The following is a 56,825-nucleotide window of genomic DNA, read 5'->3' as shown; positions in this document are numbered from 1 at the left end:
GAATGACCAGGTAGTCAGCCACAACGTCGAAGCCGCAGCAACCCTTGCGAGGAAAAAAATCAAACTGTAACGTCTGATCTGGTCATCAAAGTGGTTTAGATTAAGGTGAACGGTGCTCATGACGCTAGATTATACAAGAATGCAATAAGCCTTATTTGGCAGCACAACTCGCGTCGTTCGGATTAGCAAAAGAAGTGCATCGGATCTAATCCCATCCATGAAGATTTTGGCGCTTTCCTCTCTAATGCCTAACGTCTTACAGCCAGTTCATGGAATATTCCTAAAGCATCGCCTATCGCATTTGGCGACGACTGTTCCGGGAGGACTAGAGATTGTTGCGCCGGTGCCCTGGTTCCCATCGGCTCACACTTACTTCGGACGATACGCTCGTTACTCTCAGGTTCCATATCATGAAAACCTGGACGGCCTCTCAGTCTGGCACCCAAAATTTCCTACCATTCCCAAACTAGGTACCAATTGGTCGCCTTACGCGGTTGCCACCACACTTGCACCCCTGTTAGCTCGGTTGAAGCGAAACGGTTTCGACTTTGATGTTATCGACTCTTACTATCTCTATCCGGATGGTGTGGCAGCGGCAATCTTATCGGCCCTTTTCCAACGCCCATTCGTTATGACTGCATTCGGGAGCGATGTCAGTCTGATTGCTGGTCTGCCCGTACCACGCGCGCATATCCGCTGGGCATTAAGGCGCGCGCACGGCCTAACTGCAGTTTGTGATGCATTGCGACGCCACATGATCGAGATCGAACCCACTGCTATCAGTACGGAAGTAGTGCTGCATGGCGTCGACCATGTTTTGTTCCAACCGCCTGATGATCGTGAGGCGGCCCGACGCCACTTTGGCTTCATCGGTCGCACACTTCTCTCAGTTGGTTCGCTGATTCGGCGCAAAGGGCACCATATCGCTATTGCGGCTCTGCGCCGGCTGCCTGATGCGCAACTCGCCATTGCTGGGGCTGGCCCTCTTGAGCAGCGACTTCGCGCCCAGGCTGAGCAGGAAGGTGTGACGAACCGCGTCATTTTCCTTGGTGAATTGCCGCAGCAAGTTCTTCGTAACGCAATGGGCGCCGCAGACGCTCTGGTTCTCTGCTCTGACCGAGAAGGAATTGCTAACGTTCTGATGGAGGCGAATTCCTGCGGCACCCCAGTGATTGCTACACCCATCTGGGGCAGCCCAGAAGTGGTTTCGGCTGCCGACGCCGGAGTCTTGATGTGCGATCGCAGTCCACAGGCTCTTGTGGCAGCAGTTCAGCGCTTGTTTTCTTGCTTGCCAGATCGAGCAGCAACGCGACGACATGCTCTCCGCTTTGATTGGGCGGCAACGACCCAACAGCACCAAGCAGTGCTGGAGAAAGCCCTACAAGCTTGGCGTGATAAACCACTACGCCGAGATCTTTTTCAGGCAAACCCGATGAGGAATGACCGTGAAGTCTGATGCAACGCCACACCAGAACGGTATTTTCCTTGCAGACGAGGATGCTGATGTCAGGCGAAGGGTGATGGCGCTGGATGGCTATATTGTCGTCCCTCAACTACTCAGTCCAACTGAAGTCGTGAGGCTGCGCCAGATGCTGCTCTCGCATTTTTCCGAACGCTGGAGCTGGGAGGGTCTAGGTAAGCACCAGCCGCACGCCTCAAGCCACATTCCCGAAATTGGCTGGATCTTTGCGCATCCTGCCATCACCTCAGTTTTTCGAGATCTTACAAATAGTCGTAACCCTGTGTTTACGGGCAATTGCGACGCACACATGAACATGCTGAGCTGGTGGCACAAAGACACCGGGGAAAGCCAGGGTGGTTGCTTTGTCGGCGATTATTTTGCTAGTGCCAACATACCAGTTTATCGCGCCGGGATATATTTGCAGGATCACGACGTCGACCAGCACGGGCTGAAGGTTCGGCCCGGCTCTCATCACACCCGCTCGCCCTTAGACGGTCCAGTGGAAACACTGTGCACTCGCGCTGGCGATGTAGTTTTCTTTGACGTCCGGCTATCTCATGCTGGACAACTTCCTGATCCGTTGGAAGCTTTGATGCTGCGGGCGCAGCGTCGTCTAGGTGCCCCGAGCATGTCCTATAGCTTGAAAGAAGCTTGGCGCCAGCTCCGTAGAAAGCAGTCCAAATTGTCTCTGTTTTTTACCTTCGGCGCCCCGGTGGCGGCCACGGACCAGTTCTGCGCATATGAGATGGCGTCCCGGCGCCGGAGTGGGGCAACTGAAGCTGCAGGGCTGAATGCTGAGTTGCACAGACTTCTCGCGGAACAGGGTATAACGCCCAACCCGGGATTGAATTAACACCGGCTTTCAGCAGGCGCTGTTGCGCACATTAGGTTCAGGACACATGCCTGCCTTCCCTGCTTTGATCAGGCGCGAGTGACGGTATCCTTCTGACCGCTGCCGGCCGCCCCAGGTAACCCCGGCATTCACCGCTGGTTGTGGCTGCGCCATGTAGGTGTTCAGACCGTCTGCGGCACGAAGGCGAGGTATCTGAACCGCAGCCAGCACTCCGGGTAGAGCCGCGTAGGCGAACCCTGCCAACCACCCGTGTTGGCGGTCCGTTAAGCGAGCCAGCAGCCACTCTGTACGCGGCGCGCGTCTGGTTTGCAGGTCAGACGCATGTCTAAGGGATGGAAGCGCTGCAGCCAGCTTCGCGGAAGTCTGTTGGCGACGAGACTGATCATTTCCGGGGTTCGCTGTCTCAGCATTCTGCGCCTTATTTTGAGGCCGCTGTTGATTTGGCGGACCTCTTGGCCGTCGTGCTGCTCGCCGCCTTTCTCATGATCAAAGTCTGCATGCATCGGAAAAGCTGATACTAGCCGTACCGTGGGCCGGAAGCGTCCCATTTCGCACACGTGGCGGTCATGGTGGGCGCCTATCGCTGAGGAGGCAGCCGAGTGTCTCCGCGCTCGCCAGTGCATCCGCTTCGGTGCAGCCAGTGAAATAGGTGCGCTCGACAAGTGCGCGGATGCGGGCCTTGACCCGTTCGCGTTGGGCGTTCTGGTTCAGCGTGCCTTGCCCAAGGAGCCTGTCACAGACACCGCCCAGCTCGGCAACGGGGTACGGCGGTGATCACGGAGCATTGGGTGGTCGAAATCAAGCCAATGGCAAAGCGAATATCCTTACAGCTTCCCTCATTCGACTGATGCGCCCATCCGACGTCTCTGGGCGGAGGTCGATTTGGCACCGCCCTGGGCGTCAGGCAGTGGAGGGGTAGAGACGAGTGTCCCACCAGACCGGCTGGTGGAGCCCATGGCGGACCTGGGACGCCTCGGGATGGTCAGCGTTGATAAGGATGTTCCGCTCCATCCTGGCCACATAACTGGGGACGATCAGCAGCAACGAGCGTTTTGCCTGCTGCCATGTCTCGCCCCAGGCCTTAGCGACCGCTCCGGCAGGATGGTCCCAGCCCGGCAGGTGCGCCGGCGTCACTACCTCGTAGGTGAGACCGTTCGGGATGGTGATCTCAATGTAGTGCTGGTCCGGAGGGAGATCGCCGTTTCCGTGAACCAGCTTCTCGAGCATGGCTGTGGAGTAGTGCTCCGACGTGTAAATCATCGGGCTGGCGCCTGTGTTCCAACGACCGGGGTACAGCTTCGAGCCTGTGGCGTCGAAGATGGGATAGGCCCCTGCCGGATCTCCGATCCGGTAAGCGGTAAGAACGCGGTCGAGCCGCTGCGCCATCAGGCCGCCGAGCCGTATTTAAGACGTCCGAGAATGTCCTCGACGGGCGGGCGACCGAACTCGTTGGCGAGCACGACATCGATGGGGGGCTTACCGTCGAGCAGCGGGTGGGGCTTGAATAAGAAGTGCCGGGCGGCCTCCTCGGTCTTCCAGACGTCGAGGGCGAGGGTCCAGATCGCGGCCAGGCGGGCCACCCGCGCGCCCTCGTCAGAGGAAAGGCGGACCGGCGTGGCGGTGCGGGATCCGGGCTTTGCTTTCTTCCGGCGCGCGAGAGTCGCCCGGGGAATGACGCGGAAGGTGAAAGCCACATCCCCTGGAGAGAGGGCCTGGACAACGCGTTCGAGCGCGGACAGCGGCAGGCCCCTCTGGACCTCGTTGGAGAGGGACATGGGCAGCAGTGGGGCCTTGGACAGGATCCCGAGAATGGAGCCGAGGGTAGCCTCAGACATGAAAGATACTCCAACGGTGGTCCAGATGAGACAGAATTTGGTATCACTTGGTCTTCAAAGCAAGGCGCGATCACGGCCGTGTTGGCGCGGAAGGCTCCCAAGACCCTCCCTACGTCGCTGTGCTGACGCTCCGCGAGGGCGCTTAGCGCTGTGACCCCCTTCCCGGCCTCGCGTGCTTCGACCTTGAAATGTTCTTACGTCGGTTCTTACCACCTCCCTGTTACCGACCCGATTTGCGGAAGCCGCCATGTCCGTCGTCCGCGCCGATCTGTTTCGGAAGAGCAACACTATCGCCGTCACCCTCTCCCGCGAGGTGCTGGACACCGCCCGGATGGAGCGTTGAAAGGAGGTGAGCGTAGAGGCCAGCAAGGGGCGGATCGTCATCACCCCGGCCGACAGCTCCGACAGCCGTGCCATGGCAGCCTTCGAGCGCTCAGTGGCCCGCTGCAGCCGCACCTACGCCGCTCTGGCGAAGTAAGCGGCGTGGGAGAGGGGCACCTCAAGGCTCCTCGGTCGAGATACTGGCGGCGTCTCAAACCCGGCTGCTGGATTCTCACGGCGGCGCGGGGGGCGTCCGGGACGAGGGCCGATAGAGGCGGCCCTGGCGCGCCCAGGAATCCTCTAGCTTACGATAACGAGGTGGCGAGCGTGACGCGGCTCGGGCCTTCCCAATCGTGCGGATCCGATATTCCTTCGTGGACGGCAACAAGCGGGTGGAACATGCCGCCGACCGGTGAGTAGCCGATCAGGCGCTCGGCGAACTCCAGCCCTTTGTCCACCCTCAGGCTCTTTGGCTTGCCCCAGAGCCGCCCGATCCCATCCAAGACACCAACGACCTGAGCGGCCCTGATTTTGGCTCTCGGATGGGTCGAGAGTCACTCTCGTGTACGGATGTTCGCCACGGGCAGGATCGGGATCGGCTGTCGAACAGCTGGTCCGATATGAAGTCCATCATTGCGAAGTTGTTCGCCATGGTCGCCCCTGCCCGTAACGTCAGGCCCGTCGCTCAAAAAGCTCGACCAAAGCGCGCCGAGTTCGATGGTGTTGCTACTGAACTGGTCACGGAGCCCCTACATTTATGGCTTATAGCGCATGCACGTCGGACCTTCCGGGCAGTTTAGGACGGGCGCCCGCCTTCAGAGCGAGACGGCGCAGGGCTGTCAGAGCAGGGTGGTCGTTCATCTCACGCCAAGCAAGCAGCAGCTCGGCTTGTGGGGTCGGTTCAGCGTGGACAGGCAGCAGTGTCACTCCCTCGGTACGAAGCACGCGGGCGCCCTCTGGCACGAGTGCTAGCCCTACATCTGCCCGGACAAGCGCCAGCATCGTGTGCGTCTGATTCACCCGCTGCACGGTGCACGGTGCTACATTTGCGCCGCAGAAAAGCTTGGCGAGCAGCTCGAGGAAGTACCCACCTCCACGGGGTGACCAAGTAATGAAAGGCTGGCCATCCAAATCGCGCAAGGTGGCGTGCTTATGGCTGGCAAGACGGTGGCCGTCTGGTACAGCGAGCAGCAGCCGTTCCTGCATAAGGCTCGCGAAAGCGAGGCGAGAAGTTTGATCTTCTAAATCGGACATGGAAGCCGGAGGACGTAAGAGCCCAAGATCAAGCCGCCCAGCGGCCAGGTTCTCGATCTGCTCCGTGGTGACCATCTCCTCCAACACGAGATTGATGCCGGGCATCTCCTCCCTGACGCTGACGACGAGGCGCGGCAGAAGCTCCAGAGCAGAAGCAGCAGTGTAGCCCAGGCGGACCGGTCCGGCCTCTCCTCGCGCCACTTGCTTTGCAAGACGCTCAGCGTTCAACGCCCCCTGGAGCAGTCGTTTGGCCTCAACCAGGAAAACTTGGCCCGCATGAGTCAGGCGCACGGATCGGCTTGTACGGTCCAGTAACTGAGTGCCGAGGGCATGCTCCAAAGCCTGAACCTGCCGCGACAGAGGTGAAGGGGTGAGATTCAGCCGCTGTGCAGCCCTGCCAAAGTGAAGTTCCTCGGCCACTGCCACGAAGCTATGTACCTGAACGAGATCAAGCATCATTGCAGATTGCACAATGATAAACGCGTAATCAACGCTGGATTCGCCAGACCCGAAGCTCCTATTCCGCTCTGATCCGAACGGAAGGCCCAATGATGTCCGACATGACCCCGAAAGAGATGGCACAGCGGATCGGCTCAGGCCTCCTCTCCTTTCCTATCACCCACTTCAAGGACGACCTCTCTGTCGACGAGGGTACCTATCGCGACAACCTGAACCGCCTCGCCGGGTACAACGTTGCTGGCCTTTTTGCCGCGGGCGGAACTGGCGAGTTCTTTTCGCTCACCGCCGCCGAAGTCGGGCAAGTTGTTCGCGCCGCCGTTGAAGAGACAAAAGGCCGCGTCCCTGTCATCGCGCCCGCCGGCCAGGGTACAATGACTGCTATCGGCCTCGCACAGGATGCCGAGAAGGCTGGTGCCGACGGCGTGCTGCTCCTTCCGCCCTACCTCGTCGGTGGCGACCAGGATGGTCTGGCCGCCCACGTCGAGGCAGTGTGTCGCTCTACGAAGCTCGGCGTTATCGTTTACAATCGCGACAACGCTCAGCTCAACGAGATCACTGTCGCGCGGCTCTGCGAGAAGCTGCCGAATCTCGTTGGTTTCAAGGATGGTGTGGGTGACGTCGAGCTGATGACGCGGGTCTATGCGACCATTGGCGATCGCCTGACCTATATAGGCGGACTGCCCACAGCGGAGACCTTCGCGCTCCCCTACCTTGAAATGGGCGTGACTACGTATTCCTCAGCCATCTTCAATTTCCTCCCGGAATGGGCCCTGTCCTTTTACGAGGCGGTGCGCCGGCGTGACCGCGAAGCTGTGTACGCAGAACTGCGCGACTTTGTGCTGCCCTACATCGCTCTCCGCAATCGCGGGAAGGGATACGCCGTCTCGATCGTCAAGGCGGGCATGACTGCGGTCGGCCGCCATGCCGGCCCTGTACGTCCACCCCTACGTGACCTCTCCGGGGCCGAATTGGAGGAGTTGAAGGCACTGATCAAGGACCGGCATCAGCCGGCCTCGAAGCGCACTGCGGCCTAAGGTCAGCACACGCATTCAGAGGACGACGTCTCCGCCGGGAGACGTCGTCCAAGCAGTTTAGGAGGTTTCATGCGCACCATCACCGGCGAAATGCTGATCGGCGCCACGGCGCTCCGCGGCACGGACAAGCCGATCGGCGCGGTCGAGGCCGCCACCGGCCAGCCCCTGGAACCCGCCTTCGGCGGCGGCACCGCAGCCGATGTGGACCGCGCCTGCGCCCTCGCCTGGGCCGCCTTCGACACCTATCGCGAGACCACCCCCGAGGCCCGCGCCGCCTTCCTCGAAGCCTGCGCACAGGCCATCCTCGACATCGGCGACGAGCTGATCCTGCGCGCCATGGCCGAGAGCGGCCTGCCCCGCGGGCGCCTCGAGGGCGAGCGCGGCCGCACCGTCGGCCAGCTCCGCCTCTTCGCGGCCGAGGTGCGGGACGGCACCTTCGTCTCCGCCCGCATCGACCCCGCCCTGCCCAACCGCACCCCCCTGCCCCGCCCGGACCTCCGCGTCCGCATGATCCCGCTCGGCCCCGTGGCCGTCTTCGGCGCCTCCAACTTCCCGCTGGCCTTCTCGGTCGGCGGCGGCGACACCGCCTCGGCGCTCGCCGCCGGCTGCCCCGTGGTGGTGAAGGCCCATTCCGCCCATCCCGGCACCTCCGAGCTGGTGGGCCGCGCCATCCAGTCCGCGGTGAAGTCCTCCGGCCTGCCGGAAGGCGTCTTCTCCATGCTCTTCGGCTCCGGCCAGGTGGTCGGCCAGGGGCTGGTGGCGGATCCGCGCATCAAGGCCGTCGGCTTCACCGGCTCCCGCTCCGGCGGCACGGCGCTCATGAAGACCGCAGCCGCCCGCCCCGAGCCCATCCCCGTCTATGCCGAGATGAGCAGCATCAACCCCGTCTTCCTGCTGCCCAAGGCAATGGCCACCCGCGCCGCCGCCATCGGCAAGGGCTTCGTCGGCTCCCTCACCCTCGGCGCCGGCCAGTTCTGCACCAACCCCGGCCTGGTGCTGGCGCTGGAAGGCCCCGAGCTCGACAGCTTCCTCGCCTCCGCCACCGAGGCCCTCGGCGGCGCCCCTGCCCAGACCATGCTGACCCCGGGCATCCTCTCTGCCTACCAGACCGGCGTCTCCCACCTCGCCGGCAACAACCGGGTGCGCCGCGTCGCCTCCGGCCAGCTCGCCACCGCCGGCACCCAGGGCGAGGCCGCCCTGTTCGAGACCACCGCCGCCCATTTCATGGAAGACCCGGCGCTGGCCGAGGAGGTCTTCGGCGCCGCCTCCCTCGTCATCCGCTGCCCGGATGTCGAGACGATGCTGCGTCTGGCCGACGGCCTGGAAGGCCAGCTCACCGCCACCATCCAGATGGATGAGGGCGATGTGGAGATGGCCCGCCTGCTGCTGGCCGTGCTGGAGCGCCGCGTCGGCCGCATCCTGGTCAACGGCTACCCCACAGGCGTCGAGGTCAGCCACGCTATGGTCCATGGCGGCCCCTACCCCTCCACCTCGGATGGCCGCTCCACCTCCGTCGGCACCCTCGCCGTCACCCGCTTCCTCCGCCCGGTCTGCTACCAGGACATGCCGGACGCCCTCCTCCCCGCCGCGCTCCGCGACGGTAACCCAATGGGCCTGTGGCGCCGGATAGACGGGAAGTTGGGCCAAGGGTGAGCAAACATCGCCGTCATCGGGAAGGAACGACGAACCGTCCCGATCGTGGAGCAGACCGGAAGCCGGCCAAAGGCCCATTACGCCGGGATTGGGGCATGACGCAGGCCGGCTCCGACCGGCGCCATCGTGCAATCCGTTTCCCACTTACACCCGCGACTGCGACACACCCCAGGACAGGACAGGATGACAATGCTTCGACGCGAGTTCGGCCTTTCAGCCCTAAGCCTGCTGGCCGGTGCTACCTCGGGCTCCGGCCCGGCAACTGCCCAGACACCTTACCCGGCCCGCACGGTGACCATTGTGGCGCCCTTTGCCGCAGGCGGCTCCACCGATCTCATCGCGCGTTTGATAGCCCAGCCGCTTTCAGTGCGTCTGGGCCAGCAGTTCGTGGTGGACAACAAGGCCGGCGCTAATGGCGCGGTGGGCAGCGGCTTCGTGGCCCGCGCCCGGCCCGACGGTTATACGCTGCTGGTCACTCCGAACAGCACCTATGCCATCAATCCCCACCTTTACAGCAATCTGCCTTACAATCAGGAGCGAGACTTCGCCCCGATCGGGCTGTTGGTCCAGAATGGATTTTTCATGTGCGTGCGAGGTGACTCGCGGTTCCGGACAGTGGCGGACCTCGTGGCCGCGGCGAAGACCGCACCAGACACGATCAGCTTCGGTTCTGGTGGTATCGGTTCGGCTAATCACCTCGCCCCTGAGATGTTCGCGGCTGCCAACGGCATCAAGCTCCAGCACGTGCCTTACCGCGGCAGCGGACCCGGCATGCAAGCCGTGATGAGTGGCGAGATCCCGATGTCCTTTGTGGATACGGGGGTGGCGCTTCCGTTCCTACGCTCGGGCGAGCTGCGCGCGCTGGCGGTGAGCTCCGAGCAGCGCTCGGCTCAGATGCCTGACGTGCCCACGCTGGCTGAATCCGGCACGCCCGGCCTCAATGCGTCCAGCGACTTCGCAATGTTCGCCCCCGCTAACACGCCTGAGCCGATCATCCGGCGTCTGTCCCAGGCCGTCATGGAAGGCCTGCGCGCCCCGGACCTGCGCGACCGTCTGCAAAGTCTTTCGATCGATCCGGTTGGTGGTTCCCCGGAAGCGTTTCCGGCCTATCTGGCCGTTGAGAGCGCAAAGTGGCGCGACGTGATCCACGCACGAAATATCCGCGTGGAGTAGCGCCAACGAAAAGCGCAACGACTTCGGGTCAGGACTCATTGATCCAGAAGAGGACGGTGCTGGCGAGGCAGATGGCGGACATGAAGGTGTGTTCGCATCGGTCGTAGCGGCATCGTCAGGTCGGCGGGTCCGGAGGGCCGTGACAGCCTGTTCGCATGAACTCGCCTGATCCGTACCGAGGCTTCGGCTAGCGTGGTGTGCTTCCAAGTCGCCCTCCGTGCGGCGTAGGCACGCCACCCTTGGTCAGCCCCGCGTAATCCCCTGGTGGGTGGTGATCCCCTCCACGCGAAGAGCATCCAGCTCCATCGCGACCCCAATGTGCCGTGCGGGTAGCCTGTAAATCCTGGATGCAGCCGCAGCAAATGCGCACTTTCCTGCGGCAACTTCCACCAACGATCCTCACCCAGCACCGCCCCCCTCGCCCGTGCTGCCGCCAACGCGGCCCGGATCGAGACCTCGTCTCGCACCGACATCACCTATGACACTGCTGCTCGTTGGGCAGTATTATTCCGCGCGGATCCCAGCAGCGCTGATCACACCGCTCCATCGCTGCATCTCCTGACCGATCTGGGCTTTGAACGCCTCTGCGTCGCGGATGTCGCGTTGGAGGCCAAGTGTCGCCAGCCTGGTCGCAAGCTCGGACGTACGAAGCGCCGCGTCAGCGGCTTCAGCCAAGCGCTGTTGCACCGGCGCTGGCATTCCTGCGGGGCCCATCAGCCCCCACCAGAAGCTCGCCACGATCTCGACGCCCTGTTCTCGAAGCGTCGGAATGTCCGGTAGGTCGGGCATGCGACGTTCGGCGGCAATACCGATCGCACGCACCTGTCCCGACTGAACTAGAGTCGCGCCCGATGCCCAGGCAAGAAACGTAGCCTGTACATTGCCGGCCGCAACATCTTGCAGTGCCGGACCACCGCCGCGATACGGGATATGTGCGATGCGGGCGCCTGACTGGCGGATTGCGAGTTCGGCGATCAGATGCGTGGTCGAGCCCACTCCGGAGGATGCGATGGACATCGTATCGGGCGAGGCCAGTGCGCGCGCAAAGAACTCACGCACGCTGCCCACTGGGAGCGATGCTGGCGTGAACATGATGACTGGCGCTGATGCCAGATGAAGAATGGATGTGAGGTCGCGGGTCGGATCATACGGCACCGGTCTACCTGCAGCCACCTGCATCGCAGGCACGGTCGTGAGTGGAGTATCCGCCAGCAGCAGCGTGTAACCATCGGCCGGTGCACGAACCACTGCTTCTGTACCCAGAAGGCTTCCCGCACCGGGGCGATTTTCGACGATCACTGACTGAGCGAGCGCTGCCTGCATTGGTCCAGCAATCAAGCGTGCCAAGGTGTCAGAGGTGCCGCCGGGTGCGTAGGGGATGATCAATCGGAGCGGGCGACTGGGGAAGCCGCTGCCGGCTTGGGCGAGACCCTGCCCAGCGCCAACCGAGGCACCTGTAGCTAGCGCGACCGCTGCACGCCTACTCAATTTGGTCAAAACGGGATCCTCCTGCCAGGGCACCGCTGATTGGCGGCTTACTGCCGGTTGAGTCTTCACTGAACCGCGCGACCATGCACACGCGCAACGATCGTGTGGGTTCAGAGTGTTCCCCCACGCGGCGGTGCTACTCCCCTCGCCATCAGCGCCCGGGCAAGCCCTTGATGCGTATTATCCCCTCTGCCCGGAGCGCCACCACCTCTAGCGCGAGCCGGCGAGCAATCCGGGTTGCCTCCTGCTGCCGAGACCGGCGGACTGCAGCCGCACAGGGCGGTGTGGGCGGCATCCACCCCGGTCTCCACCCAACAAAGCCCCTAGCGCCCTTGCTGCCGCTAACGCCGCCCGAGGCCGTTCGGAGATTCGCTCCCGCTCTTTCTGCGCCATCTCTGCGAAGTACCAGCTTGCGGGCAAAGAAGACGGCCGCTCTTGCGACCGCCTTCTTTGCCGGATGACGCCGCCGTCAGGTTGCGATGTTTGAGGACAACGGCTTGTTGGTCACGTCGAACCGGTCAGCGTTCATCACCTTTACCCAGGCCTTGATGAAATCTTTGACGAACTTCTCCTCGTTACCGTTTTCAGCATAAACCTCCGCAGTCGCTCGCAGCTGCGAGTTCGAACCGAAGATTAGGTCGGTGCGCGTGGCGCGCCAGCGCTCCTGCTGGCCACCACGATCGAGGCCCACGAACTCCTCGTCGCTCGACGTGTCGATCAATGTCCAGAAGGTGTCATTGTCGAGCAGATTGACGAAGAAGTCGTTGGTCAGCTGGCCTTTGCGGGTGGTGAGCACGCCCTCGGGCTTGTCGCCGTGATTGGCCCCGAGTACGCGCAGGCCGCCGAGCAGTACCGTCATCTCTGGCGCCGATAAGCCGAGCAGCGAGGCCTTGTCGAGCAGCAGCTCCTCGGTCTTCACCGGCTGCCGTGTCTTCAAGTAGTTGCGGAAGCCATCAGCATGCGGCTCCATCCAGACAAAGCTCTCAACGTCGGTCCAGTCCTGTGTTGCGTCGCCCCGGCCGCCGGTGAAGGGCACCTTCACATCGAAACCGGCATCCTTCGCCGCCTTCTCAATCGCCGTCGAGCCGGCCAGCACAATCGCGTCGGCGAGCGACATGGCGCCGCGCAGTTCATTCAGCTTGGCGAGCACAGTAGCCAGCTCGGCCGGCTCATTGACTGCCCAATTTTTCTGGGGCTCTAGCGCGATCCGCGCGCCGTTGGCACCGCCGCGATGGTCCGACTTACGGTAGGTCGAGGCCGATGCCCAAGCGGTCTTAACAAGTTGACCGATGCTGAGGCCCGACGCCAGCAGCTCCTTTTTGAACGCCGCGATATCGGCATCGGGCGGCACCGTCCCTTCAGGCACCGGGTCCTGCCAAATCAGTGTCTCTTCCGGGACTTCAGGCCCCAGATAGCGGATCTTCGGGCCCATGTCGCGGTGGGTGAGCTTGAACCAAGCGCGCGCAAAAGCGTCGTCGAGTGCCGCTTGGTCGTCACGGAAGCGCTCAGAAATCGCCCGGAACTCGGGATCCATTTTTAGCGCCATGTCGGCGGTCGTCATCATCGTCGGCACACGCTTGCTTGGGTCGCGCGCATCGGGGGCCATGTCCTCCGGGTCGGGATTGATCGGCTGCCACTGTTGCGCGCCCGCGGGGCTTCTCACCAACTCGTAATCGTACTTGAACAACAGACGGAAATAATCACCGCCCCACTGGGTTGGGTTAGGTGTCCATGCCCCTTCGATTCCCGAGGTAGTGATGTGTCCCTTGCCGATCTCTTCGCTGTCGGTGAGCCAGCCCAGGCCCTGCATATGCACAGCTTCCGAAGCGGGGTCCTTGCTGAAACTCTCACTGGGCTTCGCCCCGTGAGCCTTGCCAAAAGCGTGGCCACCGGCAGTGAGCGCAACGGTCTCTTCCGAATTCATTGCCATGCGCAAGAAGGTCGCCCGCATGTCGCGCGCCGATCCCAGGGGATCGGGATTGCCGCCCGGCCCTTCAGGGTTGACGTAGATCAGACCCATGGAATCCGCAGCTAACGGTCCCTCCAGATCGAGCTGCTCCTCGGGGCGAATCCGCGTCTTGTGATCCGCATGCCCGATCCAAACCTCCTCCGAGCCCCAATAAGTGTCACCCTCAGACTGGTAGACGTCCTTGCGCCCGCCAGCGAAGCCGAAGACTGGGCCACCCATGCTTTCGATCGCGACATTGCCGGCAAGGATGAACAGGTCTGCCCAACTAATGTGCTTTCCGTACTTCTGCTTGATCGGCCAGAGCAGGCGGCGAGCCTTATCGAGATTACCGTTGTCCGGCCAGCTATTGAGCGGCTCGAAGCGCTGCTGGCCCGACGACGCGCCACCGCGACCGTCAGCAACTCGATATGTACCCGCAGCGTGCCAAGCCATGCGGATCATAAACGGGCCGTAATGGCCATAGTCTGCCGGCCACCATGGTTTGCTGTCGGTCATAAGCTTGGTGAGATCAGCCTTTAGCGCGGCGTAATCGAGGGCACTGAACGCCTCGGCATAGTCGTAATCCGAACCCATTGGGTCAGGCGATGCGCCGTGCTGGTGCAGGATGTCGACCGGCAGCGCGTCCGGCCACCAGTCTTTATTGGCGCGGCCAAGCAATGAGCGACTTTTGCCCTTGCCTTCACCCACCGGGCAGCGCTCCAGTGAATTCTTGTCAGCCATTCTCTCACTCCTATTTCTGCGGCTAATGCTCGTGTAGATGCAGAGGGTGAAGGTTCTGATCTGGTGGACGCCCTCCCCGACGAGACTGGTGTGCCAGAGTGGAGGTTCTAAACACCACTCAGAGAAGGCGTCTGTGGGGGATGCTAATACCATCGGCCTGGACTTGGCGAAGGGTGTTTTTCAGGCGCAGGGCGGACGAGGCTGGGGTCGTCGTGTCCGCAAGAAGCTACGCCGGACGCAGACGCTGGACTTCTTGTCGGCGCAGCTGCCTTGCACGATGGCGATGGAGGCCTGTGTAGGGGCTCACCAGTGGGGGTGCGAGGTCGGCAATCGCGGCCATACGGTTCGGCTGATCCCGCTGAGTTTGAGCTTCACCAGCCGCACACGGCGGCACCGACGGCCTCCACCCCGATCCCCGCCCAGCACCACCCTACGTGCCCGTGCCGCCGCGAGCGCGGCCCGGGTCCGCTTTACCCCTGTGCCGGACCTCGTCGTGCCATCTTGGCAATCCTGCGGCGGACGTGAACGCACCTCCCCGCTTCAAGGACCGGCCTGCATCGACAGGGCGCTATCTTTCCAGGCCCATCTTTGAACCCGCCCGTGGCTCTTTTACGGCGGTAGAGTGAAAGTCCGCTCCGCCCCGACCGCCGCATTGTCCGACTCAGGAATTGAGACCTGGTCGAAGCACCGGATCAGCAGCTCGATCAGGACACGGATTTTCCGCGCGGGGTGCTGACCGGGCGGTCGAATGACATACACGCCCGCGGGCGGCGGCGGGTACCGCGTCATGACCGGGACCAGCGCGCCAGAGGCCAGATGCTGCTGAGTGATGCCGTCCGGGATCCACGCGATGCCAAGGCCGGCCAGGGCGGCGGCAGCAAGGGCTGTACCGTTGTCGGCCTTGAAGCGTCCCTGCGGGCGAACCGTGACGATCCTGTCGCCGTCCATGAGCTGCCACGCCTCGGTCCCCTGCATAAGGGCCTGGTGCGTGAGGAGCTCATCCGGCGTCTCGGGAGAGCCGTGCGCCCGGATATACTCCGGGCTCGCGACAAGCCTGCCATGGATCGGCCCGACCCGCCTCGCGACCATGTTTGAGTCAGGAAGGTAGCCGATCCGGATCGCGCAATCGAAACCCTCCGCGATGAGATCAACGAAGCGATCGGTGTAGGACGTATAGATGTAAAGCTGCGGGTGCTGCCGCGCCATGTCGGCCAGCACTGGCGCGAGGTGGGTCGGTCCAAATGTCAGCGGGACGGCAACCCGCAGGCGGCCACAGAGGTGACCGGCGGGCAGGATTGTCTCCCTCGCCAGATCAATCTCGGCGCAAGCTCGGGCTGCATGGTCCCGGAACGTGCTTCCTGCTTCCGTCAGGGCGGCGCCACGGGTTGTCCGTGCAAGAAGCTGAATTCCGAGCTCCGTCTCGAGGCGGGCGAGACTGCGGCTGACGATGGACTTGGAGACGCCGAGCCGACGGGCCGCGGTCGAGATGCCGCCGGCATCGGCCACCTCAACAAAGGTTCGAAGGTCCTCGATGTCCAAGTCCGCGTTCCCCGATGCGCGACACAGCTTAGCACCATACCGGACTACCGCGATGCATGCCGGAACGACACTTTCCCTCCCGGACGTTCCCGGCGTCGGCTCCTGCCGCCCGTGAACTCCTGTCACGCGCAACTGCGGCAGAGGATGACCCTATGACACTTCGAAATGGCCTCGCTTCCCTTCTGCGGCCCGAGGACTCCGTGCTCGTTCTAATCGATCACCAGCCCTACCAACTGGCAAATCTGAACAGCCATGAACCCCAGATGGTGGTCAACAACACCGTCGGGCTGGCGAAGGCCGCTAAGGTCTTTGGTGTTCCCACCATCCTGACATCGGTGATCGCGGAGCGGGGCGGTTTCCTCTTCCCTCAGATCACCGATGTTTTCCCCGGGCAGGAGGTTATCGATCGGACGTTCATCAACACCTGGGAAGATCCCAAGGTGGTGGACGCCGTCAGGGCGACGGGCCGCAAGCAGCTAATCATTGCCGGCCTGTGGACCGAAGTCTGCGTCGCGATGCCAGCGATCCAGGCACTCGGCGAGGGCTGGGATGTGACGGTGATCACCGATGCGTCCGGCGGCGTCTCGGTTGAGGCTCACGAGGTCGCCATCAAGCGAATGATCGCCGCAGGCGCGAACATGATGACTTGGCTGGCACTGGCCGCTGAATGGCAGCGAGACTGGGCGCGGACTGAGCAGGCTGTTCCGTTGACGCAGGTCATCACGCAGCATGCTGGTGGCAGCGGCATCGCCTATCTGTGGGAGCAGCAGCTGCTCAATACCCCGGTGCCGAGCACAGCAGGCTGAAACGTGCAGGGGGATGACGAGGCGCGCCGTTACTGTGCTCCCGAGTGGGCCATACCATCTCGAGCATCGTCATCCCCGCTCCCACCTCACGGGAAGAAGCCCGAGCTGTCTGTAGGTCGCGGAGATCGGCTTCTGTAGCAGCGCCTGCAAATGGTCGTTTTGCTTGGCGCCAAATCAGGCAACGCCGGCTCGGCGCCTCATCCCGGCAGTTGGCGCTGCGTTGTTACGCTCTGCATGTGTCGTCGCCGATCGATCTGCATACTGCCGCTTGCTTAGGGAAGCGGTCATAGCTAGCGCGTCGGACGGTTGTGTTTCGAAGTATCTGGCGGTTGCAGATGGCCTGAGTAGCAGGCGGATCAGGGTGCAGTCTGGAGCAGCTTGGCGACGAAAGTGGCTTGGGCCCCCTGTCTCGTGCGCCGATCTCCCGAACCTGCCCCTTCCTGATCATCGCCATCACCTCGTAGCCTGCCAGTGTTCGGTGGGCCGTATGGAAGCCACCAATGCCGAGCCCCAGTCTGGCCAGGCGTCTCACGCACCGATGGTCTTGTTCCACGATGTTGTTGAGACACTTAACCTGGTGCAGGCGGGAGAACCGCCACAACTCGCCGTCCTCCTTTGCTTGGCCGAGAGCAGGAAGTCGATCGTCTGGCCGCGGCTGTCGACTGCACGGTACAGGTACATCCAGCGCCCCTTCACCCGGACGTAGGTTTCGTCGGCCCGCCAGGAGCCGTTGCTCGGGCGTAGATGCGGCCGAATCCGTTTCTCGATCTCTGGCGCGTAGGCCTGGATCCAGCGGAACAGGGTGGTGTGCGCGACGTCCACGCCGCGGTCGGTGAGCATCAGCTGGAGATTGCGGTAGCTGATCGGGAACATGAGGTAACAGCGGACTGCCCAGAGGATCACCTCGGCGGTGAACTGCTGCCCCTTGAAGGACTAATCCGGCCTAGCGGAGGCCACTCGCCGCCGCCTCGTTATCTCAAGGTTTGTGCCTGGTCGGGGAGGCTCGGCAAGCTCGCAAAGGAACCCCGTGCCGCCCGCGGAGAAGCCGGCGTTCAGACCAGCGCGTCGATCCCGTCCCATTCCGCCAGCACCGCGGCGGCGTCCGCCTCGGCGGTGCCTGGTTCGCGGGTGTCGGATGCGGGGGCCATCGCGGTGTCGCCGCCTGTCACCACGGCCACGCACCCGTCCATCCTCATGCCGCTTCCTCCAGCGCCGCGCCATGCGCGAGCCACCACGCCTCGAAATCCGCCGCCGACTCCACCATGCCGTGGCGTGCGTGCCATCCAAATTCCCCGGCGAGGCGTGCAGGGGACAGGGGTCGGCGGTCCAGCGGGCCGTGGAGGTCGATCGTGGCCCCCTCGCCCTCCCGGGCCAGACGGCAGACGAAGCCCGGCCGGGGCACGCGGCGCAGCAGTCCGCCCCAGTCCGCGAGGGGCCAGGATTCGGGGGCGGTGACGTTGTAGAGGCAGTGCCGGGGGCGCTTCGCCGCCAGCAGCCAAGCGACCGCCTCGGCCACGTCCGGCGCATAGATCCAGTCCCGCGATCCCGGCCGCGGTAGCAGGGCGGGCAGCCCGGCGGCGGCGGCGCGCATGATCTGGAAGGGCGGGCTCAGCGTGTCGCGCAGCCCCGTCGCGTGCTCCCAGGGGCCGAAGACGGCGCTGAGGCGCAGGCTGATCACGTCCATGCCCCAGAGCGCCGCCAAGCGCTGGCAAACGCCTTCGCTGGCCAGCTTGGTGATCCCGTAAAGGCCCGAAGGTCTGGCCGGGTCCGCTTCCGCGAGCGGCTCCTCGCCCGGTCCGGCCCCGTAAGCGCCGGCGGAGCTGAGGTTGAGCACGCGCCGCACCCCCATTTCCCTAGTCAGGCGCAGCAGGCCGGGCAAGGCGCCGAGGTTCACCGCCAGGATGGTTTCCGGCGAGGCTGCCTCACGCGCCGGTCCGGCGGTGACGGCGGCGCCTAGCACCATCGCGTCGGCTCCGCCTTCCAGGTGAGGTGCCACCGTCTCCGGCCGGGTGACGTCCACGATCCCTGCCGCCAGATGCCCTGGCAATGGAGCGAAGGCTGCGAGCGCGGCAGCGGGCACGGGACGCCGGTCCAGCAGCGTCACCGCGCACCCTTGCCGCAGCAATGCCTCCGCGATGTTCAGCCCGACGAATCCGCATCCGCCCAGGACGACGACGCGGAGCTCCCGGTTGGATGGAACTCCGTTCAAGGCGTACCGATCCGAGGGGGTAGGGGGGAGCGTCGACATGGCGACAGGATGGAATGCCGACCTGCATTTGGGGAATAGGCTCGCTTCTTCGGCGAATGACAAAATTGGCGGGAGTACGGGGGATCATCGCCTGCGGTGGCCTGGCCGTGTGGATGTCCACTGATCGGACCTGCCACGCGCCGAGAAACTCGAACGGAAGAGGCCCTCCGTGGGTCCTCTGACGAACATTACGAATGCATTCTGCGCTTCGGGCCAGGGGCCGTGCGCGAGCTTAATGTGCTCGCGGCTATGATGGCCACTGCCTGCCGAAACGCTTCGACGTACCCATGTCGTGCTGCCGCTGCCCATGTGAGTGACAATCCGCTCCAGCTCCTGCCCGTTAGGCAGCCATTCGAGACGTCGCGGGTCCACAAACCCGGCCGGGCTGACCGAAACGACCTTGTTGCGATCCCGGCCGGCATCCAGCCTTAAGGCCTCTTTCGTAGCGAGGTCGCCTGTGTCCCCTCCTCCCGCCATCAGCCGCCGCCCGCTGGGGGCCCTGGCCCTGGGCGCGGCGGCTGGCCTCGCCGCCCCACCCGCCTACAGCCAGACCACGTCCCAGACCGCCGGGAAGGTCATCCGCATCGGGATGACGGCAGGGGACATTCCCCGCACCCACGGCCAGCCCGACCAGGCCTTCGAAGGTGTCCGCGTCACCGGGCTCACGATGTACGATGGGCTGACCGCCTGGGACTACGAAACGGGTACGCGCATCGTCCCTGCGCTCGCCACCGAGTGGATGGTGGACCCGGCGGATCGGACAAAGTGGACCTTCCGCCTCCGCCCGGACGTCACCTTTCACGACGGCGCGCCCTTCGACGCCGCGGCGGTGGTCTGGAACGTCGCCAAGCTGCTGGACCGTGCGGCGCCGCACTTCGATCCCGGCCAAGCCGGCACCACCCTGCCCCGCCTGCCCACGCTGCGCGCCGCCCACGCCCTGAACGCGACGACGGTGGAGCTGACCACTGCGACACCCGATTCCTTTCTGCCAATAAATCTAACCAACCTCTTTTTCGCCTCCCCTACCCACTGGGCCGCGAAGCTGGCCGCCGTGCCCGCGGGTATCACGGACCCCACCCAGCGTGCCCTCCGCGCCTGGGAGGAGTTCGCGCGCGACCCCTCCGGCACCGGGGCCTTCCGCCTTGCTCGCCTCGTCCCGCGGGAGCGCCTGGAGTTGGTGCGGAACCCCTCCTACTGGGACCAGGCTCGGCTGCCCCGGATCGACCGCCTGGTCTTCCTGCCCATGCCCGACACCGCCGCCCGCAGCGCCGCCCTCCTCTCGGGGCAGGTTGACTGGATCGAGGCACCGGCACCTGATTCGATTCCCGCCATGCGCGGCCGTGGCTTCCGCATCGTATCCAGCCGCATGGCGCACGTCTGGCCCTGGCAGCCCTCCGTACTCGAGGGCTCCCCCTGGGCCGACAGGCGCGTGCGGATGGCAGCCAACCTCGCGGTGAACCGCAACGACCTCGTCACCCTCAACGGCGGGCTGGCGGAGCCGGCGATGGGGCAGATGCGGCCGGGCCACCCCTGGTTTGGCAACCCCGCCTTCAAGCTGCGCCACGACCCCGACGAGGCCCGGCGGCTGATGAAAGCTGCGGGCTACTCCGCCACGCGCCGCGCGGCCGTGAAGGTGCTGATGACCAACGTCGGCTCCGGCCAGATGCAGTCCCAACCGATGAACGAGACGATCCAAGAGGCGCTACGGGCCTGCCACTTCGACGTCACCTTCGCCGTGCTGGAATGGGGCACGCTGTTCGCCAACTGGCGCGAGGGGCCTCGCGCGCCCGGTTCGCTCGGCGCCAACACGACAAACGTCAGCGTGGCCACCATCGATCCCTTCCTGGCCCTGGCACGCTTCGCCGACCCGAAGATGGCGCCCCCGGTCTCCAACAACTGGGGATACATCGACGACCCCGAGCTTGAGCGTCTGGGGCAGGTGGCCCGCGCCACCTTCGAGGCCGGGCCGCGCGACGAAGCCCTGGCGCGACTGCACGAGCGTCTTGTGGATGAGGCCTACTTTATCTGGTTCGTCCACGACGTGGCGCCCCGTGCTGTCTCCCTCCGTATCGCCCACTACGCCGCTCCCAATGGGTTCTACGTGGACTGGAACCGGCTCGACTTGATAAGTTAGACCCCGTTTCATGACAACTGAGCCAGCCGCCGACGAGGATCAAGGCGGTGGTGAGAGTGAAGAAGTCGACGGCGGAACTGACGGTGGCCTTGTGATTGCGAGTGAGGCGCCGGAAGCGGCCAAACCAAGCATAGGACCTCTTGATGCATTGTGCAGGTTAGCGATTTAGAATGCAGGGGGCACTCGGGCCTGCGCCAACCGGCGCTCAGTGCGGCGCGATCGACTGGAGGCGAGGGTGCTGGAGGCGCTCGGGACGCGGCTGATGCGGCCGGGCCTCGCCGAGGCCTTCGCGGCCGAGTTCGCCGCTCGTCGCAGACGGGCTGCTCGTGTCCGATCAGGCCATGGCGTGCGAACCGTCGACGATCGCGCACATCCGGGTGACCGGAGGAAGCCGGAGCCCGAGCATCCTCGCCGGCAGTGCTCCCCGATGGGCAGCGCGTTGGAGGAGGGCACGCGGGGGAGGGCCGCCTCGTCAATGTCGGGCAGCCAATAGCAACTGTGCTGGATTGGCTGGCCGGAAGTAGATGACGGGCGGGAACCCCGCCTCATCCAAGGGTTCCGCGGAGTTCTTCCAACCAGGGGCTCAACCAGGATCGCCTCGATGCGCAAAGGAAGCTGCGCGACGCCCTGGCAGAGTGGAAGTCTATGTTCAGAACGAACCTCGCGGGCGAACGCCGGCGATCACTCCTGCCGCTCCGTCGGGGATGGGGAGCCGCCTCACAGCCCCGACTGGATGTTCCCGCGCCGGATGACCTCCGCCCAGGTCACTGTCTCCTGCCTGATGCGGGCGCCGAAGGCGGCCAGCCCCTCATCCGTCACGGTCAGCCCCTGCGCCTCTAGGGCCGTGCGCGTCGCCGGGGCATGCAGCACTGCGAGCACGGCGCGGTAGATGGCCTCCAGCGTCGCATCCGGCGTCGCCCGCGGCGCGAGGAGCCCGTACCAGGAGGTGATGTCGAAGCCGGGGATGCCCAGCTCCTCCAAGGTGGGAATCGCGGAGGCGGTGGGCGTGCGGGCGGCGGTGGTCAGGGCAAGGGCACGCACCTGCCCGGCGCGGATTGCCGTCAGCGCCGCCGGCAGGTTGGTGAAGAGCAGCTGCACGTTGCCGGAGACCACGTCCGTCAGCGCCTGGCTGGAGCCGCGATAGGGGACGTGCAGCATGCGGATTCCGGTCCTCTGCGACAGCAGCTCGCCGGCCAAGTGAAGCTGGCTTCCGACGCCGGGCGTCGCGTATGTCACGCCGTCGCGCCGCGTCCCGGCATAGGCCACCAGCTCCGCCACGCTGCGGATGGGCAGGTCGTTGGCGCAGACGATGACGTTGGGCGCGGTGGCGAGCAGGCTCACCGGGGCGAAGTCCCGCTCCACCTCGAAGGGCAGGTTGGCCATCAGGGTCGGGTTGATGGTCAGGTTACCGGCGGGCACCAGCAGCAGCGTGTGGCCGTCCGGTGCGGCGCGCCGCACTGCATCGATCCCGATGTTGCCCTGGGCGCCCGTGCGGTTGTCCACCACGGCGGGCCGGCCGCTGCCGGCCTGGATGCCCTGCGCGATCACCCGCGCCAGCACGTCCACCGGGCCGCCCGGCGTGAAGGGCGCGACGATGCTCACCGGCCGGACAGGCCAGCCCTCCGCCCCGCGTGCCGCGCCGGAGAGGAACGGGAGGCTGCCCAGCGCCAGGGCCTGGCGGCGTCCGAGGGCAATGCGGCTCGGGGTCATGGAATCCTCGCTGTTCGGTCTGGGTCGGTCGCGCCGGCCGTTCCGCCGGCCGGCCCGGTTGGGATGAATGGCCATCGGCTCACGCGCGGGAGGCGCGGGCGACGGGGCGGCCGCCGAAGCCGAGGGCGATGGAGATGCGGCCGGCTGCGGCCAGCACCTCCTTCGCCAGGGCCCCGCGCAGCTCCGCCTCGGAGGTGAGGAGGGCGACCGTCGAGAGGTTGATGGCGGCCACCGTCGCGCCGGACACGTCGCGCACGGGCGCCGCCACGCTGGCCACCCCGGTCTCGTAGCCCGCCACATGCGCGACGAAGCCGGCGGCGCGATCCGTCGCGGCCTGCGCCACCAGCGCCGGCAGGGTGGTAGGGGTGCGCGGCCCGCGGGGTTCCAGCGCGGCCCCGGCATAGAGCTGTTCCAGCGCGTCCGGCGACAGGCTGGCCAGGAGGACGCGGCCCATCGTGGTGGCGTGTGCCGGCAGCCGAGTTCCCACCTGGACCACGCTGGAGAGGCTGCGCCGCGTCGGCAGGCGCGCGAGATAGACCACCTCCCGCCCCTCCAGCACGCCGAGATGGGCGGACCAGCCCGTGCGGTCCCGCAGCGCCTTCAGATGCGGCGCCGCGACTTCCACCAGGTCGCGTGAGGCAAGGTAGCCGTAGCCGAGCCGCAGCACCTGCGGGCCGAGCTCGTAGGTGCGAGTGCCGGCGTCGTAGGTGAGGAAGCCGAGCTGGTCGAGCGTGTAGGCGATGCGGAAGACGGCCGATCGGGTCACGCCCACCGCCTCGCCCATCTCGGTCAGCGTCATGCGGCGCCGGTCCGGCGTGAAGGCCAGCAGCACTTCCAGCCCGCGCGAGAGGCCGGGGACGATGTAGCGATCGTCGGGCGGCTGATCCGGCGCCGGCTCTGTTTTGCCCATAAAATCCTGTATAGCATACAAAACGGCTGGTGGATAGCTTTCCCGGGCCGGTGCCTTGCCGGATGTCAGAGGGAGCGGAGCATGAACGTCGTCACGCCTGTCGCCAGCAGCCTGGAAGCCGATCTGCGCGCCCATGTCGGCCGCCACGTCGACAAGGTGTTCGACTGGGACGCCTTCCCCAGCAACCGCGGCTTCCCGGATCTCGAGCGCGCACAGATGCGCTACATCGGCGCCGGCGGCTCCCCCAAGGTGGGCGACGTCTCGACGCTGAAGCCGGAGCACTTCACGGTCAGCCTCATCTACAAGCATGTCGGCAAGTATGCCGCCTGCCACGCACATGAAATCGAGGAGAGCTTCCTCATCCTCGACGGCGTGCTGACCGTGGGCTGGGAGAGGGACGGCGAGGTGGTCGAGGTCCGCCTCGGGCCGAAGGACATGATCCTCAATGCGCGCGACATCGGTCACGGCTTCCGCAACGAGGGGATCGAGCCGGTGCTGATGTCGATCTCCGTCGATGTCGGCAAGCCGCTGCCGCCGCGCTACCTGTACCATCCCAAGAACACCGCACCCGAGCTCGCCCGCTCCTTCGGGGCCGAGCCCGGCCGCACTATCCCCTTCACCCCGACGGGCGAGCACCCGCTGAACCGGCACATGGCGCGCTACGTCATCCGCCATGCCGAGCAGCCGACGCTGTGGGACGCGGCGGGCTTCACGCGCAAGGTCTATGTCGGGCCGGGCGGCATCGAGAGCGACACCTGCCGCAAGGAGATGCTCGGCATCCCCGTCGGCGTCGGCGTGCGCCCCTATGCCCGCGACGTGGAGGACGCCTTCCTCGTGCTCGAGGGCAGCCTGACCGTGGGATGGGAGGACGAGGAGGGGCGATCGGTCGAGCTCGAGCTCGGCCCGCGCGACCTGGTGCTGAACCCGGCCGGCCGCCGCCACTGGTTCCGCAACAACTCCGCAGGGCCGGTCACGGTGTGGCAGGTGATCGGCACGGCCGAGCCGGAGACGGTGCGCTTCGAGGCGGCCTGAGACAGGGACGGCCGGGGCGGCGGAGGCCGCTCCGGCCTGCCCAGCCCATCCGGTACTGCGAGCGCCTCCTCGAGCGGGCAGCGGGCCGCTCACCCCGCCTGGGAAGAGCGGCACGGATATGCGATAGCCCCGGCGAAGTGACGCGACGGGGGACGGGGGCTTGAGCGAGCGCTGCACCGCGCATCACCTGGGCGGCGGCCCCATCTCGCTCAGCGGCGTCGCATCGGGCGCGGTCCGCGATGGCCGTTAGCGGTGGCCAGCCCAAGGCGCGGGCGAGCCGGTCGCGCGGCGGCAAGGGAAAGCCGGCCGAGCGGTTCGATCTGCTCGACCACCCCATGTTCTTCCTCGCCCACATCCTCACGCGGTTCGACGGCAACGTGGTGGTGGACCTGCGGCGGCACGGCTTCAGCCAGTCGGATTGGCGCCTGATCTCGACGCTGCAGTACGCCGATGGCCTCACCCTGACCGAGCTGGCCCGCATCACGACGCTGGAGCGATCATTCGTCGGGCGGGTGGCCGGCAGCCTCGAGGAACGCGGCCTGGTCCGGCGGAACCTGCCCGAGGACGACCGCCGGACGACGCGCGTCAGCCTCACCGAGGCGGGCCGACGCAGCTTTGCCGAGGTGCTGCTGCCCACCACCGCCGCCCAAATCGACAATGCGTTCCGGGATGTCGGCCCGGAGGATCGCGCGACGCTGTTCCGCGTCCTCCGGCAGATGATGCGGAACGTCTATGACGTGGGGCGCGAGGCGACGCCGATCCTTGATGGCGGACCGGCGGCTAGCGGAGATCCTTGAGCCACCGGGCGGCCTCCGGCGCGGCGCTCGCCGGCCAGAGCACCTTTACGACGCCATCGGCGCGGTGCAGCTCGACATAGATATCGGTCGCCAGCCGCCGCTCGCCCAGGCCGGCCGAGGAAGAGCCACCACCGACGAGGCGCTGCCACCAGCGCGCGCCCAACGGTCCGCCTTGCGGCACCTGCGGCGCGGCCGGGACGATGCCGGCCCCGTCGGCGGCGGCGCCGCCCGCGCAATCCTGCACCGGCGTAAGGGCCGGGGCACCCGGCGCCACATAGGCCTCCTCCGGCGCCGGCCCTTGCCCGGCACCCGAGCGGCGCAGCGCGACGGCAGTGAAGTTCGCCCCGAACTCGTCCCACATGCGATCAGCCTTGGTCTTCATCATGCCCAGGCCGAAAGAGCCCAGCCGGCCAAGCACGTCGGCCCTGGCCCGGATGCGGATCTCGGTGCCGCCCTCGCCAAGATCGGTCAGGAACAGCTCGCTGCTCTGCCGCATCGTGCTCGCGACGGAGGCGTCCTCGCCGGTCCCCTCGATGCGCAGGTAGTCGGGCGCACGGGCCTCCAGGATCCGGGTCCGCACCTTGAAGCGCGCGGCGACGAAGGAGATCTTCACCCGGATCTCGGCGAGGTACTCGGTCTCGCTCAGCACCTCGACCGACTCCGTGCCGGGAACGCAGCCGGCCATCACCTTCGGATCCAGCAGCAGCGCCCAGACATCGGCCAACGGCGCCGCGACGGTCAGTGTCTTCTCAAGTTCCACGCATCTTCTCCGCAGCGGCCATGATCGATTCGACGATGCCGACATAGCCGGTGCAGCGGCACAGATTGCCGCCCAGCCCGGCGCGGACCTCCGCCTCGGTCGGGTCCGGCACCTCGTTCAGGATGGCGATGGCGGCCATCAGGAAGCCCGGCGTGCAGTAGCCGCACTGGAAGCCGCCATGCTCGGCAAAGGCCTCCTGCAACGGGTGCAGCACCCCGCCCACGCAAAGCCCCTCGACGGTCGTGATCTCATGCCCGTCCGCCTGGGCCGCGAGAGAAAGGCAGGACTTCACGACCTCGCCGTCCAGCAGCACCGAGCAGGCGCCGCAGACGCCGGTCTCGCAGCCGCGCTTCGTGCCCGTCAGGAACAGTTCGTCGCGGATGAAATCGGCCAGCAGCCGCCGCGCCGGCACCTCCATCCGGTGGACCTCGCCGTTGACGGTCACCTCGATCGCGATCCGGCTCATGCGGCGGCCCCTTCGACGGCCTTGTCCGCGATGCCCTGCGGTACGAGGCGCTCGATCGTGCGGCGCGCCACGACGCGCACCATGTCGCGGCGGTAGGCCGCGCTGCCACGCCCGTCGGAGACGGGATCGATTGCGGCCGCCACGATGTCGGCCACCTCCCGCGCGAGCGCGAGCGTGACCGAGCGGCCAACGAGAAAAGCCTCGGCCTCCATCACGCGGGTCGGGACCACCGTGGTTGCACCCACCACCAACCGCGCCTCCTGGATGACGCCACCTTCCCGCCGCGCGACAAGGGAGAGGTTGATCAGCGGCCGGTGCTCGGCCGCGGTCCGGTGGAAGCGGGCGTGGTGGCCGAAGTCGAAGCGCGGCGGCGGCAGGCGGATGTCGGTCAGCACCTCGTCCGGCCCCAGGGCGCTGGCGTAGTAGTCCACCAGGAACGCGGTGACCGGAAGGAGCCTCTCCCCCCGCACGCTGCCGAGCGCGAGCCGGGCATCAAGCGCGGCCAGGCAGCTCGGCGGGTCGGTGGTGGGATCCGCGTAGCAGAGATTGCCGCCGATGGTGCCCTGGTTGCGGACCTGCGGGTTGGCAAGGCGAGACGCCATGTCCGCCAGCACCGGGTAGTGCTGCCGCACCAGCGGCGAGCGCGCCACCGCGGTGTGCGTCGTCAGCGCGCCGATCCGCAGCCCGTCGCGCAGGTCGTAGGTGATGCCGCGCAGGGCACGCACCCGGGCCAGGGAGAGGAGATGCGTCGGCGTGACCATGCGCTGCCGCAGCGCCAGCAGCAGCGCCGTGCCGCCGGCGATCATGCGGCAATCCTCCCCGTGCCGCGCAAGCAGGCCGCTCACCTCCGCGACTGTCTCGGGCATCAGCAGGTCGAAGTCACGCATCGCCGCTCCTCCGTGCGCGCAGCCCAGCCAGGATCTTCTCCGGCGTGATCGGCAGGTCGCGGATGCGCACCCCCACCGCGTCATGGACGGCATTGGCAATGGCGCCGGCGCCCGGCAGCATGGCCGTCTCGCTCGCACCCTTCGCACCGTAAGGCCCGTTCGGCTCCATCGACTCCACAATGCCGGAGCGGATGTGGGGCAGGGATTCCGCCGTGGGCATGGTGTAGTCGGCAAGGTTGCCGTTCAGCAGCCGGCAGTCCTCGAACCGCATCTCCTCGTACAACGCCCAGCCGATGCTCATGGCCGCCGCCCCGCAAGTCTGGCCATGCACCGCCAGCGGGTTCAGCGCGCGGCCGCAATCGTCCGAGACGACGGTCCCGACGACCTCCACCTGCCCTGTCTCGGTGTCCACCTCGACCTCCACGGCCTGGGCCGCGAAGGAATAGCCGGGCGCCACGTTGCCGTACTGATCGGGCCGCGACATGGCGAGGAAGGTGGGCGGGTCGTAGGTGGCCGTCACCCGCAATTCCCCGCCGCCATGGCGGTAGATGTGCATGCGCGCCAGCTCGCCGAAGGTCAGCCGGCGGTTCGGCGAGGCCGAGGTCGCATAGACCTCCCCGCCCGACACGGTGAGGTCGGCCTCGGGCACGCCGAGGGTTTCGGAAGCGATCGCGAGGAGCCGGCCCCGGATCTCGCGCCCGGCCCGGATGGCCGCATTGCCGGCGAGGATGGTGACGCGCGACGCGATGGAGCCGTGCCCGTAGGGCGAGGTGTCCGTGTCGGTCGGAAGGACCGTGACATGGGACACGGGCAGGCCCAGCTCCGCGGCGCAGCACTGCGCCAGCATGGTGTAAGCGCCCTGCCCCATATCTGCCTCGCCGGTGGAGAGGGTGACGCGCCCATCCGTGCTCATGCGAGCGACGACGATGGACCCGTCCCAGTTGCCCATCTCCCGGTTGCCGCTGACATGGATGGCGCCCGCGAAGCCGATGCCCCGGCGCATCGCCCCGGACGCCCGCGGCGTCGCCTTCCTGGCCGCCCAGCCGATGCCCTCGCTGACCTGGTCGAGGCACTGGGAGAGGCCGGCGCTGCCGAGCTCGAAGCCGTGCACGGTGGTGTCGCCCGCCTGCACGGCGTTCCGCTTCAAGAACTCGACGGGATCGATGCCCAGCATCCCCGCCATCTCGGCCATGTGGCTGTTCAGCGCGAAGGCCGCCTGCGGGCCGCCAAAGCCGCGAAGGGCACCGCGCGGCGGATGGTTGGTGAAGGCGAGGCGGCCGTGCAGCCGCACGTCCTTCAGGTGCCGATGCATGTTGTCGCTCCGCACCAGCGACACCTGCAGCACATGGGTTGCAAGCCCCTCATAGGCACCGCAATCGGCTAGCAGGCTGACCTCCTTCGCGATGATGCGGCCCTCGGCATCGGCGCCCATCCGCAGCCGGATCCGTTCCGCCGGGCTGGAGCGCGCGCCGAGGAAGTCGTCGAGACGGCTATTGAGGAACCGGACGGGCCTGCCGAGCCGCCAGGCCATCCAGGCGCAGATAAGGCTGTTGCACTCCTCCACCGTCTTGCCGCCGAAGGCGCCCCCGACGGTGGACTGGATGACGCGCACGGCGGAGACCGGAAGGCCCAGCGCCTCCGCGAAGCGGTTGCGCTGCAGGAAGGCGGTCTGCGTCGGCGTGCGCACGATGAGCCGGCCGCCCTCCCCCACCCAGGCCACCGTGGCCATCGGTTCCAGATAGCCCGGGTACTGGGAGGTGGTCTCGTAGCTGGCCTCATGCACCAGCGTGGCGCGCGCGAAGGCAGCGTCCACGTCGCCGCGCTCCACCTTGTACTCGATGGAGAGATTGCCCGTGTTCTCGTGCACCTCGATCGTCCCCGGGCGCAGCGCCTCCTCCATGTCGCGGACCAGGGGCAGCGGCTCGTACTCGACGCGCACGAGGTCAAGCGCGTCCCGCGCCGTCTCCTCGTCCACCGCCGCCACCGCGACCACCTCCTCTCCCACGAAGCGGACCTTCGAGACGGCGAGGATGCGGTGCTGCTTTCGATGCACGCCGGTCAGTCGCTCGGGCGTGTCCTCACCCGTGAGGACGGCGAGAACGCCCGGCAGCGACCGGGCGGCGGCGGTGTCGATGGCGACGATCCGGGCATGGGCGTGCGGGCTTCGCAACACCTTCAGGTGCAGCATGCCCGGCAGCCGGAAGTCGCCGCCGTACAGGGCCTTCCCCGTCAGCTTCTCCCGGGCGTTCACCTGCGGCGTCGGTCGACCGATCGTCGAGGCCTCGGCGTCGGCGTCGGCGTCGGGAAAGGCGTGTGGCGTCGCTGTCATCTGCGTCCGGAGAGGTCGTTTTGCCCCGGCCTCCCTCGTCGTCGGCCGCGACGTGCCGACGCTAGGCTTCCCGCCCGGGATCGGCAACAAGTACCGTGCTTGGGCACGCATTAATCCGGAAGCCGGCGGTCGCGCGCTGCCGGGCCTCAGGCGCGCGAACCATCCGTCAGCCAGGCTGGGCGATGGCGCCGTCCGGCCGGTACGACATGGCGTACTGGAAGTAATCCGCCCGCGGATCGTCGTAGAGGGTGACCGAGGCGCCGCCGCCGGCACGCCCACGGAACCGTTCCCGTGAGGCGTGGTCATAACCCTCGAAGGCGATGTCGTCGGTGAAGTGCAAGTCCACGGCGCCGGCGCCGTCGAGAGCCAGCCCGTCGGGGCCGAGATGCACCACCCGGCCGGTCGCGGCATCGCGGAATCCATCCGGCAGCGGCTCGATGACGAAACTCTCACCCGTGCCGAGCGCATGCACCAGCACGGGGCAGCGACCGACGCAGCGCCGGTGCGCCGCGACAGCCACGATGCGACGCGTGTCGGGATCCATCCCGATCCCTCTCTCGCCGCCCCTCTCGCCGCCGGGCCAGCTCACGCCGTCCATCCGGCAGGCCCCTCCGTCCGGCCAGGACGGAGGGCGACCCATACGGCGCGGGCCGCCATACCGCGGATCATCCCTTCCCCGCCGCCCGCAGCTCCGTCAGCTGCTTGCGCGTGAGCTGGGCGAGATAGCGGCGCAGGCGGATGAGGCCGGCATCGTGCTGGTAGAGCATCTCGTGCTTCTCCAGCCCGGGCTTGCAGCCGGCAAGCATCTCGCGATCCTGCTCCAGCACCGCCCAGTGCCGCGGCTCCATACGGGTCTTGTAGAGGAAGCGCCAGGTGTCGCGCTGCCAGCCCTGCACCTTGCGGCAGCGCCAGAAGAAACTCGCCGTATTGTTCTCGTCGATCGGGGTGGCGAAGCCGATGATGGCGAAGTTGCCGCCCGGCCCGCCGGAGGGCGGATAGGGAATTTCCAGCCGCACATAGAGCGCACCGTCATCCACCAGCTCGGACCAGTCGAAGTTCACGTCCCGCTGTCCCTCCTTTTCGAAGAAGAAGCCGGTGGGCGTGTCGCGGGTGACGAAGTGGGCTTGGGTATCGCCCTGGAACATCGTGTGCGAGTTCGCGTGCAGGAAGGTCCCGTGCATCGGGTCCATCGCGTTGTCCAGCGAGTAGCGCCAGAACATCTCCCAGTCCGCGTAGCAGACGAAGCGCTCCCACTCCGGGGCGGCGAGCTGCGGCGGCGGGACGAAGTCGGGTGCCTCCTCGTGCAGCGCGTCGCCGAACCAGACGAAGATGGCATCGGCCACCTCGACCGCCGGGTAGGTCTTCACCGCCTTCTTGCCCTCGAGCGGGCAGCCGGGCTGGCCGGGCACGGAGAGAACGGTGCCGTCCGGCCCCACCTCCACGCCATGATAGTTGCAGCGCAGACGGTCGCCCTCGTTCTGCCCGCGCGACAGCGGGACGGCGCGGTGCGGGCAGCGGTCCACCTGCACGTGGATGCCGCCTGCGGCGTCGCGCCAGAGCACGAGCGGCTCGCCCAGCCGCGTGAGCCCAACCGGCTTCTCGCCGGCCTTAACGAAGCGCGAGGGCAGCACCGGCCACCAGCGATTGCGGACACCGAGCTTCAACGCCTCGCGAATCTCGGCATCGGTGACGGGGCCATTCTGGCCCGGGGCCGGCCGGGTGGCGGCGCGGGAAGGGAGGGTGGTGGCGCTCATGGGCTTAGGCTCCCAGCTCCTGCATCGTCGCCTGGAAATTCTCGGGGGTCCACTGGCCGCCCGCCCTGGGGCGGATGCGGGAGCGGTTGAGGGCCGCGACCAGGTCTTCCAGCTCCCAGTTGCCCTTCGCGAAGGCCGCCTCGATGGCGTCGGCCAGGCCGCATTCCCACTCGGTCGGCAGGCGGCTGATGCTCTGCCGTTCCTCCAGATGGGGGAAGCGATAGGTGTCGTTCACGATGCCTTCTCCTCTCGCTCGGCACGCCGCCCCGGCGACGGGACGGGCACCACCTCCGGCGGGCGCGCCGGGCCGCCGCTCCGGGTTTCGTTGCTGCCCCGCAGCACCCGCGGAGCGGCTGTGCCGCGTCCCGGCGCGCTCACAGGTCGAGCACTAGGCGCTGCGATCTCGCGCGCGACACGCAGGTCATCATCGTCGCGTTGGCCGCCCGCTCCGAGGCGGAGAGGATGCTGTCGCGGTGATCCACCTCACCCTCCAGCACCGGCACCTCGCAGGTGCCGCAAACCCCCTGCTCGCAGGAGCACGGGATGGCAAGGCCGGCGTCGTTCAGCACGGACAGCACGGTGCGGTCGGGCGGCACAGTGATGGTGAAGCCGCTGGCGGCGCATTCCACCTCGAAACTGCCGGAGGTCTCGCCCTCCGGCCGGGCGCGGGCGGTGAACCACTCGAAGCGAACGCTGTTCTCCGGCCAGCCTACGGTGGCCGCCTCCACCGCCGTCATCAGCCCGTCTGGGCCGCAGCAGTAAAGCAGCGTGTCGCGGCGCGCCTCCGCGAGATGGGTCGCGACATCGAGCCGCGTGCCCTCGGTGCTGGCGTGGACGGAGACCTCGCCGGCACCGGCCAGCGCCAGGGCGCGCGCCTCGCGCAGGAAGGGTGCGTCGGCGGCCCGAGGCACGCAGAGCAGGAGGGACCAACGCGCTCCCGCCGCGGTGGCCGCGCGCATCATCGGCAGCAGCGGCGTGATGCCGATCCCGCCGGCGACGAAGAGATAGTTCGGCGCCGGATCGAAGGCGAAGTTATTGCGCGGCAGGCCGAGGGTGACGGTCACGCCCGGCCGCAGCTCCCCACGGTGCACGAAGCGGGACGCCCGGCCGCCCTTCACGTCGCGGACAGCGATCCGGTAGGTGTGGCGGTCCGCGGGATCGCCGCAGAGGGAGTACTGCCGGGTGGTGCCGTCCGGCAGGTGCAGGTCGACATGCGAGCCCGGCTCGTAGCCCGGCAGCTCGCGCCCGTCCTCAGCCTCGAAATCGAGGGAGAGGATGCCCGGCGCCTCGAGGGTGACGCGGCGCAGCAGGGCGGTGAATGTTCCTGCAGCGACGCTCACCGCTGCCGGGTTGCCGATGGCATTCATGCGGCGAGCCCCGCCCAGGGATGCGGCCGGCCGGAGGTGTCGAGATAAAAGGATTTCTGGCGCTGCCAGGCGCGCAGGCCCTGGCGGCCCTTCTCGCGGCCCAGCCCGCTGTCCTTGATCCCGCCGAAGGGCGTTGAGATGGAGAACTGCTTGTAGGTGTTCACCCAGACCGTGCCCGTGCCGACGCCGCGGCCGACGCGCAGGGCCCGGTTAAAGTCACGGGTCCAGATTCCGCAGGCCAGGCCGTAGCTGCTGCTGTTGGAAAGGGCGATCGCCTCGGCCTCGTCCTCGAAGGACTGGACATGCAGGACGGGGCCGAAGATCTCCGCCTGGCAGGTCGCGGCGTCGTTCGGCAGGCCGGCGATGATGGTGGGCAGGAAGTAGATGCCGGCGTCGTATGCCGCGCCCTCCGGCCGTGTGCCGCCGCACAGGATCTCGCCGCCCTCGGCCACGGCCCTGGCCACGGCGCGCTCCACGCTGTCGCGATGCGGGTCGCGGATCAGCGGGGCGACCTGGGTCGCGGCATCGGCGGGATGACCGATGCGTAGCACCTTCGTGGCCGCCACGAGCCGCTCCACGAAGCGATCGTGGATGGAGCGCTGCACCAGCAGCCGGGATCCGGCGATGCAGGACTGCCCCGTGGAGGAGAAGATGCCGAACAGGATGCCAGCCACAGCAAGGTCCAGCTCCGCGTCCTCGAACACGATGGTAGGGGATTTGCCGCCCAGCTCGAGCGAGACGGGCATCAGCTTGGCCGCCGCCTTCGCCGCGATGCCGCGCCCGACCTCGGTGCCGCCCGTGAAGCTCACCTTGCCGATGGCGGGGTGGGTGACGAGGGTATCCCCCACCTCCTCCCCGCGCCCGGGAAGGACGGAGAGAAGGCCGGCGGGCAGCCCCGCCTCCTCGCATATCTGCGCCATCACGAGGGAGACGAGCGGGCTCCAGGAGGCCGGCTTCATCAGCACGGCGTTCCCCGCGGCCAGGGCCGGCGCCAGCTTCTGCGCGTCGGAGGCGATGGGGGAGTTCCAGGGCGTGATCCCGGCCACCACGCCGATGGGCTCGTGCACAGACATGGTAAGATACGCCCCGCGGGACGGGGTCAGCGCCTCCTCCTCCGTCTCCAACACGGCGGCGTAGTATCGGAAGGTGCCGGCGGCGCTGGCGGCGAGGGCACGGGTTTCGGCGAGGGTCTTGCCGGTGTCGCGGCTCTGCACCTGGGCGATGCGCTCGGCGTGGCGGGTCAGCCCGTCGGAGATGCGGTGCAGGATGGCGGCGCGCTGATGCGGCAGCAGGTCGCGCCAGGCGGGGTCGGCGGCGGCCCGTTCGGCGCGCGCGATCGCCTCCTCCACATCGGCGCGGGAGGCGCCGCGGAGAGTCATGTTGACGCCCCGGTCGGCCGGATAGATCGAGGTGATCTCCGGCCCGCGCCCCTCGCGCCACTCGCCGCCGACGAAGATGCGGCCATCGGGCAGACCGATTTGCTGCAGGTCTGCCATCACAGCACTGGTCGTCACAGCACTGGCCATCACAGCACCACCGGAAGAACGCGGTTCAGGACCTCGCGCGCGACGCTGTAGCCGGCGCCGAGCGAGGTCTTCGGATTGGACGGGGACGGCTTGCCCTCCAGCCGGATCGTGAAGTCGACGGCCGCCGAGCGCACGATAATCTCGTGCTGGTTCCTGGTGATCCCGGGATCCGCGACGAGCCGCACCCGCGTCGCGTCGAAGCCCGCGCCCGCCAGCGCGACGGTTGCGGCCACATTGGCGTTCTGCGGATAGTCGCGCGCGGCGTCCCGCGCGCTGCCCTCGAAGAAGGTCACGGGTTCGGTCAGCCCGCTCAGGTCCAGCAGGCTTTCCGCGCGCGTGCCGGCCCAGGCGCGTGGCGGCTTTCGGCCCACATAGGCGACCTCCTCCAGGCCCGAAAGACGCGCGGCCGCGAGGGCGTCGATACCGCCCACGGCTCCGGCCGGCAGGATCAGACTCGCGCCCCCCCTGGCAGCCGCGGCGACGAGGGTGTCTTGCAGCGCCTGATCGGCCAGCGCCCCGGTGGAGATGACGACAAGATCCCGTCCGGCAGCGAGCACGGACGCACCATAGGCGCGCACGGCGGCATGGCCGGCGCACTCGGCGACGAGGTCCGGAGCCGCGGCCAGGAAGGCGTCGAAATCCGTGTGAACGGCCCATTCGGCCGCCGTGCTGCCGAAGCGCTCCCGCAGTGCCTCTCCCTGCGCCTCGCGCCCCGGACGGACGAGCAAGCTCAGCGAGGAGAGCGGCCCCGGCAGCCCAGCGCACAGCGCCGAGAGGACGGTATCCGCCATCCCGCCCGCGCCGATCAGGCCGAGGCGCAGCATGCTAGCGCACGCTTCCCGCCGCGCCTGCCGGCGGACCGGCGAAGCTCTCGGCGAAGGGGCCGATCGAGGTCATATCGACCTCCACCACGCAGGGACCATCCGCCGCCAGGGCACGGTCCAGCGCGGCCTCGAAGCCGTCGATCCGCGACACCTTCTCGTGCGGCAGGCGGATGGAGGCGCAGAGCATCCCGAAATCCGGCGTCAGCAGGTCCGCGTAGTGGCGGCGGCCGCCATACTGCGCGTCCTGGATGTTGCGGATCACGCCATATCCGCCGTCGTTCATCAGGATGAAGACGGCGTTCGCGCCGATATCGGCGGCCGTCGCCAGCTCGCCGATCATCAGCATGGCGCCGCCATCGCCGACGAGCGCCACCGTCTTCGCCTCCCCCGCCATCGAGGCGCCGATCGCCATGGCGATGCCCTGGCCGATGCCGCCACCCAGCGCGTGCACGCCGAGATGCGGCGCGGCGAGATGGACGTAGCGGTTGCCGAAGGTGGAGTTGGACAGCGTGACGTCGCGCACGAAGGGGTGCCGCCCGGCGGGCACGCGGGCCAGCAGGGCATCCGCCACCACCTGATAGGGGCCAAGCGCGGAGCGCAGCGCGCCCTCCGACTGGGCGCGGGCGATAGCGACGTCGTGCAGGAAGACGGCGTCCGTCGCCAGCGTCGCCGGAAGGCGGGCGAGCAACCCCTCCAGCACCAGCCGCGCGCCGCCGGCGATAAACAGGTCGGCGGGATAGTTGCGACCGGCCTGGGTGGGGTCGGCGTCCACCTGCACCAGGGGCTTGGGCAGCGGCATCGCGTTGTTGCGCGTCTCGTTCCCCCGCAGGCGGGAGCCGACCACGATCATCAGGTCCGCTCGGTCATACAGACCCTGGGCTGCCGGCGTCATGTTGAAGGCGCCGAGGGAGCGGGGGTGGCCTTCCGGCACGGTGGCACGGCCCTGGGTGCTGGTGACGGCGGCGAAGCCGCGGTCCACGAGGGCAGTCGCGGCCTCCGCCGCGTGCCGCGCTCCGCCGCCGAGCCACAGCATGGGCCGCTCGGCGCGCAGGATCATCTCCGCCAGCACGTCGAGCTGGGCCGGGTCGGGCGGGACGGGCGCGAGGTGAAGCGAGGCGGGCAGGGCGCGCCCCGGCACCTTCACGCGCTGCACGTCCACCGGGATCTCGAGCGAGACCGGACCGGAGGGGGCGGCCAGCGCCAGGCGGGCGGCGGCCAGCAGCGCGTCCACGGCGCCGGCCGGTTCCCAGGCGCGGATGTAGCCCTTGCTGATCGCCTTGAGCATGTCGGGCTGGCGCGGCACGTCATGGATGGCTGCGCGGTCGCGGTCCATGAAGGCGCGGTCGATAGTGGTGGTGATGTGCAGCACGGGGGAGCCGGCGGTCAGCGCCTCCACCTGGCTGCCCGCCGCGTTGCCCGCGCCCGTGCCGGTGGAGGTGATGCAGACGCCGAGCCCGCGCGACACGCGCGCATGGGCGTCGGCCATGTTCATGGCGCCCGCCTCGCCGCGGGCGGGGATGAAACGGATGCGGCCCTGGCGCGCGATGGCGTCCAGAATCGGCATGTTGTGGATGGAGATTACGCCGAAGGCGTGGGTGACGCCGATCTCGGCGAGCGTCCGGGCAATCAGGTCGCCGACCGCGTCCTCGGTGGCCAGGCGGGCGGCGGCGAGGGGGGAGTGGTCCATGGGGCTCTCGTCAGATGTGCCGCGACACGCCGCCGGAAACCTCCAGGCTGGCGCCGGTGACATAGCTCGCCGCCGGCGAGCCGAGGAACAGGATGGCCCGCGCCGGCTCCTCCGGTCGGCCGAGACGGCCGAGCGGAATGCCCTTCTTCGCGGCAAGCGCGCCGAACCAGGCGTCGCGCGTCTGGGCGTGGTCCTCGCGCGCCTCGTAGCGGCGCTGCCACTGGCCGGAATCGACGAGGCCGAGAAGGATGGAGTTGACGCGGATGCGCGGGGCGAACTCGGTGGCCAGCGACTTCAGCAGGCTCTGCACGCCCGCGCGCGCGGCCGAGGTGCAGACCATATGCGGCTCCGGCTGCACCGCGAGCAGAGAGTTCACGCCGACAATAGCCGGGGCCTCCGCACGGTCCAGCAGCGGGCGGAAGGCGTGCAGCGCGTGAATCTGGGAGAAGAACTTCAGCTCCAGCTCCTCCCGCCAAGCCGCCTCGGTGGTTTCGGCGAAGGTGGAGACGCGGCCCTGGCCGGCATTGTTCACCAGCAGGTCCAGCGCGCCGCCGCCCCAATCCGCAACGGCGGCGGCGAAGGCCGTGACCTCGTCGCGCTTCAGCACGTCGCAACGCACAGCCAGCACGTCGCCGCGGAGTTCGGCGCGCGCCGCCTCCAGCCGGCCGGGATCGCGGCCGCAGATGGCGACGCGCGCGCCCTCCGCCAGCAGCAGCCGGGCCGTCGCCAGCCCGATGCCGGAGGTGCCGCCGGTGACGACGCAGACGCGTCCGGAATAGCCCAGGTCCATGCTCAGCCCGCCGTCTGCCAGCCGCGGTCGGGGCGGCCGGCCATCACCGTGCGCATGGCCGGGGTGGGCGGGCCGGCGGTCATCCAGGTGTCCATCTTCTCCGGCACGTCGCGCGGCCAGATCTCGGGCTGATGCGTCGCCTCCTCCACCTTGTGCACCTCGGAGGTGAACTCGATGACGTAGCCAGAGGGCGAGACGAAATAGGCGAAGGGGTTGTTCCCCGGCCCGTGGCGGCCGGGGCCCCAGGCCGGCGACTGCCCGGCCACGCGCATGCGCCCGATGCCCCGCATGAAGCTGTCGATCGAGGGCATCTCGAAGGCGACGTGGTTGGCCGAAGGATATTGCGCGCGGTTGAGGGCGATGGAGTGGTGATCGCTGAAATCGGCGTCGGTCGCGCAGCGCAGGAAGACCATCATGTCCGCGGAGTAGTCAGTGATGCGGAAGCCCAGATGCTGCTGGTACCAAGCGCCGGTGGCGTCCATGGCCGGCGTGTTCAGCACGACATGGGAGACCTTGCGCGGCATGGCACGGCTGTCATCCGTGTCGGCGTGCTGCGCGACATCGGCCGACAAGCGAAGGCGGCGTCCTTCCGGGTCCAGCGCCGTGAAGCCGTAGCCGCCGCCGGGGGTCGAGAGCTCGGCGGGGGCCGTGGCGTCGATTCCGTCGGCCGTCAGCTGCGCGTGCAACGCGTCCACGCGCTCGCGGCTGAGCATGCCGAAATTGACGTAGTCGATGCCGAATTCCTGGTCCTCGCGCAGCGCGTAGATCCAGAACTCGGGACCGGTGCCGCGGAGATAGAAGGTGCCGTCATTGCCCTCCGCCACCGTGCGCAGTCCCCAGCTCTTCTCGTAGAAGTCGCGCGTGGGCGCGACGCCCGGGGCGCGCATCGCGATGCCGCGCATGAAATCGACGGAGACGCGATCGCTCATGCCACCACCTCAAGCCTCTGGGGGTTGTACCGATGCGTCGGCCCGGCCCAGCCGAGGCGGCGCGAGATCTCCTCGGCCGTCTCGCGCACAGCGCGGCCGATCCGCTCCCGGCGCGCCGGGCCGTCGAAGGCGGCCGTCTGGCCGCTGACATTCACCGCGGCGACCGGTGCGCCGGAGGCATCGAAGATGGCGGCCGCAACGGAGCTGATGCCGGCCTCGAAGAAGCCGTCGCTCCAGGCCAGCCCCTCCGCCCGGTCCTCCGCCAGCCGCGCGCCGAGCTGCGCTATGGTGACAGGCGTGTGCTCGGTGCTGGCGGGCAGCGCCACCCCCGCGAACAGCGCCCGCACCCGCTCCTCCGGCAGGTTGGCCAGGATGATGCGGCCCATGACAGCCGCATGCGCCGGAAGACGGCTGCCGACGCGGATATTGCTGACGTAGCGCCCCTGCTCGGGCGTACGGCGGACGACGTAGACGATCTCCATGCCGTCCAGCACGCCGAGATGCGCGGAGAGGTCCACGAGATCGGCCAGCCGCGTGATCGCCGGTACCGCCGTCTGCACCAGGTCCTGCGAGAAGAAGGCCTGCGCCGCCATGCCGATTAGCCCGAGCCCGATGCGCCAGCCCTGGCCGGGCCCGCCGTCCTGGGACGACACCGGTTCGATGAAGCGCTCCGATTCCAGCGTGGTCAGCAGCCGCAGCAGCGTGGTGCGGTTGATCCCGAGCGCGCGGGCGGTCGCGGCCATGTTGGTGACGCGGTCGCCCTCCGCGATATGGCGCAGCAGCCGGGCTGCGCGCTGCACGGGCGGGGACAGGTAGGCGGAGTCCTCGGTCTCGCCGGCGGTCTCGGCGGGGGTGTCGTCAGGCAAGGATCGTCTCCCCGAAAAGGGTGGCCACCTCACGCGGAAATTCCTGCGGCAGCGCGTGCCCGGTGCCGGGCAGCTCCGCCAGCCGCGTCGGGTGGGGCAGGGCGGCAAAGAGGCGACGTGCGTTGTCGGGCGGCGTCACCACATCCTCCAGCCCCGTCGCGACAAGGACGGGCATGACAAGGCGCGGCGCATCCGCCAGCAGCTCCCCGGCGCCGAGGGCACGGACGGCCTGGGCATAGCCGGAGGGGTTCACGGCGGCCATGGCGCGGCGCACGCCCTCAAGCACCGCCAGGCGGTTCGGGGCGTCATGCACCAGCCGGGACGCGCGGCGCGCGGCGAATTCCTGCGGGCCGAGGGTCGTGAGGTCGTCGATGCGCGCCTGGACACCCGGCGGCAGCGCATCGGGCGCCGCGCCGTAGCCCAGTGCGGGGGACATCAGCGCCAGCCCCGCCACGCGGTCCGGGTTGCGGGCGGCGAAGCGGGCCGCAAACAGGCAGCCCAGGGAGTGGCCGGCCAGCAGGATGCGATCCAGGCCGAGCGCGGCCAGCAGGCGCTCCAGCACCTCGGCATAGCTGTCCGGCGTCGGGGCGTCCGCTGACACGGGCGTGGAATCGCCATAACCCGGCGCGTCCCAGGCGATGGCGTCCTGCCCCGGTGGCAGCGCCGCCAGCAGCGGTTCCCAGCTCGTCGCATTGCTGCCGATCCCGTGCAGCAGCACGAGCGGAAGGCGCCCGCCCGTGCCGTGGCGGCGAAGCATGGCAATGCCGGCGGCACGCATCCGCATAGGGGCCTGGCTCGCGCCGCTCACGTGAAGACGAAGCCCGCATCGACGGGCAGCACCTGCCCTGTCAGCGCCAGCGCGCCGGGCGTGAGGAGGAAGACCACCGTGTCCGTGATGTCCTCCGGCACCTGCGGGCCCGGCACGGCGCGCCCGGTCTCGTAGAGGCGGTGGCGCTCGGGGGGCACGTATTCCGTCGCCTCGTTGCGCATGATGCCCGGCGCGATGCAGGCGATCCCGATGCCGCGCGGGCCCAGCTCCCGCGCCAGGGAACGCGTCATGGCGATCACGGCCCCCTTGCTCGCGGTATAGGCCAGCAGCCGCGGCGCACCCCAGAGCGCGGTATCCGAGGCGACGTTGACGATCCGGCCCTCCCCCATCAGCGGCGCGACGGCGCGCGTGACGAGCCAGGTGCCGCGCACGTTCACGCGCATCACCCGGTCCCAGGTGTCGATCTCGATAGCATCGAACTCGGGGCCGCCGATGCCGGTGGCGATGGCGGCGTTGTTCACCAGCCCGTCCACCCGGCCCTCATGCGCCGCGATGTCGGCGGCGAAGGCCTCGATGCTCGCGGGCTCCGCGAGATCCAGCGGCACCGCGCGGGCGTCATGGCCCGCCGCGACGAGCTCGGCGGTCGTGGCCGAAAGCTGGTCCAGGAGGATGTCGGACAGGATGAGGCGGGCACCGGCGACGCCGCAGGCCAGCGCGATGGCCCGCCCCACGCCGCGCGCGGCGCCGGTGACCACCACCGTCCGGCCAGCGAGGGTAGCGGCCAAGCCTCTCACCAGACCGAGACGGGAAGGCGGAGCATGCTGGAGCCCAGCGCCACGGCCCAGCCGTGAAGTTCATATAAGAACGTGAAGTTCATAAAAGGGAGCATGGAAGAGGTTCGGGCAGTTGTCAAAGCCATTCTGCTTTTGCCGCAGGTCCTGTCCTGCCGCTGGCACCCGTTACCGAATGCGCCTTGACGTGTCGCCGAATGTGCTTTCACGCTAGTTACCACAAGAACTGCAAGTTCAAATAAGAACTCCTCTGCACTGTCACACGGTGGCCCACTCCCTGAATCATTCATCCGCCACATCGGAAGGCTGCTCATGACGACCATCGGACGACGCACCCTCACCTTCGGCCTCACGGCTGCCCTGGCCACCCCCGCGATCGCGCAGGCCCCACGCCCCGTCACCTTCGTCGTCGCCTATCCGGCCGGCGGCGACACGGATGCGATCGCGCGCCTGTTCGCGGACCGCTTGGCGCCCCGGCTCGGCCGCCAGGTCATCATCGAGAACCGTTCCGGCGCCAGCGGCGTCATCGGCACGCAGTACGTCGCCCGCCTTCCGGCGGACGGGTCGGTCATGCTGTTCGCACCTTCAACCTTCCCCCTCGCGCCGCTCGTGCTCAAGCAGGGCGCCACCTATCATCCCGTGAACGACTTCACGCCGGTCCATCTGGTGGCGACCACGCCGATGATCCTGATCGCCAGCCGGCAGAGCGGCATCCGCAGTCTGTCGGACGTGGTGGCGCAGGCAAAGGCGGGCCAGCTCGCCGGATACGGCTCGCCCGGGTCGGGCTCGCCCATGCACATCTACGCCGAGATGTTCAACCGCCTCGCCGGAGTAACCCTGGCGGAAGTCGCCTATCGCGGCGTCGCCCCTGTCGTGAATGACCTGCTCTCCGGCTCCATCGGGATCGGGCTGGTCACGATCGGCGCCGTGTCCGACCACCTCAAGGCAGGAACCCTGGTGCCCGTCGCCATTTCGGAGGCGCAGCGCAGCGCGGCGATGCCGGATGTCCCGACCTACAGGGAATCCGGCTACGACCTCAACGTCACGACGTGGTGGGGCCTGTTCGGGCCGCGCGGACTGCCGGCGTCAACGGCCGAGACGCTGAACGCCCATATGAACGACGTGCTCGCCCTCCCCGACGTGCAGGAGCGGCTGCGCGTGCTCGGCGCCGTGCCGGCCGGCGGCCCCTCGTCGCGCCTGGCCGACGTCAACCGGACCGACTTCGAGCGCTTCAGCCGAGTGGTGCAGGAGTTGAACATCCAGGTCGGCTAGTGGGCTCCTCGCCCGATGTCCCGGGGAGTTTCCATCCGCACCCTGGACACAACGCCCGCCTAGATATGCGAGCACGAGCCATAGGTGGGCGCATCCTGCCGACTCGGGCTGGAATGCTCCGCTGCGGATCAGCTTCCGGTTGGTTCAACGACGCGCCTCTTCACGGCGTCGGCGCGCCGTTTGCCTGATTGGATAGGTCGCCGGGGATGCGACGGGGCGCCCGGCCTCGTCAGGGAGGGCCAAAGGTTAGGCGTGCCACGGCTGACATCGCAGCGAACCAGCCCAGCGGCAGATCGAAGACTGCGGTGGCGAACTTCGTCGCGTTGATCGGCGTTTCCCGTGTGGATTTCGCCCGGCGGGCAGACTTGGTTTGACGAAATTCGAGCCAGCATGGGCGCCCAGTTCCGCTACCTCAGCTGGATGCAGCGATCGCTCAGCAGCAGTCAAACGTCATCCTTCAGCGCGCGACTACCCTCCCCGACGTGACTATCTCCTGGATGTGCGCCACGCCTCGGCGGCACCGGCGAGTTTGCCGTTGTGGCAGGCGCTTCCATGCCGCTACCCTTCTACGGCCGCAACCGGGCTAACATTGCCCTTATCCAGGCCGAGCTGTCCCGGGCCGAGGCCGAGAAGCCAAGCAGCATCTGCCCGGACGTGGCGAACTCCGGGTCCGGTGTAGGAGTGATCAGGGGCCGGCGCTGCCCTCACACGGTCGGTGCAGGTCCGGTCACATCGCGCCAAGTACTGAAGGCGGCATTGCGGACCTCACGGTGTTCGTGGGCGGTCAGGCGGTGACGACGGAGTTGGAAGTCGCCAGCGCCATCTCAGCCTCCCGAACCCTCCATTGGAGGAGCGAATCACGCCCGGAGCGCTCGTGAGATCATCTCCGAGTCAGTAGCCAAGGCGGTTGGTATCACGGCATGGCGGCGATGACGGTCTGCGGGACGTCGTAGGCCTGGAACTCGGCCCAGTGGCGGGTGATGTCCCCGGCGAAGAGGCCGCGGGTGATGCCGGCGACAAGCTTGGGGACGGCCGTGGTCATCGCGTTTATGGAGGAGCCAGAGGGGCCGAAGCTCATAGTCGCGGCGATGCCGAAGAGGTGGATGTCCCGGATCCAGGGGGTTCGGCCGAGAGTGCGCTCCGAGAAGGCGAAGTCGTCGGCCAGATAGGGGAAGCGTCCGAGGCGGGCGTCGCGCTCGTGCTCGGGTGGTGTGTAGCGGTCGGCCCAGCTTGCGATGTTGTAGGCGAAGCGGGCGAGTTCGGGACGGAGCGACGGGTCATTGTCAATGCCGGTGCCGGCGATAGCGTACTCGGCTATTTGCGGGCCGATTGGTGTTTCAAGAGTGAGGGTGGCACCGTCGGCGCGGGCGCCGGTCACGGGAGCGCCTGAGCACAGGATGAAGTTGGGATGGCGGGCGCAGCGGTCCCAGGTGTGTTGAGGGAAGCCTTCGCGCAGGCCGAGGATGCGGGACATGAAGCGCCAGCGCCACTCGTCCGGCAGGTCGCTAAGATGGCGGAGGAAGCCGGCGAAGGTGAGCCAGCGATAGGGCTGGACGACCTGCGGCTCCGCGCGCCGGCAGAGCAGGCGGACCTCCCGTGCGCCGGCTTCGAGGGCGGCGGCGGCGTTGTCGAGCGCGGAGGCGCCGGCGCCGATGACGGCGACGGTTTTGCCGCGCAGTGAGGTGAAGTCGATCGCGTCGGCCGTGTGGGCGCGGAGGTGTTGTGGGAGCGCCTTGAGGTAATGGGGCATCCACCACTGGCCGGTGGCGTCCTGGCCGGTGGCGAGCACCAGCTTACGGGCGTGGCGGGTGGTGGTGGTGCCGTCGGCCGCACGTAGGGTGATGGCGAGGAGGCCGCTCGCGGCGGGGGCGATGTCGGTCACCTCCGTGCCGTTCTGCACGGGGATGGCAAGGGTGTCGCGCAGCCAGAGGAGGTAGGCGCCCCAGTCCTGGCGGGGGATGAGGTCCAGCGCCTTCCAGTGGGCCTGGCCGTATTTCGCCTCGTGCCAGGATTGGTAGGTGAGGCTGGGGATGTCGAGATCGGGGCCGGTGAAGTCCTTCGGCGAGCGGAGGGTGGGCATCCGGGCATAGGTGAGCCAGGGGCCTTCCAGCCCACGCTCGGCACGGTCCACGCAGAGGATGTTCGTCACCTTCGCGCGCAGCAGGGCGTGGGCGGTGGCGATGCCGCCCTGGCCGGCGCCGGCGATGAGGACGTCCAGCGCCTCCGTGCCATCCGGTGCGCGGTGGGGGGTGAGCCAGGGGGCGCGGGGATGGGCGATCCTGTCGACGTCTGCGCGGGCTTGGGTGGTGAGGGCTTCGAGCGACATCAACCGGCGAGCCAGCCGCCATCAATGGCGAGTTCGAGGCCGGTGGTGAAGGATGCCGCGTCACCGGCGAGGTAGAGGGCGGCGTCGGCGATTTCCTCAGCTTGGCCGAGGCGGCCGAGCGGGTGGCGGGCGGTGGAGGCGGCGCGGGCGGCTTCGGGGTTGGCGGCGCGGGCGAAGCTACGGCGGAGCAGCGGTGTGTCGATGGCGCCGGGCAGGAGGGCGTTCACGCGGATGCCGTCCGGCGCGTAGTCGAGCGCCATGGTCTTGGTTAGGGCGAGAATGGCGCCCTTGGAGGTGATGTAGGCGGTGTTGCCGCGGCCACCGGCGCGGGCGAGCTGGGAAGCGACGGTGATGATGCTGCCCGAGTTCTGCGCCTGCATGGTGGGGAGGACGGCGCGGGCCCAAAGCCAAGTGCCGTCGATATTCGTGCGGAGGACGGCGTGCCAGTTCTCGATGGGGGTAGTGGTCGCAGTGCCGCCCATGGAGAAGCCGGCGGCGGTGAGCAGGATGTCGATGCGTCCCCAGCCGGCGAGGGCTTTCTGTGCGCCGTCCTCGGCGGTCCCGGGTTCGGCGACGTCGGAGGCGTGGGTGAGGATGTCGTGGCCGCGGGCGCGGAGGTCTTCGGCGAGGGGCTCGAGCAGGTCGGCGTCGCGGTCCACGAGGAGGAGGCGGGCGCCGTGCTGCGCGAAGAGCTCGGCGCTGGCGCGGCCGATGCCGGAGGCGGCGCCGGTGATGATGGCGGTCTTGTGGGCGAGCCTCATGCGGGGAGTGTCGCTTCCGTGTCGGCGAGGGTAAGGGATTCGTCCAGGATGGCGAGCAGGGATTCGGATTGCTCGGCCGTGATGACGAGGGGCGGGGCGAGGAAGAGGCTGTCGCGTTCGCCCGATGTGCCGATGACGGCGCCGAGCTCCAGCGCTCGGGCGGCGATCCTTGATGCGATCGGGGCTTCGGCGGTGTCGGCGCGCCAATCCTGCCAGTGGCCGTGGCCGTGCAGCTCGATGGTCCAGTGCAGGCCCTGGCCGGCGATGCGGGCGATGGCGGGGTGCCGTTGCGCGATCTCGCGGAGGCGTCTCGCGTAGAGGGGTTCGAGGGCGGCGACGTGTTGGAGGATGTGTTCGTCGCGGACGGTGTGGAGATAGGCCTGCACGCATTCCATAGCGACGGGGTGGCCGCGAAGCGTGCCGTAGTTCTGCCAGCTCGTGCCTTGCAGCATGTCCAGCACGCGTTGAGAGACGATGATGGCGGCGGTGGGGGCGGCGCCGCCTGCAAGGCCCTTGCCCAGCGTGACGATGTCGGGGCGGGAGGTGGCGCCCTGGAAGGCGAACCAGCGGCCGGCGCGACCGCAGCCGGTGACGACTTCGTCCGCGATCCAAAGGGTGCCAGCCTCGCCTGCGGCTTCGGCGACGGCGTCCTGGTAGGCTGGGTCGTGGTAGAGGCCGCCCTGGCTGTAATCGATCAGCACCGCTGCGGTGCCGGCGAGGGTTTCGGCGGCGTCGGTGAGGCGGTGGGGATCGTTGGGCGGCGCACCGTGGATGGCGGTAGCGGGGCCGGGGAGGATGCGTACCTCCGTGTGGTTGGGCGGGAGTTGCGTGCCGCCAGCGTGGCGGGAGAGGCCGCCGTGCCAGTGGGGCTGCACCGTCAGCGCGCGTGAGAGGCCGATGATGCCATGATATGCGCGTTCGCGGGTGGCGAGCGGCTCGCGGCCGGTGAGGGCCTGGGCGAGGGAGAGGGCCATGTCGTTGGCCTCGCTGCCAGAGAGGCAGAAGCGCACGGCGGCGGCCCAGGGCTCGCCCTCGAAGGCGAGCGACATCAGAGTTTCGGCGGCTTGGTCGCGGCCGGCCCAGGACCAGCCTTCGCCGACCATGGGGGTAGTGGCGGCGCGGTTCAGGGCTTCGACCATGCGGGGGTGGGCGTGGCCGAGCGGGGCGCCGGTGTTGCTGCCATCGAGCACGCGGCGGCCATCGGAGAGGTGGAAGTGGACGCCCTGGCCGCCGGTGACGGTGGGCGCTGTGCCGCCTGTGTTGAGGCCGGTGCGGAGGAGGCGGCTCATGCCTCCACCCTGGCGGGTGTGCCGTATCCGCCGCCGCCGCAGCCCTCGATGGTGATCAGGTCGCCCTGCAGGAGCTCGAGATTTGCCTTGCCCGGGATATCGGTCTCTTCCCCCTTGCGGGTGAGGGTGATGCGATAGGGGAGCCCGGGTTCGCCGCCCTGGAACCCGTAGGGCGGGACCAGGCGGCGATCGACGCAGGTGGTGAGCAGCATGCGGGGCGCGCGGATGCGGTAACTGCGGATGATGCCGTCGCCGCCCTTGTGCACGCCCTTGCCGCCGGAGTAGCGGCGGATGGACTGACGTTCGACCGTGAGCGCGTAATTGGCCTCGATCATCTCGGCCGGGGTGTTGCCGGTGTTGGTGAGGTGGACGCGGGTGGCGTCGCAGCCGTCCCGGTCGTGGCGGGCACCTTCGCCGCCGCCATGGACCTCGTAGAGCATGCGCCAGGTGCCGTCAGGCATGGGCTCGCAGAAGTTGAGGAGGCCGGAGGTGGTGGGGCCGCCGGCGGCGAGGCGTTCCGGGATGACGTCCTCCATCGCACGGAAGACGGCATCCACGATGCGGGCGGATGTTTCGTGGTTGCCGGCGGCGACGGCGGCGTTCCAGCCCGGCTCCATCATCGAGCCGAGGCGGGTGATGATGGTGAGCGGACGGAGAGCGCCGGCATTCTGCTGCATGTCGCGGCCCGACAGGATGCGGGCGGCGTAGATGATGGCGGAGCGCGCGATGAAGGGGGTGGTGTTGCAGAAGGTGGTGACCTTATCGGCGCTTCCCGAGAGGTCGAAGGTGGCGGTGCCGTTCTCGATGGTGATGGCGACATGGACGCGGGCGGGGGTGCCGCCGGGGCCGCCATCGTCGACCCAGTCCTCGCCCTCATAGGTGCCATCCGGGATTTCAATGAGGGCGGCGCGCATCTCGGCTTCGGAGAGGTCGTGCAGGCGGGCGAGGCTGGCGAGGAAGACCTCCGTGCCATGTTCGGTGCAGAGATCGTGGATGCGACGCTCGGCGGCCGAGGTGGCGGCGATCTGGCCGAGAAGGTCGCCTTCGGCGGAGACGGGGTCCCGGATGTTGACCTTGATCATCTCCATGACCGCCTCGTTCACGCCGTCCTTCGTGGCAATCAGGACGGGGGGGATGCGGATGGCTTCCTGGAAGGTGTCCATCGCCGTCGCGTAGTAGCTGCCGGGCCAGGTGCCGCCGACATCGGGCCAATGTGCGAGGGAGAGGGCGTAGGCAACGATGCGACCCTTCATGAAGACGGGGCGGACGACCTTCACGTCGTTCAGGTGGTTCCCGCCGAGCGCGCCGAGATTGTAGATGAGGGCGTCGCCCTCGCGCATGCGCGATGCGGGATAGACCTTCAGCAATTCGCGGATGGTGTAGGCCATGGCGCCGATATGAACCGGGATGTCGCGGCCTTGCGCCACGAGGTCTCCATTGGCGTCGGTGAGTGTGGAGGAGAGGTCGCCGGCTTCGCGCAGCAGCGGGGAGCGGGCGGAGCGGGTGAGGACGAGGCTCATCTCCTCGGCCGCGGCGGAGAGGCCGTGGCGGATGACCTCAACGGTGAAGGGATCGAGGCTCATGCCGCGGTTCCCGCCAGGAAGAGGTTGCCGAATGCGTCGGGCGTGGCCTGCCAGCGCGGGGGGATGACGGTGGTTGACCAGGCGTCCTCGATGATGGCGGGGCCGCTTACCGTCTCGGTGAGAGTGTCGCGGGAGAGGATGGGAGTGGGGGTGTCGGGAGCGCACTCAAAGCTGCAGTGGCGGGTGCGCGCGGGGCGCGGGATGGTGCTGACGGCGGGGCGGGCGATGCGGGATTCGGAAGCGCGGCGGGCCTGGATGCGCAGGGATTCGATGACCACGGGTTCGGTGGTGGCGTAGCCGTAGAGCGCGCGGTGGCGGGCGTGGAAGGCGGCTTCCAGGGCGTGCGGGTCCAGCGGAAGGGCAAAGGGGACGGGGGTGGCGTCGCTCTGCGCGGCGTAGCGCATGAGGGCGGTGTGTTCAGTGGTGATCTGCGCGGGGTCGATGCCGTTGGCGATCAGCGGGTCCGTGGCTTCGGCCGTGAGATCGTGCAGGTGGGTCTGGAAGCCCGCATCGTCGAACTCCGTAAGGGGGACGCGGACGGTGCGCTGCTGCAGGAAGGAGAAGTCTGCCGTGAGGCAGCCGAGGGCGGAGAAGGCGCTGGAGGCGGCAGGGACGACGACCTCACGGATGCCGTAGATGTCGGCGAGGCCGGCCGCGTGCATGGGGCCGCCGCCGCCGAAGGCGAGCAGCGTGGCGTCGCGGCCATCCACCCCGCGCTCCACGGTCACGCGGCGGAGGGCGCGGGCCATGGTGGCGTTGGCGACGCGGAGGATGCCGAGCGCGGTTTCCTTCAGGCCGAGGTTCAGGGCGTGCGCGATTGGGCGGATGGCGGCCTCGGCCTTTGAGACGTCGATGCGGATGCGGTCGCCCAGCACGGCGTTGGGATCGAGATAGCCGAGGATGGCGTTGGCGTCGGTGATGGTGGGGTGGGTGCCGCCCTGGCCGTAGCAGGCGGGGCCGGGTTCGGAGCCCGCGCTTTCAGGGCCGACGGAGAGGCCGCCGGGGCCGAGATGGACGATGGAGCCGCCGCCGGCGCCGATGCTGTGCACGGCGAGCATGGGCTGGCGCAGCGGGCGGCCGGCGATCATGCGCGTGTCGGTCATCTCCGCCTGGCCGTCGACGATGAGGCAGACATCGGTGGTGGTGCCGCCCATGTCGAAAGTGAGGACGCGGGGGCGGGCGAGATCGCGCGCGATACGGACGGAGGCGGAGACGCCGGCGGCGGGGCCGGACATGGCCATGACGATGGGGCGGCGCTTCACGGCGGGGAGCGGGACCATGGCGCCGGCGGAGTGGAAGACCTGCAGTCCGGCGCCGAGGGGGAGGCGCTGCTCAAGCTCGGTGAGGTATTCGACCGCGATGGGCATGGCCGCCGCGTTGAAGGTGGTGGAGGAGGCGCGTTCGTATTCGCGGGCCTCGGGGTTGATCTCGTGGCTGACGCAGAGATGCGGGATGGCGTCCCGCAGCCGTTCAGCCAGCATGCGTTCATGCGCGGGGTTGGCGTAGGCGTGGAGGAGGCAGATGGCGAGGCTCTGGGCGCCGGTGCGCTTCAGCCATTCGATGGCGCGGGCAATCTCGGCACCGTCGAGTGCGGTGACGATGTTGCCTTCGTGGTCGATGCGTTCCCGGAGTCCGAAGCAGCGTTCGGGCGGGACGAGGGGCGAGGCCTTCGGGGGGATGTCGAGGCGGTAGAGGTCGCGGCGGCGATAGCGGCCGATCTCCAGCACGTCCTCGAAGCCCTCTGTCGCGATAAGGGCGATCCGGGGGAGGCGTTCCTCCACCAGCGCGTTGGTCACGCGGGTGGTGCCGTGGATGAAGCGGCGGATCTGCGTTCCGTCCAGCCCCACGGCGGCGATGGCTTCCAGCATCGCCTGCACGGGGGCGGCGGGGCGGGATGGGACCTTGGCCTGGCGGGTTTCCATTGTGGTGGTGTCAATGGCGAGGATGTCGGTGAAGGTGCCGCCGATGTCGGTGCCGACATCCCAGCGTGCGGTATCGTTCATGGGGGCTGCCTAGGTGGTCGCGAGGGCTGGCTGGCCCTGAGCTGAACCGGGGTCGAAATGCGGAATCGCGGCGAGGAGTTCGCGCGTGTAGTCGCTGCGCGGGGCGGTAAAGAGGGACTGACCGCTGCCCTCCTCCACGATCTTTCCGAGGCGGAGGACGACGACGCGCTCGCACATCATGCGGACGACGTTGAGGTCGTGCGAGACGAAGAGCGTGGCCATGCCGTCCTCCCGCCGCAGGCGATCGAGCAGATTGAGGATGATGGCCTGGACGGAGACGTCGAGGGCCGCGGTCGGTTCGTCCAGCACTAGCAGGCGGGGGCGGACAGCTATGGCGCGGGCGATGCCGATGCGGGCCTTTTGGCCGCCGGAGAGCTGGTGGGGGAAGCGGGTGAGGAGCTCGGCGGGGAAGCCGGAGCGCTGGGCGGCTTCCTCGACGCGGGATGTCAGCGTGGCGCCGTCCCGCAGGCGTTCAAGGTTGCGCAGCGGGTGAGCGATGGCGTCGAAGGCGGAGAAGCGGGGGTTGAGGCTGTCGTTCGGGTCCTGGAAGACGATCTGGATCTCGCGGCGCTGGGGGGCGTGGTGGAAGTCCCGCGCGGGGATGTCGCCGATGCTCTCGCCGTTGAAGACGATGTCGCCCGCGGTCTTGTCGATCAGGCGGCAGATGAGGCGGGAGAGGGTGGATTTGCCGCTGCCGCTTTCGCCGACGAGGCCGAGGCTGCCGCCGGTCGGGATCGCGAAGGAGACATCGTCCACCGCGCGGGTGGGGGCGCCGTAATCCTTTACGAGGTGCTGGACCTCGAGCAGGGGCGGGGTGCCCGGTGCGTTCGGCGGGCGCGGTGCGGCGGCGATGGCAGGCAGGACTTCGCCGGCGGCCGTCGCGGCGCGGGCCAGGTCCTCGACCGTGGAGCGCGGGGTGGGGGAGGCGGCGATCAGGCGGCGCGTGTAGGGGTGCTGCGGTGACTGGAAGAGGATTTGCGTGGAGCCAGATTCAACGATGCGGCCGCGCTCCATCACCACGATGTTCTCGCAGTACTGGGCGGCAAGGCCGAGATCGTGGGTGATGAGGATGGTGGCCATGCCGCGATCCCGCGTGATGCGGGCGAGAAGGTCCATCACGGTCTTCTGGGTGGTGACGTCGAGCCCGGTGGTGGGCTCGTCCGCGATCAGCAGGTCGGGTTCGCAGGCGATGGCCATGGCGATCATGATGCGCTGGCACATGCCGCCCGAGAGCTCGTGCGGGTAGGCGTCGAGGCGGGTCTCGGGATCGCGGATGAGGACGGATTTTAGCAGGTCGAGCGCCTGGGCGCGGGCCTGTCTGGACGAAATTTCGCGATGGGCGCGGACGGCGTCGGCGATTTGCTGGCCGACCGTGCGGATGGGGTTCAGCGCGGCGCGGGGGTTCTGGAAAATCATCGACATGGCGGCTCCGCGGAGGGCGCGCAGGTCGCGTTCCGGCACTCGGGTGACGTCGGTGCCGCGGAAGAGGATACGGCCGCCGGTTATCCGGCCCGCGCGATCAAGTAGGCGGGTGACGGCATAGGCGGTGACGGATTTGCCGGAGCCGGACTCGCCGACCAGTCCGAGGGTCTGGCCCTTTTTCAACGAGAGGGAGACGCCATGCAGGGCGTCCACCGTGCCGGCGCGGGTGGAGAAAGCGACGCGGAGGTCTTCGATGGCAAGCAAGGGGGTCATGTGCGCATCCCCTAGGTCCGCATCCTGGGGTCGAGGATGTCGCGAAGGCCATCGCCCATCAGGTTGAAGCAGAGGACGGTGAGCATGAGGGCGAGGCCGGGGAAGGCGACGAGCCACCACTGGCCGGCGGTGATGAAGCGGGCGCCTTCGGCGACCATGATGCCCCATTCCGGCGTGGGCGCGGTGACGCCAAGGCCGATGAAGGAGAGGCCGGCGGCGTTGAGGATGGCCCAGCCGAGGTTGAGCGAGATCTGCACGGCCATGGCGGGGAGGATGTTGGGCAGGAGGAAGCGCAGGACGACGGCGAGATGGCCTTCGCCGCCGGCGCGCGCGGCTTCGACCCAGCCGGCGTCCCGGCGGATGTTCACCTCGGCGCGGGCGAAGCGGATGTAGAAGGGCAGGTTGATGACGGCGGTCGCGATGACGATGTTCTCCACACGGTTGCCGAGTGCCGCGACCATGGCCATGGCGAGCACGAAGAGCGGGAAGGCCATCAGCACGTCCACGACGCGGCCGACGACGCGATCCAGCCTGCCGCCGCGATAGCCGCAGAAGGCGCCGATGATGGCGCCGATGGCGAAGGAGATGCCGACGGCGCTGGCCGCGATGGCGAGGTCCAACCGGGTGGCCATGATGAGGCGGGAGAGGATGTCGCGGCCGAGCTGGTCCGTGCCGAAGAGGTTGCGGGCGCTGGGTGGCTGCAGCGCGTTGGCGACGCTGCTGGCCAGCGGGTCGTAGGGCGCGATCCAGGGCGCGAAGAGGGCGACGAGCAGCAGGAGCAGGATGCCGCCGATGGCCAGCGCGGTGACGGGGTTGCCGCGCATCACCCAGCCGGCATGCCCCAGCGAGGCGCCGAGCGAGTGGCGGAGGGTGGCGCTCATTCGATGCTGATCCGGGGGTCGGCAATGCCGTAGAGGACGTCCACGAGGAGGTTCACGAGGACGAAGATGCTGGCCATGAGCAGGACGAAGCCCTGCACGGGCGCGTAATCCGACGCGACCAGCGCATCAAGGGTGTAGGAGGCGACGCCGGGCCAGGAGAAGACCTTCTCCACCAGCACATTGGCGCCGAGCATGGTGGAGAAGACGATGCCGGCGATGGTGAGCACGGGCAGCAGCGCGTTGCGGAGTGCATAGACCACTGTGACGCGCGCGCCGGGCAGGCCCACCGAGCGGGCGGTGCGAATGAAGTCGCTGCCCAGCACGGAGAGCATACTGGCGCGGGTCATCCGCGCGAGAGGGGCGAGCACGAATAGCGCCATGGTGGCGGCCGGTAGGATGATCTGGGAGAAGGCGGCGCGCCAACCTTCCCAATCGCCCGTGATCGCGAAGTCGATGAGGAGGAAGCCGGTGATGTCGGGGGGTGTCGCGGAAAAGATGTCGATGCGGCCCGTGGGGTCCGGTGACCATCCCAGCATGTAGTAGAAGACGTAGATCAGCAGCAGCCCCGAGACGAAGGTGGGCATGCAGACACCGAGCGTGCAGATGAAGCGCACGAGGTGGTCCACCAGTGATCCCGGGCGGAGTGCGGCAAGGATGCCGAGCGGGATGGAGACCAGCAGCGCGATGAACAGCGCGGTGAAGGTGAGCTCCAGCGAGGCGGGAAGGCGGCGCACCATGTCCTGCGCCACGGGCTGGCCGGTGGTCATGGAGCGGCCGAGATTGCCGGTAGCGACATCCCGCAGATAGAGGGCGAGCTGGACGGGGATGGGCTTGTCCAGTCCCATATCGCGCCGGAGGTCATCAATCTCCTGCTGTCCGGCGCTAGGGCCGGAGGCGAAGAACACCGCCGGATCCCCAGGCAGGACGCGCATCAGCAAGAAGGTGAGCACCACCACGCCGAGGATGGCGGGGATGGAGGAGAGCAGCCGCCTGACAATGCGGCGGCCGATCCCGGCGAGCGATTTCATCAGGCGCGGCTCAGATCCCGGAAATCGATCTGACGGTAGAACTGGTAGGTGAAGCCCTCGATCGCGCGGCCCATCACGGCGTCCATGTTGGGCTGGTAGAGCATGACCAGCGGCATCTGCTCGGCCAGGATGGAGATCATCTCCTTGCACTCGGCTTCGTAGGCGGCGGGGTCCTGCTCGAAGCGGGCCTTGTTGGCCAGTTCGACGATGCGCGGATTGTCCCAGCTGGCAAAGTTCCAGCGCTGGTCGCGGGTGAAGTAGAGGAAGAAGAAGTAATAGGTGGCGGGCAGCCAGGCTGTGCCGGCATCGGTGTAGAAGGGCAGCCGTTTCTCGGACTGCATGGTGTTGAGCTGCGCGTCGGTGACTTTCTGGATTTCGACGCGGATACCGATGCGGGCGAGGGATTCCTGCACGAGGGCGGCGACGGGTTCGGCGATGGCGGCTTGGCCTAGGCCGAAGGTGAAGGTGGTGGAGAAGCCGTTTGGGTGGCCGGCCTCCGCCAGCAGTGCCTTCGCGCGGTCGAGGTCGAGCCTCACCGGCATGGCAGTGGGGAATTCGGAGGTGGTCGGCGTGCCGGTCCATGTGCCGCCGAACAGCGGGCGGCCGCGGTTGAACAGCGCGGCCTTGAACATGTCGTCATAGGGAAGCGCGGCGGCGATGGCCTGGCGGACCTTCACGTTGTCGAAGGGCGCTAGCTTTGTGTTGAAGGAGATGTGGGTAAAGCCGTTGGTCTGCGGGAAGGAGAGCACCTTCGCGCGGGCACGCTGCTCGAGCGAGGTGATGTCGCTTGCCTGCAGGTCGATGGAGACATCGGCGTCGCCGCGCTCGATGAGGTTGGCGCGGGTCGCGGCCTCCGGTACGGTCTGGCAGATGATGCGGCGGAAGAAGGGCAGCTTGCCGTCCACGCCGCCTTTCCAGGCCTCGTTTCGGCGGAGCTGAACCTGCTCGCCCGGGCGAAAGCTCTCGACGATATAGGCGCCGGAACCTGCGGAGTTGTTCTGCAGCCACTTCTGAGCCCAGGGATCGTCCGCGGTCGCGTTCTTCTTCGCCAGCGTGCTGTTGATCATGATGGCGTAGGGGACGGCGAGGTTGGAGAGCGCGAGGCGGTCGGGTTTGTCGAGCGTCACCTCGATCACCCCGGGGCCGGCGATGCGGAACTGCTCGGCGCTGGTCAGCGATCCCGTCTGGAACTGCGGTGCGGCGAGGGAGCGGGCGGTGACGGCGCGGTCGAGCGACCACTTCACGTCCTCGGCGGTGACGAGGGTGCCGTCATGCCACTTGGCATCCGAGCGGAGGTGCAGGGTGATCTTCAACCCGTCAGGGCTGACCGTGACGCGCTCGGCGAGTTCGCCGCGGATGACGGTGTGGTCGAAGACCCAGTTGCCATTCACCTGCTTGCGGCCGAAGGCGACCAGCCGGTCATAGACGTTCATCGAAAGGCCGAAGGCCTCGCGCGTGGCGCCGGGCATGGTGGGGTCGAGCGTGTTGATGGTGCCGCCGGTGACCTGGCGGAGGGTCTCCGCACGCGACTGAGCTTGCGCGCTACCGAGGGGCAGGCTGGCGCCGAGGCCAACGGCCAGGCTCACGCCAAATAGGTTGCGGCGGTCCAGCTTTGTGCCCGCTGGCTCGCTGTCTGCAGGCCCCGCGCTGCCACACATGGTGCCGGCCGAGGTCCTGTTGGCGATCGTCATCCGCGGCACCCTGCTTCCGTCTGGGGGGCCGTGCGAAACAAGCGTCTCTGTTGGTCGGCCTCTTCCGGGCCTGATTAGGACTAAACATCAGTAGAAGGCGGAGCGCAAGGCGGGCCCAGAGCCCGGCTCTGATGCCGTTCGAACGGTCCGACCTGACGGCCTCTCGCTGGCAACCATGACGAACCGATCAACGAAGCAAGGAGAGCGGCCTCGCACCTTCAGGTAGGTCTCGTCCACATGCCAGGAGCGGCGGCCGGCGCCGCGCTTACCGCGCCGGCGTTGTCGAAGGCTGCTTACAACTGGGGGTGCGAGCTTGGCCTCCCACCCGCACAGCCTCATGGTTGAAAACGATGCCGCTGATGAGGAACATTTCGGCCAATCCCGCAGGGTCAGGCGGGTAGCGCAGGCGCCAAAGCACCACGAACGCAATAACGTCGCACGCGTGCTGAGGTCCGATTCAGCACCCCGGCGCTGCGCTCGTTGAACCCTGGACCGCAAGGGCAGCACCGGAAACGCTTGTAGTCTAGGCTGTACGGTCCCGCCGTTCAGTCACCCCGGCGGAACCGCAGTCCACGCACTCCATTCTTGGCTCCCGGACGATTTTCACCCGTCAGGAGTCTATCTACGCCTGCCCCAGGCCACCAATCCAGGCACCCGTGGCGCGAGCATTGACAGAACCGCTGAGTGACCATGCGCGATACTGGCACGCCACCGCGGCCGTTCGCAGTTGTTGGGCCAAGGCCCTCCCCATCCGAACTACGCTATCTCACTTAGATTGGCTTGCTGCAGACACCACGCGTTCGTGTTGCTGCGCCACACATAAGTAGCGCCAAGCCGGCCTAGAACTCGACATTCTCGTTTCTGACGAAGGGGATTTCTCCCTTCCGCCGTTTCCTCGCGTTTTCTCCCCAACAAAACTTGGCGGCACCTTCGGGTGCCGTCTTTTTCTCAAATGGGTCGGCGAGCAAATCACAACTCCACACTCGTGCCCAACCCCGCCATCAGCGCGGTTTCGCTCTTAGGAGTAGAAGCAGCATGCCCCAGATAACAGCCGGTCACGTTCGCATCGTCAGTGTTCAGTCGATGCTCAACCCCTGGAGCAGCGGGGAGCAGGTTGCCGTCGCCTACGACGGGCCGGGTATAGAGGCCTATAT

At 67.8% G+C, this 56,825-nt stretch carries 47 protein-coding genes and 1 pseudogene; 11 read left to right on the top strand and 37 right to left on the bottom strand.

What is annotated here, in order from left to right:
• Window positions 1-217: 217 nt before the first annotated feature.
• Both ACVBD7_RS25665 and ACVBD7_RS25660 read left to right on the top strand, forming a co-directional pair.
• Window positions 218-1,456, top strand: coding sequence for a glycosyltransferase (locus tag ACVBD7_RS25665; protein WP_458098312.1), 1,239 nt, complete (start codon window positions 218-220; stop codon window positions 1,454-1,456).
• Window positions 1,446-2,315 carry a phytanoyl-CoA dioxygenase family protein gene (locus ACVBD7_RS25660; protein WP_458098311.1) on the top strand — a complete coding sequence of 290 codons (870 nt, stop codon included), beginning with the start codon at window positions 1,446-1,448 and terminating at the stop codon, window positions 2,313-2,315. The genes ACVBD7_RS25665 and ACVBD7_RS25660 overlap by 11 nt, the downstream gene beginning before the upstream one ends.
• Before the next feature lie 900 nt (window positions 2,316-3,215).
• On the opposite strand, the gene ACVBD7_RS25655 is transcribed toward ACVBD7_RS25660, so the two are convergent.
• Complete coding sequence (locus ACVBD7_RS25655; protein WP_458098390.1) at window positions 3,216-3,704, bottom strand: RES family NAD+ phosphorylase; 489 nt, start codon at window positions 3,702-3,704, stop codon at window positions 3,216-3,218.
• Window positions 3,701-4,150 carry an antitoxin Xre/MbcA/ParS toxin-binding domain-containing protein gene (locus ACVBD7_RS25650; RefSeq protein WP_458098310.1) on the bottom strand — a complete coding sequence of 150 codons (450 nt, stop codon included), beginning with the start codon at window positions 4,148-4,150 and terminating at the stop codon, window positions 3,701-3,703. Before ACVBD7_RS25650 ends, ACVBD7_RS25655 begins: the two co-directional genes overlap by 4 nt.
• 349 nt (window positions 4,151-4,499) lie before the next feature.
• On the opposite strand from ACVBD7_RS25650, the gene ACVBD7_RS25645 reads away from it, so the two are divergent.
• A complete protein-coding gene (locus tag ACVBD7_RS25645) occupies window positions 4,500-4,628 on the top strand; it encodes a hypothetical protein (RefSeq protein ID WP_458098309.1) in 129 nt (42 codons plus the stop codon).
• A 148-nt stretch (window positions 4,629-4,776) separates the two neighbouring features.
• Here the strand turns inward: ACVBD7_RS25645 and ACVBD7_RS25640 are convergent, their stop codons facing one another.
• Entirely contained in the window at window positions 4,777-4,929 is a 153-nt protein-coding gene (locus tag ACVBD7_RS25640; RefSeq protein ID WP_458098308.1) for a hypothetical protein, read from the bottom strand.
• 304 nt (window positions 4,930-5,233) lie between these two features.
• Entirely contained in the window at window positions 5,234-6,184 is a 951-nt protein-coding gene (locus ACVBD7_RS25635) for a LysR family transcriptional regulator (protein ID WP_458098307.1), read from the bottom strand.
• Window positions 6,185-6,276: 92 nt separating this feature from the next.
• On the opposite strand from ACVBD7_RS25635, the gene kdgD reads away from it, so the two are divergent.
• From kdgD to ACVBD7_RS25620, 3 genes are all read left to right on the top strand, one after another.
• The gene (gene kdgD / locus ACVBD7_RS25630) at window positions 6,277-7,218 is read left to right on the top strand and encodes a 5-dehydro-4-deoxyglucarate dehydratase (protein WP_458098389.1); all 942 of its coding nucleotides are present in this window, start codon (window positions 6,277-6,279) and stop codon (window positions 7,216-7,218) included.
• A 69-nt stretch (window positions 7,219-7,287) separates the two neighbouring features.
• Window positions 7,288-8,871, top strand: a complete 1,584-nt coding sequence (locus tag ACVBD7_RS25625) for an aldehyde dehydrogenase (NADP(+)) (RefSeq protein ID WP_458098306.1) — start codon at window positions 7,288-7,290, stop codon at window positions 8,869-8,871.
• A gap of 189 nt (window positions 8,872-9,060) precedes the next feature.
• Window positions 9,061-10,044, top strand: coding sequence for a Bug family tripartite tricarboxylate transporter substrate binding protein (locus tag ACVBD7_RS25620; RefSeq protein WP_458098305.1), 984 nt, complete (start codon window positions 9,061-9,063; stop codon window positions 10,042-10,044).
• A gap of 504 nt (window positions 10,045-10,548) precedes the next feature.
• Here ACVBD7_RS25620 and ACVBD7_RS25615 read toward each other — a convergent pair.
• From ACVBD7_RS25615 to ACVBD7_RS25605, 3 genes are all read right to left on the bottom strand, one after another.
• On the bottom strand, window positions 10,549-11,565 hold the full coding sequence (locus ACVBD7_RS25615; protein ID WP_458098304.1) for a Bug family tripartite tricarboxylate transporter substrate binding protein: 1,017 nt from the start codon (window positions 11,563-11,565) through the stop codon (window positions 10,549-10,551).
• Between the two features lie 436 nt (window positions 11,566-12,001).
• A complete protein-coding gene (gene katG / locus ACVBD7_RS25610) occupies window positions 12,002-14,221 on the bottom strand; it encodes a catalase/peroxidase HPI (protein ID WP_458098303.1) in 2,220 nt (739 codons plus the stop codon).
• A gap of 609 nt (window positions 14,222-14,830) precedes the next feature.
• Window positions 14,831-15,760, bottom strand: a complete 930-nt coding sequence (locus tag ACVBD7_RS25605; protein ID WP_458098302.1) for a LysR family transcriptional regulator — start codon at window positions 15,758-15,760, stop codon at window positions 14,831-14,833.
• 152 nt (window positions 15,761-15,912) lie between these two features.
• Here ACVBD7_RS25605 and ACVBD7_RS25600 point away from each other — a divergent pair, with 152 nt between their 5' ends.
• Window positions 15,913-16,566, top strand: coding sequence for a hydrolase (locus ACVBD7_RS25600; protein WP_458098301.1), 654 nt, complete (start codon window positions 15,913-15,915; stop codon window positions 16,564-16,566).
• A 356-nt stretch (window positions 16,567-16,922) separates the two neighbouring features.
• Here ACVBD7_RS25600 and ACVBD7_RS25595 read toward each other — a convergent pair.
• The 3 genes and pseudogenes from ACVBD7_RS25595 to ACVBD7_RS25585 form a co-directional block, all read right to left on the bottom strand.
• Window positions 16,923-17,469, bottom strand: a pseudogene (locus ACVBD7_RS25595) (IS6 family transposase).
• A gap of 149 nt (window positions 17,470-17,618) precedes the next feature.
• Window positions 17,619-17,762, bottom strand: a complete 144-nt coding sequence (locus tag ACVBD7_RS25590; RefSeq protein WP_458098300.1) for a hypothetical protein — start codon at window positions 17,760-17,762, stop codon at window positions 17,619-17,621.
• A complete protein-coding gene (locus tag ACVBD7_RS25585; protein ID WP_458098299.1) occupies window positions 17,759-18,775 on the bottom strand; it encodes an NAD-dependent epimerase/dehydratase family protein in 1,017 nt (338 codons plus the stop codon). The genes ACVBD7_RS25590 and ACVBD7_RS25585 overlap by 4 nt, the downstream gene beginning before the upstream one ends.
• A 496-nt stretch (window positions 18,776-19,271) precedes the next feature.
• Between ACVBD7_RS25585 and ACVBD7_RS25580 the strand changes: the two genes are divergently transcribed.
• Window positions 19,272-20,948 (top strand): ABC transporter substrate-binding protein, encoded by a 1,677-nt coding sequence (locus ACVBD7_RS25580; RefSeq protein WP_458098298.1) that lies wholly within the window; start codon window positions 19,272-19,274, stop codon window positions 20,946-20,948.
• Between the two features lie 717 nt (window positions 20,949-21,665).
• Here the strand turns inward: ACVBD7_RS25580 and ACVBD7_RS25575 are convergent.
• Both ACVBD7_RS25575 and ACVBD7_RS25570 read right to left on the bottom strand, forming a co-directional pair.
• Window positions 21,666-22,658 (bottom strand): Bug family tripartite tricarboxylate transporter substrate binding protein, encoded by a 993-nt coding sequence (locus ACVBD7_RS25575; RefSeq protein ID WP_458098297.1) that lies wholly within the window; start codon window positions 22,656-22,658, stop codon window positions 21,666-21,668.
• A gap of 79 nt (window positions 22,659-22,737) precedes the next feature.
• On the bottom strand, window positions 22,738-23,568 hold the full coding sequence (locus tag ACVBD7_RS25570; RefSeq protein WP_458098296.1) for an IclR family transcriptional regulator: 831 nt from the start codon (window positions 23,566-23,568) through the stop codon (window positions 22,738-22,740).
• Window positions 23,569-23,649: 81 nt separating this feature from the next.
• Here ACVBD7_RS25570 and ACVBD7_RS25565 point away from each other — a divergent pair, with 81 nt between their 5' ends.
• Both ACVBD7_RS25565 and ACVBD7_RS25560 read left to right on the top strand, forming a co-directional pair.
• Entirely contained in the window at window positions 23,650-24,600 is a 951-nt protein-coding gene (locus tag ACVBD7_RS25565; RefSeq protein ID WP_458098295.1) for a cupin domain-containing protein, read from the top strand.
• Between the two features lie 239 nt (window positions 24,601-24,839).
• On the top strand, window positions 24,840-25,397 hold the full coding sequence (locus ACVBD7_RS25560) for a MarR family winged helix-turn-helix transcriptional regulator (protein ID WP_458098294.1): 558 nt from the start codon (window positions 24,840-24,842) through the stop codon (window positions 25,395-25,397).
• Here the strand turns inward: ACVBD7_RS25560 and ACVBD7_RS25555 are convergent.
• The 16 genes from ACVBD7_RS25555 to ACVBD7_RS25480 form a co-directional block, all read right to left on the bottom strand.
• Window positions 25,381-26,157 (bottom strand): CoxG family protein, encoded by a 777-nt coding sequence (locus ACVBD7_RS25555; RefSeq protein ID WP_458098293.1) that lies wholly within the window; start codon window positions 26,155-26,157, stop codon window positions 25,381-25,383. The genes ACVBD7_RS25560 and ACVBD7_RS25555 overlap by 17 nt on opposite strands.
• Entirely contained in the window at window positions 26,147-26,623 is a 477-nt protein-coding gene (locus tag ACVBD7_RS25550) for a (2Fe-2S)-binding protein (RefSeq protein ID WP_458098292.1), read from the bottom strand. Before ACVBD7_RS25550 ends, ACVBD7_RS25555 begins: the two co-directional genes overlap by 11 nt.
• Window positions 26,620-27,510 (bottom strand): FAD binding domain-containing protein, encoded by an 891-nt coding sequence (locus tag ACVBD7_RS25545; RefSeq protein ID WP_458098291.1) that lies wholly within the window; start codon window positions 27,508-27,510, stop codon window positions 26,620-26,622. Before ACVBD7_RS25545 ends, ACVBD7_RS25550 begins: the two co-directional genes overlap by 4 nt.
• On the bottom strand, window positions 27,503-29,839 hold the full coding sequence (locus ACVBD7_RS25540; protein ID WP_458098290.1) for a xanthine dehydrogenase family protein molybdopterin-binding subunit: 2,337 nt from the start codon (window positions 29,837-29,839) through the stop codon (window positions 27,503-27,505). The genes ACVBD7_RS25545 and ACVBD7_RS25540 overlap by 8 nt, the downstream gene beginning before the upstream one ends.
• A gap of 166 nt (window positions 29,840-30,005) precedes the next feature.
• Window positions 30,006-30,428: a hypothetical protein gene (locus ACVBD7_RS25535; protein WP_458098289.1), complete on the bottom strand. Its 423-nt coding sequence runs from the start codon at window positions 30,426-30,428 to the stop codon at window positions 30,006-30,008.
• A gap of 76 nt (window positions 30,429-30,504) precedes the next feature.
• Entirely contained in the window at window positions 30,505-31,593 is a 1,089-nt protein-coding gene (locus tag ACVBD7_RS25530; RefSeq protein ID WP_458098288.1) for a Rieske 2Fe-2S domain-containing protein, read from the bottom strand.
• A 4-nt stretch (window positions 31,594-31,597) separates the two neighbouring features.
• A complete protein-coding gene (locus ACVBD7_RS25525; protein ID WP_458098287.1) occupies window positions 31,598-31,828 on the bottom strand; it encodes a recombinase-like helix-turn-helix domain-containing protein in 231 nt (76 codons plus the stop codon).
• 139 nt (window positions 31,829-31,967) lie between these two features.
• Window positions 31,968-32,960 carry a PDR/VanB family oxidoreductase gene (locus ACVBD7_RS25520; protein ID WP_458098286.1) on the bottom strand — a complete coding sequence of 331 codons (993 nt, stop codon included), beginning with the start codon at window positions 32,958-32,960 and terminating at the stop codon, window positions 31,968-31,970.
• Window positions 32,957-34,456: an aldehyde dehydrogenase gene (locus ACVBD7_RS25515; RefSeq protein ID WP_458098388.1), complete on the bottom strand. Its 1,500-nt coding sequence runs from the start codon at window positions 34,454-34,456 to the stop codon at window positions 32,957-32,959. Before ACVBD7_RS25515 ends, ACVBD7_RS25520 begins: the two co-directional genes overlap by 4 nt.
• A 29-nt stretch (window positions 34,457-34,485) precedes the next feature.
• Window positions 34,486-35,310, bottom strand: coding sequence for an aspartate dehydrogenase (locus ACVBD7_RS25510; protein ID WP_458098285.1), 825 nt, complete (start codon window positions 35,308-35,310; stop codon window positions 34,486-34,488).
• A gap of 1 nt (window position 35,311) precedes the next feature.
• Window positions 35,312-36,997, bottom strand: a complete 1,686-nt coding sequence (locus tag ACVBD7_RS25505; RefSeq protein ID WP_458098284.1) for a thiamine pyrophosphate-binding protein — start codon at window positions 36,995-36,997, stop codon at window positions 35,312-35,314.
• A 10-nt stretch (window positions 36,998-37,007) separates the two neighbouring features.
• The gene (locus tag ACVBD7_RS25500; RefSeq protein ID WP_458098283.1) at window positions 37,008-37,787 is read right to left on the bottom strand and encodes an SDR family oxidoreductase; all 780 of its coding nucleotides are present in this window, start codon (window positions 37,785-37,787) and stop codon (window positions 37,008-37,010) included.
• Window positions 37,788-37,789: 2 nt separating this feature from the next.
• Window positions 37,790-38,716, bottom strand: coding sequence for a VOC family protein (locus ACVBD7_RS25495; protein ID WP_458098282.1), 927 nt, complete (start codon window positions 38,714-38,716; stop codon window positions 37,790-37,792).
• Entirely contained in the window at window positions 38,713-39,582 is an 870-nt protein-coding gene (locus ACVBD7_RS25490) for an IclR family transcriptional regulator (protein WP_458098281.1), read from the bottom strand. The genes ACVBD7_RS25495 and ACVBD7_RS25490 overlap by 4 nt, the downstream gene beginning before the upstream one ends.
• Window positions 39,575-40,360 (bottom strand): alpha/beta fold hydrolase, encoded by a 786-nt coding sequence (locus tag ACVBD7_RS25485; RefSeq protein ID WP_458098280.1) that lies wholly within the window; start codon window positions 40,358-40,360, stop codon window positions 39,575-39,577. The genes ACVBD7_RS25490 and ACVBD7_RS25485 overlap by 8 nt, the downstream gene beginning before the upstream one ends.
• Before the next feature lie 26 nt (window positions 40,361-40,386).
• The gene (locus ACVBD7_RS25480) at window positions 40,387-41,136 is read right to left on the bottom strand and encodes an SDR family oxidoreductase (RefSeq protein ID WP_458098279.1); all 750 of its coding nucleotides are present in this window, start codon (window positions 41,134-41,136) and stop codon (window positions 40,387-40,389) included.
• A gap of 318 nt (window positions 41,137-41,454) precedes the next feature.
• Here ACVBD7_RS25480 and ACVBD7_RS25475 point away from each other — a divergent pair, with 318 nt between their 5' ends.
• A complete protein-coding gene (locus ACVBD7_RS25475; RefSeq protein ID WP_458098278.1) occupies window positions 41,455-42,414 on the top strand; it encodes a Bug family tripartite tricarboxylate transporter substrate binding protein in 960 nt (319 codons plus the stop codon).
• A gap of 913 nt (window positions 42,415-43,327) precedes the next feature.
• Here ACVBD7_RS25475 and ACVBD7_RS25470 read toward each other — a convergent pair.
• The 9 genes from ACVBD7_RS25470 to ACVBD7_RS25430 are packed head-to-tail and all read right to left on the bottom strand — an operon-like array spanning window position 43,328 to window position 55,638.
• Complete coding sequence (locus ACVBD7_RS25470) at window positions 43,328-44,740, bottom strand: FAD/NAD(P)-binding protein (protein ID WP_458098277.1); 1,413 nt, start codon at window positions 44,738-44,740, stop codon at window positions 43,328-43,330.
• Window positions 44,740-45,501: an SDR family oxidoreductase gene (locus tag ACVBD7_RS25465; protein WP_458098276.1), complete on the bottom strand. Its 762-nt coding sequence runs from the start codon at window positions 45,499-45,501 to the stop codon at window positions 44,740-44,742. Before ACVBD7_RS25465 ends, ACVBD7_RS25470 begins: the two co-directional genes overlap by 1 nt.
• Window positions 45,498-46,790 (bottom strand): aminotransferase class III-fold pyridoxal phosphate-dependent enzyme, encoded by a 1,293-nt coding sequence (locus ACVBD7_RS25460; protein WP_458098275.1) that lies wholly within the window; start codon window positions 46,788-46,790, stop codon window positions 45,498-45,500. Before ACVBD7_RS25460 ends, ACVBD7_RS25465 begins: the two co-directional genes overlap by 4 nt.
• A complete protein-coding gene (locus ACVBD7_RS25455; RefSeq protein ID WP_458098274.1) occupies window positions 46,787-48,373 on the bottom strand; it encodes a hydantoinase B/oxoprolinase family protein in 1,587 nt (528 codons plus the stop codon). The genes ACVBD7_RS25460 and ACVBD7_RS25455 overlap by 4 nt, the downstream gene beginning before the upstream one ends.
• On the bottom strand, window positions 48,370-50,376 hold the full coding sequence (locus tag ACVBD7_RS25450; RefSeq protein WP_458098273.1) for a hydantoinase/oxoprolinase family protein: 2,007 nt from the start codon (window positions 50,374-50,376) through the stop codon (window positions 48,370-48,372). Before ACVBD7_RS25450 ends, ACVBD7_RS25455 begins: the two co-directional genes overlap by 4 nt.
• Before the next feature lie 9 nt (window positions 50,377-50,385).
• Window positions 50,386-52,071 carry a dipeptide ABC transporter ATP-binding protein gene (locus tag ACVBD7_RS25445; protein WP_458098272.1) on the bottom strand — a complete coding sequence of 562 codons (1,686 nt, stop codon included), beginning with the start codon at window positions 52,069-52,071 and terminating at the stop codon, window positions 50,386-50,388.
• A gap of 11 nt (window positions 52,072-52,082) precedes the next feature.
• Window positions 52,083-52,952, bottom strand: coding sequence for an ABC transporter permease (locus tag ACVBD7_RS25440; RefSeq protein ID WP_458098271.1), 870 nt, complete (start codon window positions 52,950-52,952; stop codon window positions 52,083-52,085).
• Window positions 52,949-53,980 (bottom strand): ABC transporter permease, encoded by a 1,032-nt coding sequence (locus ACVBD7_RS25435; protein ID WP_458098270.1) that lies wholly within the window; start codon window positions 53,978-53,980, stop codon window positions 52,949-52,951. Before ACVBD7_RS25435 ends, ACVBD7_RS25440 begins: the two co-directional genes overlap by 4 nt.
• Complete coding sequence (locus ACVBD7_RS25430) at window positions 53,980-55,638, bottom strand: ABC transporter substrate-binding protein (protein WP_458098387.1); 1,659 nt, start codon at window positions 55,636-55,638, stop codon at window positions 53,980-53,982. The genes ACVBD7_RS25435 and ACVBD7_RS25430 overlap by 1 nt, the downstream gene beginning before the upstream one ends.
• Window positions 55,639-56,825: the final 1,187 nt, after the last annotated feature.

It is taken from the genome of Roseomonas sp. WA12 (assembly GCF_054165765.1).
The sequence above is the reverse complement of the archived record's forward strand: the minus strand, read 5'-3'. Positions and strand labels throughout refer to the sequence as shown.

Excerpts from the sequence above, each read along its gene's own strand:
- ACVBD7_RS25665 (WP_458098312.1), top strand. The coding sequence starts at position 218 with ATGAAGATTTTGGCGCTTTCCTCTCTAATGCCTAACGTCTTACAGCCA.
- ACVBD7_RS25650 (WP_458098310.1), bottom strand. The coding sequence starts at position 4,150 with ATGTCTGAGGCTACCCTCGGCTCCATTCTCGGGATCCTGTCCAAGGCC.
- ACVBD7_RS25635 (WP_458098307.1), bottom strand. The coding sequence starts at position 6,184 with ATGATGCTTGATCTCGTTCAGGTACATAGCTTCGTGGCAGTGGCCGAG.
- kdgD (WP_458098389.1), top strand. The coding sequence starts at position 6,277 with ATGTCCGACATGACCCCGAAAGAGATGGCACAGCGGATCGGCTCAGGC.
- ACVBD7_RS25625 (WP_458098306.1), top strand. The coding sequence starts at position 7,288 with ATGCGCACCATCACCGGCGAAATGCTGATCGGCGCCACGGCGCTCCGC.
- ACVBD7_RS25620 (WP_458098305.1), top strand. The coding sequence starts at position 9,061 with ATGCTTCGACGCGAGTTCGGCCTTTCAGCCCTAAGCCTGCTGGCCGGT.
- katG (WP_458098303.1), bottom strand. The coding sequence starts at position 14,221 with ATGGCTGACAAGAATTCACTGGAGCGCTGCCCGGTGGGTGAAGGCAAG.
- ACVBD7_RS25600 (WP_458098301.1), top strand. The coding sequence starts at position 15,913 with ATGACACTTCGAAATGGCCTCGCTTCCCTTCTGCGGCCCGAGGACTCC.
- ACVBD7_RS25590 (WP_458098300.1), bottom strand. The coding sequence starts at position 17,762 with ATGAGGATGGACGGGTGCGTGGCCGTGGTGACAGGCGGCGACACCGCG.
- ACVBD7_RS25575 (WP_458098297.1), bottom strand. The coding sequence starts at position 22,658 with ATGACCCCGAGCCGCATTGCCCTCGGACGCCGCCAGGCCCTGGCGCTG.
- ACVBD7_RS25570 (WP_458098296.1), bottom strand. The coding sequence starts at position 23,568 with ATGGGCAAAACAGAGCCGGCGCCGGATCAGCCGCCCGACGATCGCTAC.
- ACVBD7_RS25565 (WP_458098295.1), top strand. The coding sequence starts at position 23,650 with ATGAACGTCGTCACGCCTGTCGCCAGCAGCCTGGAAGCCGATCTGCGC.
- ACVBD7_RS25560 (WP_458098294.1), top strand. The coding sequence starts at position 24,840 with ATGGCCGTTAGCGGTGGCCAGCCCAAGGCGCGGGCGAGCCGGTCGCGC.
- ACVBD7_RS25550 (WP_458098292.1), bottom strand. The coding sequence starts at position 26,623 with ATGAGCCGGATCGCGATCGAGGTGACCGTCAACGGCGAGGTCCACCGG.
- ACVBD7_RS25545 (WP_458098291.1), bottom strand. The coding sequence starts at position 27,510 with ATGCGTGACTTCGACCTGCTGATGCCCGAGACAGTCGCGGAGGTGAGC.
- ACVBD7_RS25540 (WP_458098290.1), bottom strand. The coding sequence starts at position 29,839 with ATGACAGCGACGCCACACGCCTTTCCCGACGCCGACGCCGACGCCGAG.
- ACVBD7_RS25530 (WP_458098288.1), bottom strand. The coding sequence starts at position 31,593 with ATGAGCGCCACCACCCTCCCTTCCCGCGCCGCCACCCGGCCGGCCCCG.
- ACVBD7_RS25520 (WP_458098286.1), bottom strand. The coding sequence starts at position 32,960 with ATGAATGCCATCGGCAACCCGGCAGCGGTGAGCGTCGCTGCAGGAACA.
- ACVBD7_RS25515 (WP_458098388.1), bottom strand. The coding sequence starts at position 34,456 with ATGGCAGACCTGCAGCAAATCGGTCTGCCCGATGGCCGCATCTTCGTC.
- ACVBD7_RS25510 (WP_458098285.1), bottom strand. The coding sequence starts at position 35,310 with ATGCTGCGCCTCGGCCTGATCGGCGCGGGCGGGATGGCGGATACCGTC.
- ACVBD7_RS25505 (WP_458098284.1), bottom strand. The coding sequence starts at position 36,997 with ATGGACCACTCCCCCCTCGCCGCCGCCCGCCTGGCCACCGAGGACGCG.
- ACVBD7_RS25500 (WP_458098283.1), bottom strand. The coding sequence starts at position 37,787 with ATGGACCTGGGCTATTCCGGACGCGTCTGCGTCGTCACCGGCGGCACC.
- ACVBD7_RS25495 (WP_458098282.1), bottom strand. The coding sequence starts at position 38,716 with ATGAGCGATCGCGTCTCCGTCGATTTCATGCGCGGCATCGCGATGCGC.
- ACVBD7_RS25485 (WP_458098280.1), bottom strand. The coding sequence starts at position 40,360 with ATGCGTGCCGCCGGCATTGCCATGCTTCGCCGCCACGGCACGGGCGGG.
- ACVBD7_RS25475 (WP_458098278.1), top strand. The coding sequence starts at position 41,455 with ATGACGACCATCGGACGACGCACCCTCACCTTCGGCCTCACGGCTGCC.
- ACVBD7_RS25470 (WP_458098277.1), bottom strand. The coding sequence starts at position 44,740 with ATGTCGCTCGAAGCCCTCACCACCCAAGCCCGCGCAGACGTCGACAGG.
- ACVBD7_RS25465 (WP_458098276.1), bottom strand. The coding sequence starts at position 45,501 with ATGAGGCTCGCCCACAAGACCGCCATCATCACCGGCGCCGCCTCCGGC.
- ACVBD7_RS25460 (WP_458098275.1), bottom strand. The coding sequence starts at position 46,790 with ATGAGCCGCCTCCTCCGCACCGGCCTCAACACAGGCGGCACAGCGCCC.
- ACVBD7_RS25455 (WP_458098274.1), bottom strand. The coding sequence starts at position 48,373 with ATGAGCCTCGATCCCTTCACCGTTGAGGTCATCCGCCACGGCCTCTCC.
- ACVBD7_RS25450 (WP_458098273.1), bottom strand. The coding sequence starts at position 50,376 with ATGAACGATACCGCACGCTGGGATGTCGGCACCGACATCGGCGGCACC.
- ACVBD7_RS25445 (WP_458098272.1), bottom strand. The coding sequence starts at position 52,071 with ATGACCCCCTTGCTTGCCATCGAAGACCTCCGCGTCGCTTTCTCCACC.
- ACVBD7_RS25440 (WP_458098271.1), bottom strand. The coding sequence starts at position 52,952 with ATGAGCGCCACCCTCCGCCACTCGCTCGGCGCCTCGCTGGGGCATGCC.
- ACVBD7_RS25435 (WP_458098270.1), bottom strand. The coding sequence starts at position 53,980 with ATGAAATCGCTCGCCGGGATCGGCCGCCGCATTGTCAGGCGGCTGCTC.
- ACVBD7_RS25430 (WP_458098387.1), bottom strand. The coding sequence starts at position 55,638 with ATGTGTGGCAGCGCGGGGCCTGCAGACAGCGAGCCAGCGGGCACAAAG.